49 protein-coding genes, 2 tRNA genes, 4 other RNA genes and 1 pseudogene (2 of these 56 cut by a window edge) are annotated in these 57671 nt (G+C 56.2%); 20 read left to right on the forward strand and 36 right to left on the reverse strand.

All coding sequences use genetic code 11. The features are described from left to right. Positions 1–86, forward strand: the 3' portion of a protein-coding gene (locus ABIC80_RS08300) for a cytochrome b (protein ID WP_054803145.1). It extends 481 nt beyond the left edge of the window; 86 of the gene's 567 nt are visible here — the last part of the coding sequence; its start codon lies beyond the left edge, outside the window; its stop codon occupies positions 84–86. A 2-nt stretch (positions 87–88) separates the two neighbouring features. After that, complete coding sequence (locus ABIC80_RS08305; RefSeq protein ID WP_023481320.1) at positions 89–664, forward strand: YceI family protein; 576 nt, start codon at positions 89–91, stop codon at positions 662–664. 43 nt (positions 665–707) lie between these two features. Here the strand turns inward: ABIC80_RS08305 and ABIC80_RS08310 are convergent, their stop codons facing one another. Next, positions 708–1757, reverse strand: coding sequence for a rhodanese-related sulfurtransferase (locus ABIC80_RS08310; RefSeq protein WP_042714757.1), 1050 nt, complete (start codon positions 1755–1757; stop codon positions 708–710). Between the two features lie 217 nt (positions 1758–1974). On the opposite strand from ABIC80_RS08310, the gene ABIC80_RS08315 reads away from it, so the two are divergent. After that, complete coding sequence (locus ABIC80_RS08315; RefSeq protein WP_429176583.1) at positions 1975–2895, forward strand: Kdo(2)-lipid IV(A) acyltransferase; 921 nt, start codon at positions 1975–1977, stop codon at positions 2893–2895. Between the two features lie 42 nt (positions 2896–2937). On the opposite strand, the gene ABIC80_RS08320 is transcribed toward ABIC80_RS08315, so the two are convergent. From ABIC80_RS08320 to ABIC80_RS08340, 5 genes are all read right to left on the reverse strand, one after another. Continuing rightward, positions 2938–4419, reverse strand: a complete 1482-nt coding sequence (locus ABIC80_RS08320) for an MdtP family multidrug efflux transporter outer membrane subunit (protein ID WP_200135518.1) — start codon at positions 4417–4419, stop codon at positions 2938–2940. Between the two features lie 3 nt (positions 4420–4422). Next, entirely contained in the window at positions 4423–6363 is a 1941-nt protein-coding gene (locus ABIC80_RS08325) for an FUSC family protein (RefSeq protein ID WP_429176585.1), read from the reverse strand. Positions 6364–6371: 8 nt separating this feature from the next. Beyond that, positions 6372–7400 carry a multidrug transporter subunit MdtN gene (gene mdtN / locus ABIC80_RS08330; RefSeq protein WP_076769674.1) on the reverse strand — a complete coding sequence of 343 codons (1029 nt, stop codon included), beginning with the start codon at positions 7398–7400 and terminating at the stop codon, positions 6372–6374. A 12-nt stretch (positions 7401–7412) separates the two neighbouring features. Then, positions 7413–7640: a YtcA family lipoprotein gene (locus tag ABIC80_RS08335; protein ID WP_083699469.1), complete on the reverse strand. Its 228-nt coding sequence runs from the start codon at positions 7638–7640 to the stop codon at positions 7413–7415. Between the two features lie 302 nt (positions 7641–7942). Further along, a complete protein-coding gene (locus ABIC80_RS08340; RefSeq protein ID WP_429176587.1) occupies positions 7943–8857 on the reverse strand; it encodes a LysR family transcriptional regulator in 915 nt (304 codons plus the stop codon). 485 nt (positions 8858–9342) lie between these two features. Between ABIC80_RS08340 and ABIC80_RS08345 the strand changes: the two genes are divergently transcribed. The 3 genes from ABIC80_RS08345 to ABIC80_RS08355 all read left to right on the forward strand — a co-directional run bounded on the left by ABIC80_RS08345 (position 9343) and on the right by ABIC80_RS08355 (position 13500). After that, positions 9343–11112 (forward strand): amidohydrolase, encoded by a 1770-nt coding sequence (locus ABIC80_RS08345; protein WP_429176588.1) that lies wholly within the window; start codon positions 9343–9345, stop codon positions 11110–11112. 191 nt (positions 11113–11303) lie between these two features. Then, positions 11304–13046 carry an enoyl-CoA hydratase-related protein gene (locus ABIC80_RS08350; RefSeq protein WP_429176589.1) on the forward strand — a complete coding sequence of 581 codons (1743 nt, stop codon included), beginning with the start codon at positions 11304–11306 and terminating at the stop codon, positions 13044–13046. A gap of 79 nt (positions 13047–13125) precedes the next feature. Next, entirely contained in the window at positions 13126–13500 is a 375-nt protein-coding gene (locus tag ABIC80_RS08355; RefSeq protein ID WP_094193033.1) for a MysB family protein, read from the forward strand. On the opposite strand, the gene ABIC80_RS08360 is transcribed toward ABIC80_RS08355, so the two are convergent. The 3 genes from ABIC80_RS08360 to mdoG form a co-directional block, all read right to left on the reverse strand. Further along, positions 13501–13719 (reverse strand): YceK/YidQ family lipoprotein, encoded by a 219-nt coding sequence (locus ABIC80_RS08360; protein ID WP_233631695.1) that lies wholly within the window; start codon positions 13717–13719, stop codon positions 13501–13503. A gap of 76 nt (positions 13720–13795) precedes the next feature. Next, entirely contained in the window at positions 13796–16324 is a 2529-nt protein-coding gene (gene mdoH, locus ABIC80_RS08365; protein WP_076769671.1) for a glucans biosynthesis glucosyltransferase MdoH, read from the reverse strand. Continuing rightward, positions 16317–17852, reverse strand: a complete 1536-nt coding sequence (mdoG, locus tag ABIC80_RS08370) for a glucans biosynthesis protein MdoG (RefSeq protein WP_094420254.1) — start codon at positions 17850–17852, stop codon at positions 16317–16319. Before mdoG ends, mdoH begins: the two co-directional genes overlap by 8 nt. Before the next feature lie 275 nt (positions 17853–18127). Between mdoG and mdoC the strand changes: the two genes are divergently transcribed. Next, positions 18128–19276, forward strand: coding sequence for a glucans biosynthesis protein MdoC (gene mdoC, locus ABIC80_RS08375; RefSeq protein ID WP_094420255.1), 1149 nt, complete (start codon positions 18128–18130; stop codon positions 19274–19276). Positions 19277–19296: 20 nt separating this feature from the next. On the opposite strand, the gene ABIC80_RS08380 is transcribed toward mdoC, so the two are convergent. From ABIC80_RS08380 to ghrA, 6 genes are all read right to left on the reverse strand, one after another. Next, complete coding sequence (locus ABIC80_RS08380) at positions 19297–20790, reverse strand: phospholipase D family protein (RefSeq protein ID WP_370569044.1); 1494 nt, start codon at positions 20788–20790, stop codon at positions 19297–19299. Further along, positions 20723–21265, reverse strand: coding sequence for an O-acetyl-ADP-ribose deacetylase (gene ymdB / locus ABIC80_RS08385; protein WP_023481602.1), 543 nt, complete (start codon positions 21263–21265; stop codon positions 20723–20725). Before ymdB ends, ABIC80_RS08380 begins: the two co-directional genes overlap by 68 nt. Before the next feature lie 127 nt (positions 21266–21392). Continuing rightward, positions 21393–21887: a DUF1097 domain-containing protein gene (locus tag ABIC80_RS08390; protein ID WP_429176591.1), complete on the reverse strand. Its 495-nt coding sequence runs from the start codon at positions 21885–21887 to the stop codon at positions 21393–21395. A gap of 84 nt (positions 21888–21971) precedes the next feature. Then, positions 21972–22532, reverse strand: a complete 561-nt coding sequence (locus tag ABIC80_RS08395) for a TorD/DmsD family molecular chaperone (RefSeq protein WP_200135523.1) — start codon at positions 22530–22532, stop codon at positions 21972–21974. A 19-nt stretch (positions 22533–22551) separates the two neighbouring features. Continuing rightward, a complete protein-coding gene (locus ABIC80_RS08400; RefSeq protein ID WP_429176592.1) occupies positions 22552–23289 on the reverse strand; it encodes a phosphatase in 738 nt (245 codons plus the stop codon). Positions 23290–23371: 82 nt separating this feature from the next. After that, a complete protein-coding gene (gene ghrA, locus ABIC80_RS08405; RefSeq protein WP_429176593.1) occupies positions 23372–24310 on the reverse strand; it encodes a glyoxylate/hydroxypyruvate reductase GhrA in 939 nt (312 codons plus the stop codon). Between the two features lie 237 nt (positions 24311–24547). Here ghrA and ABIC80_RS08410 point away from each other — a divergent pair. The 6 genes from ABIC80_RS08410 to ABIC80_RS08435 all read left to right on the forward strand — a co-directional run bounded on the left by ABIC80_RS08410 (position 24548) and on the right by ABIC80_RS08435 (position 25985). After that, positions 24548–24635: transfer RNA gene (locus ABIC80_RS08410), tRNA-Ser, on the forward strand. A 45-nt stretch (positions 24636–24680) separates the two neighbouring features. Continuing rightward, positions 24681–24818: non-coding RNA, RtT sRNA (locus tag ABIC80_RS08415), on the forward strand. A gap of 530 nt (positions 24819–25348) precedes the next feature. Then, a tRNA-Ser gene (locus ABIC80_RS08420) sits at positions 25349–25436 on the forward strand. Between the two features lie 46 nt (positions 25437–25482). Further along, positions 25483–25619: non-coding RNA, RtT sRNA (locus ABIC80_RS08425), on the forward strand. A 46-nt stretch (positions 25620–25665) separates the two neighbouring features. Continuing rightward, positions 25666–25802, forward strand: a non-coding RNA gene (locus tag ABIC80_RS08430) — RtT sRNA. A gap of 46 nt (positions 25803–25848) precedes the next feature. Then, positions 25849–25985: non-coding RNA, RtT sRNA (locus tag ABIC80_RS08435), on the forward strand. A 397-nt stretch (positions 25986–26382) separates the two neighbouring features. Here the strand turns inward: ABIC80_RS08435 and phoH are convergent. The 4 genes from phoH to efeU all read right to left on the reverse strand — a co-directional run bounded on the left by phoH (position 26383) and on the right by efeU (position 31002). After that, positions 26383–27171 carry a phosphate starvation-inducible protein PhoH gene (gene phoH / locus ABIC80_RS08440; RefSeq protein ID WP_023481530.1) on the reverse strand — a complete coding sequence of 263 codons (789 nt, stop codon included), beginning with the start codon at positions 27169–27171 and terminating at the stop codon, positions 26383–26385. Positions 27172–27705: 534 nt separating this feature from the next. After that, positions 27706–28989: an iron uptake transporter deferrochelatase/peroxidase subunit gene (efeB, locus tag ABIC80_RS08445; protein ID WP_429176595.1), complete on the reverse strand. Its 1284-nt coding sequence runs from the start codon at positions 28987–28989 to the stop codon at positions 27706–27708. A gap of 2 nt (positions 28990–28991) precedes the next feature. Next, positions 28992–30119 carry an iron uptake system protein EfeO gene (efeO, locus tag ABIC80_RS08450; protein ID WP_094420262.1) on the reverse strand — a complete coding sequence of 376 codons (1128 nt, stop codon included), beginning with the start codon at positions 30117–30119 and terminating at the stop codon, positions 28992–28994. 49 nt (positions 30120–30168) lie between these two features. Next, positions 30169–31002, reverse strand: coding sequence for an iron uptake transporter permease EfeU (gene efeU / locus ABIC80_RS08455; protein WP_429176597.1), 834 nt, complete (start codon positions 31000–31002; stop codon positions 30169–30171). A 281-nt stretch (positions 31003–31283) separates the two neighbouring features. On the opposite strand from efeU, the gene ABIC80_RS08460 reads away from it, so the two are divergent. Continuing rightward, positions 31284–32468 (forward strand): NupC/NupG family nucleoside CNT transporter, encoded by a 1185-nt coding sequence (locus ABIC80_RS08460; RefSeq protein WP_042713519.1) that lies wholly within the window; start codon positions 31284–31286, stop codon positions 32466–32468. A gap of 39 nt (positions 32469–32507) precedes the next feature. Here the strand turns inward: ABIC80_RS08460 and ABIC80_RS08465 are convergent, their stop codons facing one another. After that, complete coding sequence (locus ABIC80_RS08465) at positions 32508–32936, reverse strand: DUF3574 domain-containing protein (RefSeq protein WP_042713518.1); 429 nt, start codon at positions 32934–32936, stop codon at positions 32508–32510. Between the two features lie 99 nt (positions 32937–33035). Continuing rightward, complete coding sequence (gene putP, locus ABIC80_RS08470; protein WP_429176599.1) at positions 33036–34544, reverse strand: sodium/proline symporter PutP; 1509 nt, start codon at positions 34542–34544, stop codon at positions 33036–33038. Positions 34545–34962: 418 nt separating this feature from the next. Here putP and putA point away from each other — a divergent pair, with 418 nt between their 5' ends. Beyond that, positions 34963–38925: a trifunctional transcriptional regulator/proline dehydrogenase/L-glutamate gamma-semialdehyde dehydrogenase gene (gene putA, locus ABIC80_RS08475; protein WP_429176602.1), complete on the forward strand. Its 3963-nt coding sequence runs from the start codon at positions 34963–34965 to the stop codon at positions 38923–38925. 228 nt (positions 38926–39153) lie between these two features. Here the strand turns inward: putA and ABIC80_RS08480 are convergent, their stop codons facing one another. From ABIC80_RS08480 to ABIC80_RS08505, 6 genes are all read right to left on the reverse strand, one after another. After that, on the reverse strand, positions 39154–39702 hold the full coding sequence (locus tag ABIC80_RS08480) for an SIS domain-containing protein (protein ID WP_429177007.1): 549 nt from the start codon (positions 39700–39702) through the stop codon (positions 39154–39156). Positions 39703–39752: 50 nt separating this feature from the next. Next, a complete protein-coding gene (locus ABIC80_RS08485; RefSeq protein WP_429176605.1) occupies positions 39753–41390 on the reverse strand; it encodes an FGGY-family carbohydrate kinase in 1638 nt (545 codons plus the stop codon). A gap of 16 nt (positions 41391–41406) precedes the next feature. Next, positions 41407–42360, reverse strand: a complete 954-nt coding sequence (locus tag ABIC80_RS08490; protein WP_023481569.1) for an ABC transporter permease — start codon at positions 42358–42360, stop codon at positions 41407–41409. A 1-nt stretch (position 42361) separates the two neighbouring features. Then, entirely contained in the window at positions 42362–43348 is a 987-nt protein-coding gene (locus tag ABIC80_RS08495) for an ABC transporter permease (RefSeq protein WP_023481635.1), read from the reverse strand. Continuing rightward, complete coding sequence (locus tag ABIC80_RS08500) at positions 43341–44840, reverse strand: sugar ABC transporter ATP-binding protein (RefSeq protein WP_042713500.1); 1500 nt, start codon at positions 44838–44840, stop codon at positions 43341–43343. The genes ABIC80_RS08495 and ABIC80_RS08500 overlap by 8 nt, the downstream gene beginning before the upstream one ends. Before the next feature lie 107 nt (positions 44841–44947). Beyond that, a complete protein-coding gene (locus ABIC80_RS08505; RefSeq protein ID WP_023481662.1) occupies positions 44948–45931 on the reverse strand; it encodes an autoinducer 2 ABC transporter substrate-binding protein in 984 nt (327 codons plus the stop codon). Between the two features lie 406 nt (positions 45932–46337). On the opposite strand from ABIC80_RS08505, the gene ABIC80_RS08510 reads away from it, so the two are divergent. Continuing rightward, positions 46338–46733 carry a lysozyme inhibitor LprI family protein gene (locus ABIC80_RS08510; protein WP_429176607.1) on the forward strand — a complete coding sequence of 132 codons (396 nt, stop codon included), beginning with the start codon at positions 46338–46340 and terminating at the stop codon, positions 46731–46733. Here the strand turns inward: ABIC80_RS08510 and rutR are convergent. Next, positions 46730–47389: an HTH-type transcriptional regulator RutR gene (rutR, locus tag ABIC80_RS08515; RefSeq protein WP_376749232.1), complete on the reverse strand. Its 660-nt coding sequence runs from the start codon at positions 47387–47389 to the stop codon at positions 46730–46732. The genes ABIC80_RS08510 and rutR overlap by 4 nt on opposite strands. A 150-nt stretch (positions 47390–47539) precedes the next feature. Further along, positions 47540–47725, reverse strand: a complete 186-nt coding sequence (locus ABIC80_RS08520; protein ID WP_023481335.1) for a general stress protein — start codon at positions 47723–47725, stop codon at positions 47540–47542. A 400-nt stretch (positions 47726–48125) separates the two neighbouring features. Between ABIC80_RS08520 and ABIC80_RS08525 the strand changes: the two are divergent. Continuing rightward, positions 48126–48289, forward strand: a pseudogene (locus ABIC80_RS08525) (NAD(P)H:quinone oxidoreductase); the annotation flags it as partial. Between the two features lie 42 nt (positions 48290–48331). Then, positions 48332–48559: a YccJ family protein gene (locus ABIC80_RS08530; RefSeq protein ID WP_023481800.1), complete on the forward strand. Its 228-nt coding sequence runs from the start codon at positions 48332–48334 to the stop codon at positions 48557–48559. A gap of 40 nt (positions 48560–48599) precedes the next feature. On the opposite strand, the gene agp is transcribed toward ABIC80_RS08530, so the two are convergent. Continuing rightward, complete coding sequence (gene agp, locus ABIC80_RS08535; protein ID WP_429176609.1) at positions 48600–49847, reverse strand: bifunctional glucose-1-phosphatase/inositol phosphatase; 1248 nt, start codon at positions 49845–49847, stop codon at positions 48600–48602. Between the two features lie 145 nt (positions 49848–49992). Next, positions 49993–50709 carry an SDR family oxidoreductase gene (locus ABIC80_RS08540; protein ID WP_042713490.1) on the reverse strand — a complete coding sequence of 239 codons (717 nt, stop codon included), beginning with the start codon at positions 50707–50709 and terminating at the stop codon, positions 49993–49995. 174 nt (positions 50710–50883) lie between these two features. Between ABIC80_RS08540 and ABIC80_RS08545 the strand changes: the two genes are divergently transcribed. After that, entirely contained in the window at positions 50884–51765 is an 882-nt protein-coding gene (locus ABIC80_RS08545) for an AraC family transcriptional regulator (RefSeq protein ID WP_200134050.1), read from the forward strand. Here the strand turns inward: ABIC80_RS08545 and ABIC80_RS08550 are convergent, their stop codons facing one another. Beyond that, a complete protein-coding gene (locus tag ABIC80_RS08550) occupies positions 51766–53148 on the reverse strand; it encodes a diguanylate cyclase (protein WP_429177010.1) in 1383 nt (460 codons plus the stop codon). Positions 53149–53529: 381 nt separating this feature from the next. On the opposite strand from ABIC80_RS08550, the gene ABIC80_RS08555 reads away from it, so the two are divergent. Then, positions 53530–54099 (forward strand): helix-turn-helix transcriptional regulator, encoded by a 570-nt coding sequence (locus ABIC80_RS08555; RefSeq protein ID WP_200133946.1) that lies wholly within the window; start codon positions 53530–53532, stop codon positions 54097–54099. A 48-nt stretch (positions 54100–54147) separates the two neighbouring features. Here the strand turns inward: ABIC80_RS08555 and ABIC80_RS08560 are convergent, their stop codons facing one another. The 4 genes in view from ABIC80_RS08560 to ABIC80_RS08575 are tightly spaced (at most 11 nt apart) and all read right to left on the reverse strand, a layout consistent with a single transcriptional unit that may run on beyond the window. Further along, a complete protein-coding gene (locus tag ABIC80_RS08560; protein WP_200579328.1) occupies positions 54148–55149 on the reverse strand; it encodes a hypothetical protein in 1002 nt (333 codons plus the stop codon). Positions 55150–55159: 10 nt separating this feature from the next. Then, positions 55160–56092: an ACP S-malonyltransferase gene (locus tag ABIC80_RS08565; protein ID WP_429176612.1), complete on the reverse strand. Its 933-nt coding sequence runs from the start codon at positions 56090–56092 to the stop codon at positions 55160–55162. Positions 56093–56103: 11 nt separating this feature from the next. After that, on the reverse strand, positions 56104–57492 hold the full coding sequence (locus ABIC80_RS08570; RefSeq protein ID WP_429176615.1) for a hypothetical protein: 1389 nt from the start codon (positions 57490–57492) through the stop codon (positions 56104–56106). Continuing rightward, positions 57489–57671, reverse strand: the 3' portion of a protein-coding gene (locus ABIC80_RS08575; RefSeq protein ID WP_411201167.1) for an outer membrane lipoprotein-sorting protein. The gene runs 585 nt beyond the window's last position; only the last 183 of its 768 coding nucleotides appear in the window; the start codon falls outside the window, past its right edge; its stop codon occupies positions 57489–57491. The genes ABIC80_RS08570 and ABIC80_RS08575 overlap by 4 nt, the downstream gene beginning before the upstream one ends.

Below are 57671 nucleotides of genomic sequence, written 5' to 3' on the forward strand. Positions count from 1 at the left end.
TTGCTGCCTTTAAACACCATTTCATTGATAAAGACGCCACTCTCAAGCGGATGCTGGGAAAATCGTCACCTGACTCTGGAGCATAAGTATGAAGAAGATCCTGCCGGGACTCGCTCTCGCCTCGCTGCTGTTTACCACCGGTTCTGCTGTAGCGGCAGACTACAAGATCGATAAAGAGGGCCAGCACGCCTTCGTTAACTTCCGTATCCAGCACCTCGGTTACAGCTGGTTATACGGTACGTTTAAGGACTTCGACGGTAGTTTTACCTTTGATGAGGCCAACCCGGCGGCCGACAAGGTGAACGTCACCATCAATACCAACAGTGTCGACACCAACCACGCCGAGCGTGATAAACACCTGCGTAGCGCAGAGTTCCTCAACGTGGCGAAGTTCCCGAAAGCGACCTTCACCTCAACGTCGGTGAAAAAGGATGGTGATGAGCTGGATATTACCGGCAACCTGACCCTGAACGGCGTCACCAAACCGGTTGAGCTGGAAGCGAAACTGCTGGGCCAGGGTAATGACCCGTGGGGCGGCGTGCGCGCAGGCTTTGAAGCCTCCGGCAAGATCAAGCTGAAAGACTTTAACATCACCACCGATCTCGGTCCGGCATCGCAGGATGTTGAGCTGATTATTTCGGTTGAAGGTGTGCGCCAGAAGTAAGCAGGCGTAAAAAAAAGGAGAGGGGTTCCCCTCTCCTTCTGCGTTATTCCGGGTCCGGAATGCCCAGTTTGGTATTCAGGCGACCACGCGATTTATTGAAGATCTTATTGCCATTCTCGCGTCCGGCGCGGCGTTTACGCTGCTCCTCTTCCGGCAGCGCGCGCTCCTCTTTGCACAACTCGCTGCAGCAGCCGTCGAACTTCTCAGCACAACTCGGGCACTGAATAAACAGCAGGTGACAGCCATCGTTCAGGCAGTTGGTGTGGGCATCGCACGGCGTGCCGCACTGGTGGCAGTGTGCAATCACATCGTCGGAGATGCGCTCGCCCATACGCTCGTCGAAGACAAAGTTTTTGCCGATAAAGCGCACCGGCAGACCCTGCTCACGGGCGCGGCGGGCATACTCGATAATGCCGCCTTCGATATGCCACACTTTGTTGAAGCCGTTATGCTTCATCCAGGCACTCGCTTTCTCACAGCGAATCCCGCCGGTGCAGTACATGACAATCTTTTTATCTTTGTGTTCCTGCATCATCTCAACCGCTTTCGGCAACTGCTCGCGGAAGGTATCGGCAGGAATTTCCATCGCGCCATCGAAGTGGCCCACTTCATATTCGTAGTGGTTGCGCATATCGATAAACACTGCATCAGGATCGTCGAGCATGGCGTTCACTTCCGCCGCTTTCAGGTAATCCCCAACGTCGCTGGCATCAAAAGTCTCATCCTCAATGCCGTCCGCCACGATGCGATCACGCACCTTCATGCGCAGCACCCAGAAGGATTTACCGTCATCATCAATGGCGATATTCAGACGCAGCCCATCCAGCGCCGGATCGAAGGTATAGAGTGCTTCGCGAAACGCCTCGAATTTGCTCTGCGGCACGCTGATCTGCGCGTTGATCCCTTCATGGGCGAGGTAGATACGCCCAAAAACGCTCAGCTGCGACAGGGTCTGGTAGAGCGCATCGCGCGTCGCCTGCGGGTTCACAATGGTGAAGTATTTGTAAAACGAGACGGTGACGCGTGGCTCGGTTTCGGCGAGCATGCGGGCTTTCAGTTCATCATTGGAGATGCGGTTGTGTAACACTGGCATGGTGTACGTATCCTGCAGAGTGGAGAGTGAAAAACGGGCGGCATCATAAAGCAAATAGTGTTAATTTACATCCCCACATTTTGCGCTACATTTCAACCCATTCATTTCACACTGTAATGCGCGTTGCGCTTATGGAACGCGGCTCTACCCCCTGGTTTTTGCGAATTACAAAAAAAGTGCGAGAATACAGGCCATTGTAGCTATACACAGGACAGTCATGACGCATTTACCCAAATTTTCGGCATCGCTGCTGCACCCCCGCTACTGGGCAACCTGGTTCGGGATCGGCGTGCTGTGGTTGGTGGTTCAACTTCCCTATCCGCTGCTTTACCGCTTAGGCTGCGCGCTCGGCCACCTTGCACAGCGCGTGATGAAACGCCGCGCGCACATTGCGCACCGCAACCTGACGCTCTGCTTCCCGCAGATGAGCGAGGAGGAGCGGCAGAAAATGGTGGCGAAGAATTTTGAATCCGTCGGCATGGGGCTGATTGAAACCGGCATGGCCTGGTTCTGGTCCGATCGCCGCATGCGCCGCTGGATGGATGTCTCCCATTTCGAACATGTGCATAACGTACAGGCGCAGGGCCGCGGCATTCTGCTGATTGGCGTGCACTTCCTGACGCTGGAGATTGGCGCGCGGATGTTTGGTCTGAATGAGCCGGGCATCGGCGTCTACCGCCCGAATGACAACCCGGTTATCGATCTGCTGCAAACCTGGGGGCGCATGCGCTCCAATAAGAGCATGATTGACCGTAAAGATCTGAAAGGGATGATCCGCGCACTGAAAGCGGGTGAAGTGGTGTGGTACGCGCCGGATCACGACTACGGCCCGCGCGCCAGCGTCTTTGTCCCCTTCTTCGCCGTCGAGCAGGCTGCCTCCACCTCCGGCACCTGGATGCTGGCGCGCATGTCGCAGGCCTGCGTGGTGCCGTTTGTGCCGCGCCGCAAACCCGGCGGTAAAGGGTATGAGCTGATTATGCTTGAGCCGGAGTGCTCACCGCCGCTGGACGATGCTGAAACCACCGCCGCGTGGATGAACAAAGTGGTGGAGCGCTGCATTATGATGGCGCCCGAGCAATATATGTGGCTGCATCGCCGCTTCAAAACCCGCCCGCAGGGCGTGCCTTCCCGCTACTAACCGCCCCGCTCCGCCTGTAAACCACGGGCGGAGCCGCTTCTGTTACGGCTTCTCCTCACCTTTTTCATTCTCGTTACGATAACCGCCGCCCAGCGCTTTTATCAGCGTGATATCGGTGCTGAGCTGCTGTGCCTGCATATCGAGCAGCAGAAGCTGTTGCGCCAGCGCTAAACGACGCGCCTCCTGCGCCCTGAAGCGGCTCAGCAGCCCGCGCTGGTAATGGGCCGCCGCGCTGTTGGTTGCCGTCATCGCCGCGCGCACTTTCTCCTGCTGCATCGCCACCATCTGGTTGAGATCGTTAAGCTGGCTGGAGGTGATCGCCACATCGCGCACCGCGTCGAGCACCGCCTGGTTGTACTGTTTGATCAGGATGTTACTGGCGGTACGGACTGATTTCAGGTGGGCATTTAACCGCCCGCCGTCAAACAGCGGCAACGTGAGCGCAGGCAGAATATTGAGCTGCTGGAAGGAGTAGCGGAAGAGATCGCCGACATCAAAGGCGTTGTAACCCCAGAAAGCTTTGATATCAAAGTGCGGGTAAAACGCCGCCTTCGCTGAGTCCACCTGGCTCATGGTGGCAGTGACATAGCCGCGCAGCGCCTGCAGATCGGGGCGGCGCGCCAGTAGTTCAAAGGAGAGCGACGCGGGCAGCGTTTGTTGAAGTTGCGGCAGCGCCACCGGATGAATGTCAGGCATGCTCTGCGCGTCCGCGCCAATCAGCGCCCGCAGGGTCTCGCGATAGCGGGTTAACGCGCCGTTCGCTTCCACCAGCTGTTGCTGCGCCGCCAGCCGTTCAGCCTGCGCACCGGCGAGATCGACACTATCCTCCAGCCCGCGCGCCGCACGCTGCTGATGCGCCTGCTCGGAGAAGCGGGCAATCTCTTGCTGCTCATTGAGCAGGGCGATGCGTGCAAACGTCGCCTGCATCGCAAAATAGAGCTGAGCAACACTGCTGGCGATATCCAGCTCAATCGCCGCCGTCTCGGCAAGCCTCGCATTCTGCTCACCAATCGCGGCTGCCACGCGCGCGCGATCCGAGCCCCAGAGATCGAGATTGAGCGACGCGCCCACGCCCACCGTATTCAGCGTGTACCACGGGCCCTGTTTATCGACCGGCAGCGAATAGGCGTAGGGCCAGGTCGCTTTCGCATCCCTGTCCGACACGCGCATATAGTTTTGCGCGGCAACGGCCCCAGCCTGCACGCCCATTGCCGACTGCGCCAGCGCCACCGTTGACTGCGACTGCCCAACGCGCAGACGCGCCGCCTGCATGGTAGGCGAGTTTTGCAACGCGCGGTTGACCAGCATGGTTAGCTGGCGATCGTGATAGTTTTCCCACCAGCGCGCCGCGGGCCAGCCGCTGTTCGCCAGATGGATCGCCTGCGCCAGTTGCGCCTTCTGCGGGTTGACGATCGTCACCTGTCCCGGATCGTCCTGCACCAGCGCACAACCCGATAACAGCAGCAGGCCAAATGCGGCCAGCGTGCCGCAGCGAAAACGCGAAGAGATCATTTTTGCGCGCATACCTTACTCTGCCTGTCGCGAACTCAGTGAAAAGGGAGATGGCCACGCAGGCAGGCTGGAGAGCACCTGCATCAGCGGCGGGCCATAGGGGTTTGCTGCATCGGCTCGCAGTGCTTTCAGATCCGGCTTCGGCTGCGCATGATCGATAGTCGCGGCGTAGGCCTCAACATACTCTGCGCAGCGGGGCAAAAAGGGATCGTCCGCTGCGGCATAGAGGCGATAGCCTTCGCTCAGGCGCACCAGCTCCTGCGCGCTGGCAAAGGTCTCGCCGCGCGGCCAGGCTTTCCCTTCTGCATGGGGATGCGCCCAGGTGTTGAGCGGCTCGGCGGCAACACGGTTGAGCAGCGCATCGCTCTCGGTCAGGCTGGCAAACAGCGCCGGTGTCGTGGATTCCCGATCTTTCGCCCGCAACAGCACGGCAATATGCCGGTAGAGGCGCGCGAGGCTGGCTTTGAGCTGCGGCGCCTCGCTGTCCGGCCATAGATAGAGGTGGATCAGCGACGAGACCAGCACGCCGAGCAGGATGCCGATCACCCGGTCGCGAAGCTCGGTTAAGTTGGTCAGCGGGCCAAACCAGCTTAAAAAGGCCAGCGCAAAGGTAAAACCCAGCTGGATCCCGGCATAAGCAATGCGCTCAGAACCGCCCGCCAGCCAGGCGGCCAGCGCCATCACCGGCAGCGCCATCCCCAGCAGGCCAACCAGCGACTCTGTCCACGGTTGAATAAAGAGAATCAGCAGCAGCGCCAGCAGGGTTGCCAGCAACGCGCCGCCAATACGCAGCGCGATCTTCTGCATCGTCGCGCCAAGCCCCGGCTGCGCCACAATCACGCAGCTCAGCATAATGGTGTGGATGCCCTGCCAGTCCGTCGCCGTATAGAAGACGTAGCAGAGCAGCGTGGCCAGCACGGTTTTCAAAGTGAAGTGCAGATAGGCCGGGTTGCGCCAGGCATCCGACGGTATTAGCGCTATCTTTTCCCCCTCGCCGGGCGGCAAGGCAATGCTTTCTCCGCGCTGAAGCGAGGCCAGCAGCGCGGCAATCTCGCGCACAATCACATCATGCTTGCTGTCAACGGGATCGCAACTCTCTTGCCCTGGCGGCAGGTTGCCCTCCTCCACCTGCTGCGCCAGTTCAAACAGCGCATCGGTAAGCGGCCGCCGCGCCGCATCGAGCGCACCGGGTTGCAGGAGCGCAATCAGTTGATAGCTGCGTAGCGTAAACGCCATCACGCTCTGCCACTTCTGCAAATTGTCGGCAATTTCCGTACTGGAGAGCCGCGCCAGCTTAAACAGCGTGTGCAGTTGCGCAACCTGGCGGGCAATGGTGCTAAAGGTGGGTCGGGTCTGTTCGAGGGAGTCAGCATCGGTTTGCGTCAGGCAGGTCGCCGTCTGGCGCAGCATCGCGGCGAGCGCACTTTTGAACTGCCAGCCAGGAAACGCCTGCGCAAAACAGGCATTGACCAGCAGCGTCACCACAATGGCGCTATTGATCGCCACCCACAGCCACAGCAGCAGGCGCACGAGGATCTCGCTCTGACCGGTCATGGAGGGAAAAGTTTGCGCATAAATCACCGCCAGCGCCACGACAAAAAAGGCCAGCCCCAGCTTGCCCATAATGCGCATCAGATAGACGGCAAGCGAGAAGAGCAGCACCGAGGCAACAAGGCGCACCAGCGGATAGTCATAGGTCCACTTGATAATCAGCAGCACGCCGCCCAGTACCAGCGTCACCACCAGCATAAAGGCGACGCTGACCAGCGAAATCATCACTACGTTGGGCTGGCTGACATAAAAAACGACAATCAGGGCTATCGCCAGAAAGGGGATCTGCAGGCTCATAAACAGCGCAATCAGGATCCCGCAGCTGAGGGTCATACGCAGGGTGTAGTTGCCCCGCCCCGGCGTGGCGCGCAGCTCTTTTTGCAGATAGCCCCAGGCGCGCTCCATCCCGATACTCACTGCGGTTTAAGGGTAACGCTTGCGGAAGCGCCCATGCGGAACAGCGCCGGATCGGGGTGCTCCACGGCGATTTTTACCGGGAAGCGCTGCGAGACATGCACCCAGTTAATGCTTTTCGGCACAATCGGTAAACCGCCAATCACCGTTCCGCCCTCTGGCAGCACGCCAAAGCCGACCGACTCGACGCGGCCGCTAAAGCGCTGGCTGTGGTCGGTCATCACGGTGATCTCCGCTGGTGTCCCGGCGCGAATGCCCTGTAGATCCGTTTCGCGGAAATTGGCCACCACGTACCAGCGGTCGTCATCCATCAGCGTGAAGACCGGTTTTAACGCCGAGGCGTACTGGCCGACCGTGGTTTTCAGCGCCACCACCACGCCGTTGAAGGGCGCGCGCACCTCGGTAAACTCCAGATGCAGCTCTGCCAGCGCAATCTGCGCCAGCGCCCCTTCCCGCTGGGCCACCATCGCATCGACGCCGAGCACGGCGGAGGCTGCCTGGCTGGCCTGAAGTTGGATCGCGGCCAGCTCAGAGCGGGCGGCTTTCTCTGCCGTGCGCGCCTGATCCAGCTCCTCCTGCGAAGCGAACCCTTGCGGCACCAGCGGCTCCAGCCGACTGCGCGTTGAGCGGGTCTGATCGACCAGCGCCTGCGAGCGCGCCACCGCGGCGGCAACAGACTGCGCGTTATACTCCTGCGCTTTGATGGTGCGCCCGGTCAGGGTGATTTGCGCATCGAGCGCCGCCAGCCGCGATTTCGCATCCGCCAGCATCGCCTGGTAAGGCCGCGGATCGATGCGGAACAGCAGATCGCCTTTTTTCACGCGCTGGTTGTCGCGCACAGGCATCTCGACAATGCGCCCCGTCACTTCCGGCACGACATCGATCGTATCGGTGTAGACATAGGCATCGTTGGTTTGCGGAGAAGTCTGCAGATGCCAGATCACCGCAATCAGCGCCACGATAGCGCCAATCACAATGAGCAGCAGCGGCCACTTTTTCCGTAACAGCGTTGAGCTGGAATCAGTCATAGGCCTTCATATCTAAAAAAGTAAGAACCAGAAAAGTGCGGCAAAGAGAAACAGCAGAGCCAGATAGCTTATAACCAGCGGCGAAAAACGCGCCTGCCAGCCTTTACGCACAATCAGCAGATGACACGGAATAAGCAGCAGCGCGGCGGCGAGAAAACAGAAGAACCAGGCGGGAAATGAGGCGCCCAGAATCGGGATAGCGGGCGGTAAGCCGCAGCCGGAGAGTAAGCAGCAGAGCATAAGCGCGGCCCCGCGCAGACGTTTTGCGATCCCTTTCACAGCCTTGCTCCTGCGGGCGAAATCATCGTCACTGACACCTTTTCTCCATCCCTTAGATAAATAATTCGCTAACGACGCGTGTGGCACACCCGACTCAGATTATGGGTAACCTTTGCAAGCGGTGATTATAAACCGCTGCGCCAGAAAATATAACGCTGACGTTACATTTCCGCTTTTTTGCATAACCCTCAGGCAAATCTCAAAAGCAAAATGTTCTCCCACGCAGAATCGTCTGCCTGGCGGCAGAATAAAGCCGGGTACCTTTAACAATAACCGAACCACTCTTTTAAGCTGCCAACAATCAGCGAACGCAGCGCCGCGTCATCCTCGTTTTCGCGCCAGAATAACATCAGCGAGTGCAGGTTATTAAATTCATCATTATTGACATCCAGGGCGACCACTCGCTTCGCCAACAGCTCCGGGCGCGCAATATGATCCGGTACGCAGGCGATGCCAAGCCCCTTTTTCGCCAGCATCGCGCTCAACGTGTAATCCGTTACCAGCATCGCTTCCGCCGGGGCGTGCAGCGGATAGCGATGGTCATTATTTTCATCCGGAAAGGCGGGATAGATGAGCGTCTCACCATCCAGTTGAAAGGCATCGATATGGCGCTGCTGCGCCAGCCAGTGCTGCGGATGGGCAATGAGCATGGTTTGCAGATCGCCCACCACGCAGCCCTGCAGCCCGCAAGGCATAACCGGTAAATGCAGCCCCAGCACATAGTCGACGCGCTTAGCGCGTAAGCTCGCCTCGGTGTCATATAAGTCTGTATGGATAACGTGCAGCAGCATCTGCGGATAGGCCGCCTTCACGGCAAGCAAAATATCGGCCACCACCTCTTGCGGGATCAGTTCATTAAAGGCCAGCCTCACTATCTCCGGTTCGCGGCGTGTTTGTAATGATAAGGAGAAGGCCTCCAGCCGCTGCCAGCTATTTACCATTGATTGTGCTTTTGGCAACAGTCGCTTGCCGTTGCTATTAATTTTGACCACCGATCCATTACCACGGGTGTGAAATAAGGGGTAGCCGAGAATATCTTCCAGCTCTTTTATCCAGCGGCTAATTGTTGATTTCGAGCGATTCATCCGTTGCCCCGCCTGCAGAAAACTTCCCGTTTCCGCAGCGGCGACAAATGCGCAGAGCGCTTTATTCTCAATAACCCGATCGGTTTTTTTCATGCTGGTTGAGTCCTTACCTCTTCTCATTATTGTGATGAGCCTGACACCAGGGCATCCGCTGCTCACTCCGCAGGAACAGGTTTAAGGGCTTTCTTATTACAACACATTGATGTGGGTCACTTTTAACCCGCTCTTGCAGAGGGTTAATAAGGCGCTGTTAACATGCCAATAAAGATAATTACAAAATGAAAAGCAAATAACTAAATAGCGTCAAATGACGTTATTAATTGTCAATAAATCGCATTGCTTAATGCTTTTACTTATAAGTAAACAAATAACACTTTAAGCAAGCGTTCATGATTTATCTTTAAATAAACGTCATCTGTTGCATAAACAGAACTTTTTGCCAGCAGGAAAGTTTTATTATTGCCACAAAACCCTATTGCTGCGGTTATTTTGCGTGTAGCGCATTTGTATCGTTATCCGCTTCTGCTTATTATCGCGGCGAACGTTATTATTCCCGCCTTTTAAATGGAGAACGCGATATGGGTTTATTTAAACCTTCGGGTACGCTACAGAAAATTATCAAAGTGAGTCTGTTATCGGCATTAATTAGCACCTCTCTTAACGCTACAGCGGCAAAGGATGTACCTAACGATCCCAATGACCGGCCGACCCCTGCCGATATCATTATTATGAATGCCGATATCCGCACTTCCGATGCCGCCAAACCGCGCGCGCAGGCGCTGGCGATTAAAGATGGCAAATTTATCGCGGTGGGCAGCCCGCACTATATCAAGCTGCTGCAAAGCGATAAGACGAAAATGATCGACGCTAAGGGTAAAACGGTGATCCCCGGGCTGATTGATGCCCACACCCACCTGATTGCCGGGATCGATCTCATCAACGGGGTCGACCTGTTTGGTGTCAGCAGCAAACAGACGTGGCTGAAGATGATCAAGGAAAAGGTGGATGTCCAGCCGAAAGGTAGCTGGATTTTCGGCGGCCGCTGGGACGCCACCTTAACCGCAGAGAAAACGCTGCCAACGGCGACCGACCTCGACAAAATCGCCCCCGATAACCCGGTTGCGCTGGTGGACATCGATTACCACACCATGTGGCTGAACAGCAAAGCGCTGGCAGAGCTGGAGATCACCGATAAGACGCCCGATCCGGTCGGCGGAACCATTCAGCGGGATAAAAATGGCAAAGCGACCGGTATCCTGCTGGAGAACGCCCTGGATATCTACAACCGCTCGCCAAAAGTGATTGCCGCGCAGGGGGATAAAAGCGAGGGCTTGCGCAAAGTGATGGCGCATTTCAACAGCCTCGGCGTCACCGGTGCTCACGATATGTGGACCAACTCGGGCGACATCTACACCGATATGCTGAAAAAAGGTGGCTTCCCGATGCGCATCTGGTTCGGCTATATGGTGGATACCAGCGAAGAGAATAGCGGTGAACAAGCCTGGAAGGCGCAGGCCGATAAGCAGAAAGAGATGAATGCTTTTGCCGCCGACAAAGAGAAAGCGATCGGTAAAGGGCCGCAGTTCCGCTATGGCTACCATAAATATTTTATGGATGGCACCCTGATGAACCACACCGCTGCCCTGCATGAGCACTACTCCGATCGCCACGATCACTACTTCGGCACCCCGCTCTATACCCAAGAGAAAATGAACGAGATGGTGCAGCGATCTCATCAGTATGGCTTCCCGGTTGCCGTTCATGCCATCGGCGATAATGCCGTGACCATGGCGCTGGAGGCGTTTCGCAACAGCCCGCAGGGCAAGGATAAAATTAACCGTATCGAACATATCGAGCTGACAAAGTACGCCAATATCGAGAAGTTTGCGCAGAACGGCATTGTGCCGTCGATGCAGCCCGATCATGCCATTGCGCCTAACTACCTTGAGACACGTCTGGGGAATGAGCGTCTGAAGCGCGGTTACGCCTGGCAATCGCTGTTGACGGCGGGCGGCAACCTGGTATTCGGTAGCGACTGGCCAACGGCAAAAGAGAATCCAATGACGCAGCTGGGTGATGCCGTGTTACGCCTGAAAGAGGGCAAAGTGTGGTATGGCGAAAACGCCCTCACCTTTGACGAAGCGCTCTATGCCTACACCATGGCACCGGCCAAAATCAGCGGCTGGGATAAAGAGATTGGCTCGATTACCGTCGGCAAGTGGGCTGATTTCGCCATTGTTGACGGCAAAATCAAGGATCCGGTGCCGCAGGATATCCGTAACTGGAAAATTGCCGAGACCTGGTTTGCCGGGGAGAAGGTCTACGATAGCGCAGAGAAGAAATCGTAATTCTCTCTTCCCACGCGGAGCCTGCTCCGCGTGAGAAGCTGAATGCGACAGGCCAGATTCAGAGTTTTCACGCCCGGGCAAGAAGTTGCCTGGCAGCATCACCGCCGCTCTGCTTGTTTTATCCCGAGGCCTGAAAAAAAATAGTGGGTGAGTAATCCCCTACCGGAACACCTTTTCCAGGATGGAAAGTCATGCATATTTTTCTGCTTTGCAGCGCCTTTAATGGCCTGTCACAACGTTTTTTTGTCGAACTCACCGATGCCGGTCATCAGGTCACCGTTGAGGTGTTTACCGGCGATGACGCGCTTGAACAGCGGCTTGCGGCGAACCCGCCAGACATTATCGTCGCACCGTTTCTGAAACGGGCTATCCCTGACTGCGTCTGGCAACGCTTCCGATGCTTTATTCTGCACCCGGGTATTGTTGGCGACCGCGGCCCCAGCTCCCTTGACTGGGCGATCCTTGAAGGGTGGCACGAATGGGGTGTAACCCTGCTGGAAGCCAACGCGGTGATGGATGCGGGCGACATCTGGGCGACGCGTACCTTCCCCCTGCCGCCGATGGCGAAAAGCCGTATTTACCGCCACCTGGTTACCGATGCTGCCGTTGCCTGTTTGTGGGAGCTGATCGCGAAGTTACAGCAAGGCCAGCAGCATGGCGATCCCCTTGATTATGACCGCGCCACCACGCGCGGCCGTGAGAGAGCCGCACTGCCGATAAGCGCGCGCACCCTTGACTGGCAGCGCGATCCCACCGATCTGCTGCTGCGTAAAATCCGCGCTAGCGACAGCCTGCCCGGTGCGCCGACGCAGTTAGCAGGCGTGCCGGTGCGGGTGTTCAACGCCTGGCAGGCTGAGACTACGGTCGCCAGCCGACGTGGGCACGTCGGGGAGATTTTCGCCCGCGACGGCGATGCGCTCTGTGTAGCCACCCTCGATGGCGCGCTGTGGATCGGCCACCTGCGCCGCAGTGACAAGCACGCCTGTGCGCAGGTTAAGCTTCCTGCCGCCGTTGCGCTGCGGGACGAACTCGCGGCATGCGCTTCGCTGCCGGTACTCGATGCGCAGCACCCCAACAAGCCCTGGCTTGAGACGCGCGGGCGGGTCGCCATTCTTCACTTCCCGCTGCTCAACGGCGCGTTTACCGTCCATGACTCGCAGAACCTCACCGCGCTCTTTGCGCGCGCTGCCGCAGATTGCAGCGTGGATGCCATTGTGCTCGCCGGGGGAGATGATTTCTGGTCAAACGGCATTGAGCTTAATTCCATTCATGTGGCGGATAACCCTGCCGAAGAGGGGTGGGCGTCGATCAACGCCATCGATGACTTTGCCGAAGCGATCCTCACCTGTCACGACAAGCTGGTAATAAGCGCGGTCAATGCCAATGCCGGCGCGGGCGGCGCAATGCTGATACTGGCGGCCGATCGGGTCTTTATGCGGGCGGGCGTGGTGATTAATCCGCATTACAAAACCATGGGGCTGCACGGGTCGGAGTTCTGGACCTTAACCCTACCGTGGCGCGCAGAGGCTGAAGCGGCGGTAGCGCTAAGTGAGAATTGCCTGCCGATTAGCGCCAGGCAGGCGGCGGCACTTGGCCTCGTCGACTCGGTGCTCGAGGTCTCGCGCGAGGCATTTCTTGAGACGGTGGTAAGCCATGCCAGCGCGATGATTGCGCCTGCCGCCCTGCCCGATTCGCTCAAGGCAAAAGCGTGCGCGCAGGAGGCGATGCGCCGTGGGCGTCCCCTGGATGCGTATCGCCGCGAGGAGCTTAGCAGGATGAGAGGCAACTTTTTTGCCGACGATCTCCACTTCTCCTCTCGCCGTACGGCGTTTGTGATGAAGCAGCCGCCCTGTAAAACACCGGAACAGTTGCAGCGCCATAACGCCGCCGTGGCAGCGAGCCTCGGGCAAGATAAAAGTAGGGAGGAAGTTTGACGCTGGCATCACCAGCGACTATAGATTTCTGCATGTCTACTATCGTTATCAAGGAGCGTTTTACATGGCTGATTCTGAACTGAACTATTACACAACTCTGGCCGAAGCCATTGACGCGGCGCGCGAAGCGTTTATCGCTAACAACCCCGACGTCGATGAAGATGACCTCAATGTGCAACAGTTCAATGTCCAGAAGTATGTGCTGCAGGATGGCGATATCGTCTGGCAGGCAGAATTTTTTGCCGACGAAGAGCAACCGGGCGAGTGTCTGCCGATGTACAGCGGCGAAGCGGCACAGAGCGTCTTTGATGGCGACTTTGACGAGATCGAGATCCGTCAGGAGTGGCTGGAAGAGAACACCCTGCACGAGTGGGATGAGGGCGAATTCCAGCTCGAGCCGCCGCTGGACACCGAAGAGGGTCAGGCTGCGGCAGACGAGTGGGATGAGCGTTAATTACTCGTAGGGGCCGTGCTGGGCATCTATCGGCAGTAGCAGGGTGTCGAACACCAGCGAGAGCGGCAGATCCAGCACGGTCAGGAAGCGCCATGAGGAGTCACGTACATCCCACTGCACGCCGGGGTAGTACTGATTCCCGTGGCCCTGGCCTGGGATCGTCCGGCTGACAATACTGCCGCAGCCGCTTAACACGCACACCATGAGTACCACCAGCATCACTCTCACCGCGTTCCCCTTCTGATTATGCAGATAAAAAAATACCGGCTAATGCCGGTATTTTCTTAATGATGGCTTATTTCGCCTTCAGCGCCAGTGGATTAAGCGACAACGTTTCGTAGTGCTTCACCCAGGACAGATAGCGCTCTGGTGATTCCCAGACGCGATAGTGCAGGCGTGAGAGCGTAACCGGGTCGCTTAACAGCACCAGACGACGATCGCGGTTGAGCTTCTCAGGCGTTTCATTCAGCGCCTGCTCAACGTGACGGTCGCGGGCAATCTCCAGCACGTTACTGGCACGGTGACGCGCGGTCGCCATCGCTGTCGCCAGCGCGTTGAAGGAGGGGTTAAACACGGCATGCATAAACCCATCTTCCAGCGAGCGTGAGCGGTTCAGCTCCAGATAGCGGTCGGTATCAACCAGCACCTGCGGCGGAGAGTACTCTTCCGGGATGAGGAACAGTTTCCAGCGTTTGGTGCGCAGACCGACCGTTGAGCGGCTCGAGATCACCGACACGAACGGCGAGAGGATCAGCGAGAAGACGATCGGTGCCAGCCAGAAGAGGAAGCGCAGATCCAGCCATGCCATCCCCACTGCCCACACCAGTCCCAGCAGCAGCTGCGAGCCGTGACGCATAAAGGCTTCACCCCACGGGGTGGAGTCATCATCACGCTGCGGCGAGTTCCATACCACTTCCCAGCCGAGGAACGCACTGACCACGAACACCGTGTGGAACAGCATACGTACCGGCGCCAGCAGCACGGAGAAGAGCACTTCCAGCAGCAGCGACAGCGTGACGCGGAAGAAACCACCGTACTCTTTCGGCCCTTTGCACCAGACCAGGATGATACTCAGCAGTTTCGGCAGGAAGAGCAGCACCATGGTCGAGGCAAACAGCGCGATAGCCAGTTCCGGACGCCACTGCGGCCAGACCGGGAAGAGCTGGCGCGGCTGCAGGAAGTACTGCGGTTCCGTCAGCGCATGCACCACCTGTAGCGCCGTTGAGAGCGCGAGGAACATAAACCACAGCGGTGCCGAGAGATAGGACATCACGCCAGTCAGGAACACCGCGCGGTGAACCGGGTGCATCCCTTTCACGAGGAACAGACGGAAGTTCATCAGGTTGCCGTGACACCATCGGCGGTCGCGTTTCAGCTCATCAAGCAGGTTCGGCGGCAGCTCTTCATAGGAGCCAGGCAGATCGTAGGCAATCCACACACCCCAACCGGCGCGGCGCATCAGCGCAGCTTCCACAAAGTCGTGGGAGAGGATGGAGCCTGCAAACGAGCCTTCACCCGGCAGCGGTGCCAGCGCACAGTGCTCGATAAACGGCTGCACGCGGATAATCGCGTTGTGGCCCCAGTAGTGGGACTCCCCCAACTGCCAGAAGTGCAGACCGGCGGTAAAGAGCGGGCCATAGACGCGGGTAGCAAACTGCTGGCAGCGCGCATAGAGCGTGTCCATACCGGACGCGCGCGGCGAAGACTGGATAATACCGGCGTTCGGGTTGGCTTCCATCAGGCGCACCAGCCCGGTCAGGCAGTCACCGGTCATCACCGAGTCCGCATCCAGCACCACCATGTAGCTGTACTGGCTGCCCCAGCGACGGCAGAAGTCATCAATGTTGCCGCTCTTACGTTTCACGCGACGACGGCGACGGCGGTAGAAGATCTGCCCTTCGCCCTGCACTTCGGCAATCAGCTCCATCCAGGCTTTTTGCTCGGCGACGCAGATATCCGGATTGTAGCTATCGCTCAGGATATAGACGTCGAAGTGCTTCTGCTGCCCGGTGGCTTTAACCGACTCCCAGGTGGCGCGCAGGCCCGCGAAGACGCGATCGACGTCTTCGTTACAGATAGGCATGATCAGCGCCGTGCGATGTTCCGGGTTGAGCGGTTCATCGCCCACCGTCGAGGCGGAAATACTGTATTTATCGCGCCCAATCAGCAGTTGCAGGAAGCCCATCAACGCCGTCCAGAAGCCGGCGGAGACCCAGCAGAAGAGGACGGCGAAGAGGATCAAGATCCCGGTCTGCAACACGTAAGGCAGCAGCTGCATAAAGGAGACCCACAGATCCTGGCCTGCCATATCGGCAGGGTTGATCAGCGCCCAGCCCTGATAAGGCAGGATGGTTTTCATGTACCAGGTCGCAACCACCGTCTGCGCAATCGTCAGCACGAGCAGGATATAGCGACGGATAGAGCCAACGGTACGCCACTTCTCCTCGCGAACCTGCTCCTCTTTGGTCAGACGCGACATATAGCGCGGCAGAACCTCACGACCGCGCAGGCGATCCCAGAAGCGCCCCAGGGGGTTGGTGCGCCAGGGATCCGGGAACATCGAGGAGCGTTTGGCTTTCGGCATCGCCTGCAGCTGCGCGCGTCCCTCGTCGTCCTTCGCCAGTTGCCCTTGCGCCAGCGAATCCGGCCAGCTGTTTTCCAGCCGCGCGGTCACCGATCCCAGCGGCGTGTCATCTTCACGCTTCCAGTCCGTGTGCTCCGCGTCCAGCGCTTCATGCACGCCGCGAATCGAATCCGTCGGCAGCGCTGCTTTTCGCTCCTCGGGGAGCGGCAGCGCGTCGATATACTCAGTTATCTTATTCATTGGCAGGTAGCTGATAGCTCCAGGTTTCACTCAGGGGCTGATCGGCGTTGACCAGCGCCGCGCGCATATCCGTGGTTTTCTTCGGATCTTTGACCTTCACGCGCAGCGTCAAACGCCAACCTTGGGTCACTGGATTATAGCGAACGGCGTTTTCAACGATCTCACCGTTATCGCCAATGCTCGCCTGCGCCGTTACCGGCGTATCCTGCGGCAGTTTTTTCATATCCTGGCCGGTAAAGTCGATCACGAACGCGATGGTACCGTCCGGCTGGCGGATAAGGTTGGACTGCTTCACATCACCCGTTGAACGACGAGTCTGCTTAACCCAGGCATTATCCGGCGCATGCAGTTTATCTTCGTCACGGCTAAAGGTGATGGTGTACTTGAAGTTCATCTCTTTGCCCGGCTCCGGCAGCTGATCCGGTGTCCAGTAGGCAACGATGTTGTCGTTGGTTTCGTCGTTGGTCGGGATTTCCACCAGCTCGACTTTCCCTTTGCCCCACTCACCTTTCGGCGTGACCCACGCGCTCGGGCGCTGGTCGTAGCGGTCATCGATATCTTCGAAACGGGAGAACTCACGGCCACGCTGCAGCAGACCGAAGCCCTGCGGGTTTTCCATCGCATAGCTGCTGACGGCCAGGTGTTTCGGGTTGTTCAGCGGACGCCAGATCCACTCGCCGTTGCCGGCCAGCATCGACAGACCGTTGGAGTCATGCAGCTCAGGACGGTAGTTGATTGCCGGCGAGGGCTGAGACGGCCCGAACAGGAACATACTGGTCAGCGGCGCAACGCCCAGTTTGCCCACTTTGTCACGCAGGTAGACTTTAGACTGGACATCAACCACGCTGTCGCGGCCCGGAATAATGACAAAACGGTAGGCGCCGGTAGCACGCGGGGAGTCGAGCAGCGCATAGATGGTCAGACGCTTGTCGGTCGGTTTCGGACGCTCAATCCAGAACTCCTTAAAGCGCGGGAACTCTTCGCCGGAAGGGAGCGCCGTATCGATCGCCAGCCCGCGCGCGGAGAGACCATAGACCTGGCCCGCGCCAATCACGCGGAAGTAGCTCGCGCCCAGCATGCTGACGATTTCGTCGTTTTTATCTTTGCTATTGATGGGGTAAAGCACTTTGAAACCGGCAAAGCCGAGATCCTTAACGGTATCTTTGTCGTGCTGGATGTTGCCGAAGTTGAAGTAGTCCGGGCTGTACTTAATCTGGTGCACGGCGGTCGCGGTCACTTCGTTGATGGTTACCGGCGTGTCGAAGTACATCCCCTGATGATAGAACTCAAGCTTGAACGGTGTGTTGGTCTTGTTCCAGTAAGCTTTATCATGGTTGAACTGAATTTGTTGATAGTCCGCATACTTCATGTCGCGGAACAGCGAGGGCAGATTGCTTTTGGGTGCTTCATAGCTCTTGCCAGCCAGGGATTGCGCCTGTTTTGCGACATCGTCGATAGAAAAGGCCCAGCCTGATGACGTATAAAGTGACAACAGTACTGCTGCCCCTACCCAATGCATTTTCATCATTCGTAATTTAGGTTTCATAATAACTAAGCACTTCCCCCTTTGTGTGCTTAAATCGATCCGATCCATTTTAATGGAAACTCTGGCAATCCGACAACCGAATCCCTGCTTTGTTCTCAGGTACCGTTCATTGATTAAACAAATGCATCCGGCCCCCCATTTCCTTTTGCAGTCTTATCCTGGAGACAGGTTATCTGACATAGTGTAGGGTTGGTTTGGAATGTAATCATTATTTGTCTTATGGATAAGACGAAAAGTCTGAGAATGCACGGAGATATATGTCTAAATCCCCCGCACAACGTGAATATTTCCTTGATTCCATCCGCGCGTGGTTAATGCTGCTTGGGATCCCGTTCCACATTTCCCTCATTTACTCGAGCCATATGTGGCATGTCAACAGCACCTACCCGTCGTGGTGGCTGACGCTGTTTAACGACTTCATTCACGCCTTTCGCATGCAGGTCTTTTTCGTCATTTCGGGTTACTTCTCCTATATGCTCTACCTGCGCTACCCGCTTAAACGCTGGTGGAAAGTGCGCGTCGAGCGCGTAGGTATTCCCATGTTGACGGCTATTCCACTGCTGACGTTGCCGCAATTTATTATGTTGCAACATGTAAAGGAGAACACCGCTAACTGGCACACCCTGTCGACTTATGACAAATTCAATACGCTGTCATGGGAATTGATCTCCCATTTATGGTTCCTACTGGTGCTCGTTATATTAACGACGATCAGCTTGTGGTTATTCCGCGCCATCAGAAACAACGCCGATCGCCTGCTTAACGACATTTCTCTCGGCAAGCTTTCTGTCTGGTTTCTGCTATTGGGTATCGCCTGGGCGGCATTTCGTCGCGGCGTTTTCCTCTTCTATCCGGAAATATTGCGCGACGCGCTGTTTAATTTCACCGTGATGCAGACGCTGTTTTATATCCCCTTCTTCCTGCTTGGCGCCCTGACCTTTATCAGCCCGCGTTTGAAAAGCCTGTTTGTTACGCCATCGCCCTGGTGCATGGTGGGGTCGGCGCTGGCGTTTGTCGCCTACCTGCTCAATCAGCGCTACGGCAGCGGTGAGGGGTGGATGTATGAAACAGAAGCGGTGATTACCATGCTGATGGGCTTCTGGATGGTGAATGTGGTCTTCTCGCTTGGCCACCGGCTGCTCAATTTCCAGTCTGCCCGCGTCAGCTACTTTGTTAACGCCTCGCTCTTTATCTACCTGGTGCATCACCCGCTGACGCTGCTGTTCGGCGCATGGATTACGCCGCATATTCAGTCGAACGTGGTGGGCTTTTTCACCGGGCTGGTATTTGTGATCGGCATTGCCATCGTGCTGTATGAGATCCACCTGCGCATTCCGCTGCTGCGCTTCCTCTTCTCCGGCAAGCCGCAGGAGAAGACCGCGAAATCACCGGTGCAGGCCGGGTAAACCACACGGCTGCTCTGACCTCAGAGCAGCCACTCCACCGGCAGCCAGTAGACCATGCGCACCAGAATGCGCTGCCACAAACGGGTTTGCGGCTCCTTTTTCAGCACAATCTCCTCGCCATCCTGCTGTTCAATCCAGTTGATACGACCAAAGCGGTCAAGGCGTAGTTGCCAGGTGATATCTTTCTGGCTACGCAGAAAACGGTGATGGATCTGCTTTGCCAGCGTTTCACTATCAATGACAAAGCCCATCTCGGTATTCAGCACCGCGGATCGCGGGTCGAAGTTAAACGAGCCGATAAAGACCTTTTCACCGTCGATACTGAAGGTTTTAGCATGCAGGCTAGAGCCGGAGTTACCGGTTAAACCACGGTCATGCACCGGGTGAATGGGGGCTTCCCCGCGCGTTGGTTTCAGTTCATAAAGCTCAATCCCGTGGCGCAGCAGCTTTTTGCGCCAGCGCGCATAGCCTGCATGCACCACCGTGACATCGTTGGCGGCAAGGGAGTTGGTCAGAATGGCAATCTTCACCCCTTTACGCGCCAGCTGTAGCAGCAGCGCAACGCCCGCGCGCCCCGGCACAAAATAGGCCGAGATGATGTCAATCTGCCGGTCCGGTTTACCCATCACATTGAGCAGTCGCTGCGGCAATAACGTGTGCTCGCGCGCTTTGCCCTCCCCTTTACGCGGGTCATCGCTCAGCAGACGCGTTTTTGCCCACATCAGCGGCAGCGTGCCGTTTTCAAGGTGCGCGGCGAAGTGCGTAGAAGCGAGCCTTTCCTGGTAGCGCACGGCGGTGATATCTTCCCGCCAGCTCTCCGGCAGGCGAATGCGCTCGGCAATCTCCTCCGGCGACAGCGAGAGTACGCTGCGCAGTGACGAGACCGAGGCCGAGTTCCAGTAGCGCAAGAAATCCCGCTCCACCTCTTTCACCACCGGGCCGATCGCCATCACATCGAGATCGGTAAACAGCGGCTCTTCGCCAATGCCAAAATAGGCATCGCCAATATTGCGCCCACCGACCAGCGTCACTACGCCATCAACGGTGAAACTTTTATTGTGCATCCGCCGGTTAAGGCGCGCGAAATCCGTTAAATAGCCGAGCGCGCGCAGGGAGCGAAAGGAGAAGGGATTAAACAGCCGCACCTCGATATTGGGATGATTATCAAGCTGGCGCAGCACGCCATCCATACCCAGCGTGTTGTTATCATCCAGCAGCAGACGCACCTTCACGCCGCGATCGGCGGCGGCAAGCAGCGCCAGCATCAACAATCGGCCGGAGGTGTCATCTTCCCAGATGTAGTACTGCACATCGAGCGTGCGCTCCGCCAACTCCGCTAACCGGTAGCGGGCGACAAAGGCGTCCATACTGTCATCGAGAATATGCAGGCCGCAAAGACCGGGGTGCGCCTCACAAACGGGTGCAACGGCGCGCCCAAGCCGGGAATCAGCGTGCAGGGTCGGCACCGTGTTGGGTGAGTAGGCGTTGATAGAGTCGCAGAGTTTCATCGTCATAGCAGACAAAGTATATCTGCCGTAACAGAGAATAGCGGGTTAGATAATCCGAAACGGTGTTGATGGCGATCTCCGCCGCGGCCGCTTTCGGGTAACCGTACACGCCGGTGCTGATAGCAGGAAAAGCAATAGAGGCGTAGCCGTTGGCATCTGCCAGTTTCAGGCTGTTGCGATAGGCATCTTCAAGCAGATGGGCTTCGTTATCATTTCCGCCGCGCCAGACCGGCCCGACCGCGTGGATCACCGCTTTGGCGTTAAGATTGCCGGCGGCGGTGATCACCGCATGGCCCGGCGGGCACTCGCCCTGCTGCTGGCGAACCTGTTTGCACGCCTCAAGCAGCGCCGGACCGGCTGCGCGATGAATCGCGCCATCAACCCCGCCGCCGCCGAGTAAAGACGCGTTGGCGGCGTTGACAATAACATCCACCTCAAGGGTTGTAATATCCCCCTGAATAACCTGCATACGTGATTCCATTATGGCTCCCTTGTCGGTGCAAAACCAAGATCATGCACTAAGTGTATACTGGCGCAACGGAAATGGTGGCGTCGCAAGCGAGCCGGCAGGAAATATTGTCGGGAAGAGAGGGAAAGCGAACGGCTAATTACGCTTTTTTCGCTGCCGCCGCGCGGGATGAACGACTCCGGGAAGCGAGCCACAGACCGCTGTTTTTCATGGCATAGCCAAACAGCAATCCTACCGCCAGCGAAGGAACTACTACTCTCCAGTCGCCCTGCCCGGCAAAGGTGGCGCAGGCGCCAATAAAGGTGCCGGGAACAAAAGAGAGCAGCAGGTTTTTGGCCTGCAGACACATCAGAAAAGCGACGATACCGGTCATCAGATAGCCCACAATCTCAAGATGGGGAGCCAGTGCGCTACCGTACATAATCACCAGCGCCCAGATGACGCCACTCATTACCGTGCAGGCAGAGATCGCCAGCCCCTTCAACCGATCCTGCGGGCAGGCGAAATAGGCCGTACAGCCGAGGAAACCGGCCCAGCTTAAAAGTCCGGAAGCGACGGCAACCCAGCCCCAGAGGCCGGAGAGAATACCTGTCGTCAATGCGAGTGCGAAGAGTCTGTTCATGGCGCGCATCATAGCAGATGCGCACCGTTTCAAAGTGACATTGACCACATAAATTTAAACAACAAATTCATCGTTGCAAATTATTTGTGATCGATATCACTCTTCGTTCTCTGACTCTTCCTGAAGCTCTTCCCACATAGCGGCAATCGCATCGCGAGAGAGTTCGGCCAGCGTGCGCCAGAACGGCGTCGTAGCATGGGCTTCCACTTTGCCAAAGAAGGTGCCGCACCACGGCAGCAGGTACTCCGCAAAGAGGGTTTCCAGCGCTTCGCTCTCATCTTCCGCAGAGTGATCTTCGAGCCAGGAGGCTGCCAGCAGCAGCGTACCAATATGATCGGCCGGCGCGGCGCTCAGCGGCATGCCGCGGCTGGATAAAAACTCGCGCACTTCCGCTTCGCTCGCCCCTTCAACCCATGCACTGCGCAGCGGCGAAACGCGACACTCATCGCCGACAAACAGCGCGTTGTAATCGGCAGCCAGCGTCTGGGCATCGCAGCTTTTTTGCAGACGCTCCAGCAGCGCATCCTGCTCAAGCGGCCAGCTCTCTGCCAGCTTTCCTTCGCGGATCATCGTGTAGAGCGGCACCAGCAGCGGATCCTGCGGCTGGCGGTAAAAGAGCGAGCCCAACACGCGGCAGAGAATAGAAAATTCGTTCATTCAGTTGTTCCAGTCAGTATTAAAGTTCAGCAAATTCATCAATCGGTGCCATACCGCGTGACTCAAGGAAACTGAGCATGCGGCGCGGTGATACGTTGAGGATGCGATCCTCCGGGAAGCCGACCTCATCCAGTACTTTGCGGCACTCCGCAAAGTGGCCCAGCGTAAAGGCGGTATGCGAGTCGGAACCGAGCGCCACCCAGCCGCCCGCGTCACGCACGGCAGCGGCAATGGCGCGGCAGTTCGCTTCACTGCCCTTGCGCGAATGGATAAAAGAGGAGTTGTTAATCTCCAGCGCCACATCATACTTCGCGGCCGCGGCGGCCACCGCCGGAATATCAATCTCAAACTTGGGGTTACCAGGGTGGCTAATGATATGCACATTACCGCTGGCAATGGTGGCGATCATCGCCTCGGTATGGCTGGCTTTATCCTGCGGCGGGAACACCGGCTCATGAAAACCGGCCACGATCAGATCGAGCGCATCAACCATCGGCCCGGTGCAGTCGATCTCGCCCGCGCGGTTTTTAATATTGGCTTCGATACCGCGCAGAATGCCGACGCCGTCGACCAGCCGCGGCCAGATACGCATATTGATAAAGTGCCAGTGGTGAGGGGCATCGGCCATGTCAGGGCCATGATCGGTAATGGCGAAGAGCTTAATGCCTTTGCGTTTCGCTTCGGCAATATAGTCATGCAGCGTGCTGTAAGCGTGGGTGCTGGCGACGGTGTGCATATGCAGGTCAACGGGGTACATGGCTCACTCCTGTAGTCAATTGCGCAAGAATAGCAGCTATTGTTATGCAGTTTAATGAAATCCCGGCACGACCGGGCCTATCTCAATATCCCCGCGCCCGGTCAACGCGACCGCTCACCGCCTCGCCGCGCTCAAGCTGGCGAATAGTGTGGCAGATATAGTCAATCGCTTCATCGGGACGGGTCACAGCGGCAATATGCGGCGTAATGGCGACGCGCGGGTGCGCCCACAGCGGGTTATCCGCAGGCAGCGGCTCTTCACGAAATACATCCAGCATCGCGCCCTTCACCTTGCCGCTCTCAAGCGCCTGCAATAGATCCGCTTCCACAAGATGCACGCCGCGCGCGAGGTTAAGCAGATAACTCCCCTCTTCCAGCTGCGCGAGCAAGGAGTGATTGATGATGCTTGCGGTCTCCGGCGTGTTGGGTAGCAGGTTGATCAACACGCGTGTGCCATGCAGAAAATCCCCAAGCTCTTGTCCACCGGCAAAACTGGTGACGCCCGGCAGATCTTTTCGGCTGCGGCTCCAGCAACGGAGCGGGAATCCCCATTTCAGGAGCGCTTTGGCGACTTTTGCGCCCAGCACCCCGGCGCCAAGAATGCCGACGGCAAAATCCTTATGCGCATACTCCTCAAGCGGTTGCCACTTCGCCTCGCCTTTTAGCGCCTGGTAATCATCGAAACGGCGGAACCAGTGCAGCACCTGGCTTACTGCGTACTCCTGCATCTGTTGCGCCATGCCGGTGTCTTCAAGGCGAAACAGCGGCACCGAGGCGTCGAGCATCTGCGGATGTGCCTTAAGTTGTCCGAGGATCGCATCGACGCCTGCGCCGAGGGCAAATACCGCCTTCAGCTTCCGTCCTGCAAGCATCTCCACGGGCGGATGCCAGACCAGCGCGTAATCAGCGGGGCCATTATCGCCCGGCGTCCAGACACGAATGTTGGCATCCGGCAGTGCTTCTCGCAGGGCATTCACCCAAAAGGCGTTATCAAATGAGGGGTGATAAAAGAGGATCTCCATCGGCGCTCCGGTCTTGTTGTGGGTGAGGCATTTTTATGCGGCTGATAAGCATAACAAATATCCTCTCCAGCGCGTGTGTTAAGTGCCAGGGCGAGAAAAAAAGCGTTTTCAGAACGTTTTAGAAGCAGGTTGTTTGAAGTTTGTCTAAACGCACTACTTTATTGCAAAAGAAGATTGACGCGGTTACGGGTTTTCCCTACATTAGCGCCCGTCCCGACGACATCGGGGCAACAATGTGGTGAGGTGTCCGAGTGGCTGAAGGAGCACGCCTGGAAAGTGTGTATACGGCAACGTATCGGGGGTTCGAATCCCCCCCTCACCGCCATTATTTAAGATGAGAGCCTGTACGAAAGTACGGGCTTTTTTCTTTTATATTCCCCGAACAGGGGGGATGAGAATCCCCGACCGGGGTTCGACAACGGGCGACAGCACGTTGGACAGACCATGAACGCAGTGAGTGGGCTGCCCGAAGGGCGAGCGAAGCGAGTCAATCCCCCCCTCACCGCCATTATTTAAGATGAGAGCCTGTACGAAAGTACGGGCTTTTTTCTTTTATATTCCCCGAACAGGGGGGATGAGAACCCCCGACCGGGGTTCGACAACGGGCGACAGCACGTTGGACAGACCACGAACGCAGTGAGTGGGCTGCCCGAAGGGCGAGCGAAGCGAGTCAATCCCCCCCGGTGCACGCATCGGCAGCGGAGCCGGTGCCTGATGGCGGCTTCGCCTTATCAGGCCTACGCGTCCGGGCCAACATTGTGCCATGTCCAAATGCCTGATGGCGGCTTCGCCTTATCAGCCCTACGTGATTGTGCCTTCTCAACTATCAAACCTGCTCTGCTCCGTAGGCCGGATAAGCGTGAGCGCCATCCGGCATTTTTATCCCTGCAAATCCCGGCATTTCCGCCACCAATCCACGCCGTTGCTCACACCTTAAGCGAACAATCATCACGGCTGAAAATCTGCTTGACCGCTTCAGCGCAACTCCCTATAGTAGCGCCCCGTTGCCCTCCTGTATGGCGGGTGACAATACAATGTGGTGAGGTGTCCGAGTGGCTGAAGGAGCACGCCTGGAAAGTGTGTATACGGCAACGTATCGGGGGTTCGAATCCCCCCCTCACCGCCATTATTTGAAGAAGAGCTCGCATGAAAATGCGGGCTTTTTTTTCGCATGTACCTCCGCACAAGGGGGGATGAGAACCCCCGACCGGGGTTCGACAACGGGTGAAGCCCGTTGGACAGACCACGAGCACAGCGAGTGGGCTGCCCGAAGGGCGAGCAAAGCGAGTCAATCCCCCCCTCACCGCCATTATTTGAAGAAGAGCTCGCATGAAAATGCGGGCTTTTTTTTCGCATGTACCTCCGCGCGAGGGGGGATGAGAATCCCCGACCGGGGTTCGACAACGGGCGACAGCCCGTTGGACAGATGACGAGCCTGCGAGTGGGCTGCCCGAAGGGCGAGCAAAGCGAGTCAATCCCCCCCTCACTGCCATTATTTGAAGAAGAGCTCGCATGAAAATGTGGGCTTTTTTTTCGCATGTACCTCCGCACGAGGGGGGATGAGAATCCCCGACCGGGGTTCGACAACGGGTGAAACCCGTTGGACAGACCACGAGCACAGCGAGTGGGCTGCCCGAAGGGCGAGCGAAGCGAGTCAATCCCCCCCTCACCGCCATTATTTGAAGAAGAGCTCGCATGAAAATGCGGGCTTTTTTTTCGCATGTACCTCCGCGCGAGGGGGATGAGAACCCCCGACCGGGGTTCGACAACGGGTGAAACCCGTTGGACAGACCACGAGCACAGCGAGTGGGCTGCCCGCAGGGCGAGCGAAGCGAGTCAATCCCCCCGGTGCACGCGTCGGCAGCGGAGCCAGTGCCTGATGGCGGCTACGCCTTATCAGGCCTACGCGTCTCGGCCAACATCGTGCCATGTCCAATTGCCTGATGGCGGCTTCGCCTTATCAGGCCTACACACTGCGCCTTATCAGCCGTACGTAATTACGCCTTCCCTGCCCCACAAAAAATAAAACCCGGTTTCCCGGGTTTTAACGCTAACTGTATCTTGCGCGCCGCTTAATCGTAGGCTTTCAACGTGCGCTGGCAGAGGGCGGAGCGTACGCAGTCGTCTTTATTAAAGCGCACCACACCAATCATCTCGTCCTCTTCAAAACGTGCCAGCGCATCGCTCAGCCCCGATTTAACACCGGAGGGCAGATCGCACTGGGTGATATCGCCGTTGACAATCACGGTCACGTTTTCCCCGAGGCGCGTCAAAAACATCTTCATTTGCGCAGCGGTGACGTTCTGGGCCTCGTCAAGAATGACCACCGCATTTTCAAACGTACGTCCGCGCATATAGGCGAACGGCGCGATCTCTACCTTGCCAATTTCCGGGCGCAGGCAGTATTGCATAAAGGACGCACCAAGACGTTTCAACAGCACGTCGTAGACGGGCCGGAAATAGGGTGCGAACTTCTCCGAGATATCGCCGGGTAAGAAGCCGAGATCTTCATCAGCTTGCAGGACCGGCCGGGTCACGATAATCCGCTCCACATCCTTATGGATCAGAGCCTCTGCAGCTTTCGCCGCGCTAATCCACGTTTTCCCACAACCCGCTTCGCCAGTGGCGAAAATCAACTGCTTAGTCTCAATCGCATGTAAATAATGCGCCTGAGCCTCATTGCGGGCAGCAATCGGAGAGTTATCACGGCAATCCCGCGCCATGCCAATTGCTTCTACACCACTCATCTGCACAAGCGAGGTGACCGACTCTTCTTCACGCTGTTTATGGCTACGTGAATCACGTCTCAGCACGCGTTTCGCTTCACGACGAGCTTTGATCACTGCTTTCTGTCTTCCCATGGATAGCACCTTGAGTTGTTGGTTTACATCACACGCATCGAAATCGACGCGATTATGCGCACGAACGTCTGAGGGTTGGCTTCCTTGTAAGCCATGGCTTGCCTTTGAAAATGATGTGGCGCAACGAACAGCAAAACCGTCTGCCACATCGTCAGAAGGAGTTAAAAAACAGGAGGAGGAGAAATCAGGGGTGAAAAAGTCGTTGCCGGAGGTGTGCTCCCCGGGCCGGGTTTTGCGAGGTCGTTTTGTCTGTCCACTACAGCACTTTACCATCCGCGATCTCCAGAAGACTTCATCACCGCAGGGATAACCGAATGAACTGCTCATCTAAAGCGTAGCATCAATGCAACAATGTTTTTACCAAACATTAACAGCCACACACCCTGCGTCGTTTCACAGAGTCTCTTCGATGAATATTACAGAAATATAACAGATACTTTCTAATACATTAAAATTATGCGTGGATGGCAGAAAAAGTATGTCAAATTGCTACAGATAACAGAATATCCTGCCCGGACGGGCAGGATAGGATCTTCACGCTTCGAGAAGAGACTGGGCAAGATAGCCCTGGGTTGACTTCACGCCGGGTAACGCGAAGAAGAAACCGCCGCCAATCGGCCGGATATACTCCTCCAGCGCTTCGCCATTAAGCCTTTTTTGCACGGTCAGGAAGCCTTTCTCCAGATCGTGCTGGTAACAGACAAACAGCAGGCCCATATCGAGCTGGCCAGCGTTGGTGACGCCGAGGGAGTAGCTGTAGCCCCGGCGCATCATCAGGTTCGCCTGCGTCTCTTTCGTCCGCGGGTTCGCCAGGCGGATATGGCTGTCGAGGGCGATAACCTTGCCCTCGGGATCGCTGGCGTAATCGGGCACATCGTGCTCATGCTGCATGCCGAGCGGCGCGCCGCTCTGTTTATCGCGCCCGAAAATGGTCTGCTGCTCTTTCAGCGGCGTGCGATCCCAGAACTCAACGTGGAACTGGATAATGCGCACCGCCTGATAGCTGCCGCCTACTGCCCATGCGGGCTCACCCTGATCGCCGGTTACCCAGACAATCTCATCCATCAGCGGCGCATTGCTGCTGTCGGGGTTCGCGGTACCATCTTTAAAGCCGAGCAGGTTTACCGGCGTCTCTTTCCCGCGGCTGCGCGCGGCATGGTCGGAGATAAACCCTTCCCGCTTCCAGCGCACGCTGAGCAGATCCGGCGTGTGCTTGATCACATCGCGCAAGGCGTGGATCACCGTGTCCTGCGTATTCGCGCAGATTTGCAGTAGCAGATCGCCATGACAAAGCGCGGCATCGAGCGAGTCGTTAGGGAAACGCATCATCTTCTGCAGCTTCTTCGGTTTCTGCGCCGAGAGACCGAAGCGTTCATCAAACAGCGCAGACCCGACAGAGACCGTCATCGTCAGGTTATCCGGCGCGATAAACGGCCCGAGAATACCGGAATCCATCGGCGGCAGACGCGGGTTTGGTGTGTGTGGCGCCGGGCCGCCCGCCGTCAGGAAGGCAATACGATCGGTGAGCAGGCGAAACAGGCGGATAAGATCGGCTTTATCCGCCGCCAGCACATCAAACGCCACCAGCATCATCGAGGCCTGCTGCGGCGTTAAGATGCCTGCCTGGTGATCGCCATAAAACGGCTGCTTTTCCATACGTGAATCGGGCGACAATGTTCCCGGCGCACTTTGCGGTTTTGCCGCATGGGCGACCGGACAACCGCCGGCGAGAGCAAGCGCGCCACCCAGCGCGCCCATCCCTTTTAACAACCGACGCCGCGAAGGTTCGCTGACGTCGTTTTCATCATGCTGCTTCATTATTAATCCAGTCCAAGTACGCCGCGCAGCTGCGCCAGATCTTCCGCCAGGGTAGTGATTGGCCCCTTCAGCGCATTACGATCGGCATCGGTCAGCTTGTCATAGGTCTCAAAGCCCGTTTTGGTGCGGTACTTCGCTAAAATGGTATTCACTTTCTTGAAGTTGGCATCCACTTTTGCAAGCAGTGCGCTGTTCTCTTTTTGCAGCTGCGGACGCAGCAGGTCGACAATCTTCTGCGCGCCTTCGATATTGGCCTGGAAATCCCACAGGTCGGTATGGCTGTAACGATCCTCTTCGCCACTGATTTTGCTCGCTGCCACCTCTTCAATCAGCCCGGCTGCGCCGCCCACCACTTTTGACGGCGGGAAAGCCAGTTCGTTGATGCGGGTTTGCAGTTCAAGCACATCGTGATTGAGCTTATCGGCATAGCTCGCCATGCCTTTGACGCTGTTGTCGCCAAACAGGGCCTTCTCAAGGCGGTGGAAACCGGTGAATTTCGGATCGGCGGCCTTCTGCTCGTAATCATCTTCACGGGCGTCAATGCTGCCATCAAGATCGGAGAAGAGCTCAGCAATTGGCTCAATGCGCTCGTAGTGCTGGCGCGTCGGCGCATAGAGCGCTTTCGCTTTTTCGATATCGCCCGCTTTCACCGCATCGGTAAAGGCTTTGGTGCCGGAGACCAGCTGCGCGGTTTCGCCAACGACATAGGCTTTATAGGCGGTGATCGCTTCGCCAAGGCTCAGCAGTGCATCGCCTTTCGCCGCGTCAGCCGTCGCTTCACCTTTGACCACTAATTTCCCTTTCGGGTTGGTTAACAGGCCGCAGGTCATCTCATATTCGCCCGGCTGGAGGTTGGCGGTAAGCTTCTGGCTGAAGCCCGGCGCGATGTTTTCGCGCTCTTCAACTACCATCACGCCTTTAAGGATCTCCCACTCCAGCGCTTTCTGGCTGTGGTTGAGGATTACAAACTGCGTTTTGCCGGCGTTGACCGTCAGGTTCATCGGTTCGCACTGCTTATCCGTCACCGTCACTTTAACCTGCGGCACATCCGCTGCCTGTGCCCCGAACGCGCACGCCATCAGCGCGGCGACCCCGAGTTGTACTGCGCTACGTCGAAAAAGAATTGCCATGACCCTTCCCTTTAATAAGTGTGTTGTAACTAAGAATTGTTATAGAGCCTTACGGCGCAGCGCGGGAGGGCTGCGCACCGGCGCGCGGCGGCATGACAAACAGCACCAGCGCCGGGATTAAATAGAGGAAATAGACTGCCACTTCGCTGACGCTTGGCGTCTCCTGGTAACCAAAAATGCCCTCCAGCAGCGTGCCGGTCAGCGAATGGGTGGTCAGCACGTTACTTAAATCAAAGGCCACATCCTGGAAATGGTTCCACAAGCCCGCTTCGTGGAAAGCGCGGATCGCGCCCGCGGCAAGCCCGGCGGCAACGAAAAGAATAAACAGGCTGGTCCATTTGAAAAACGCGCCGAGATTGAGGCGCACGCCGCCCCAGTAGAGCAGAAAACCGAGCACCACGGCGGTGGCAAGGCCAAGCACGGCACCGAGCGGCGGCCAGATGCCGACATCTTGTTGAAACGCCGCCAGCAGGAAGAAGACCGACTCCAGCCCTTCACGCGCGACGGCGAAGAAGACCATCAGGATCAGCGCCCAGCCGTGGTTATTGCTGCGCGTCAGCGCGGTATCGACGGCCTGTTCCAGCTGCACTTTGACGTTGCGCGACACGCGGCGCATCCAGAACACCATCCAGGTGAGGATCACCACCGCAATCGCCGCGACAATTCCCTCAAACAGCTCCTGCTCTCTTTGCGGGAACTCGCCGGTGGTTTCATTAATGGCGATGCCAAGGCCCAGACAGAGCGCGGCGGCGAGAAACACGCCGATCCACATCACGCTGATCCAGCGTCCGCGTTGGGTGCGTTTCAGATAACTGGCAATCAGGCTTACAATCAGCGCCGCTTCCAGGCCTTCACGCAACATAATAAGGAATGGGACAAACATAGAACCGCCTTTGTGTTATGCACCGTCAATGGTTGCAAAGAAAGGTAAATTGCATTGATAGTGATTATCATTACGCCAAGAAGAAACTCAAGCGAAAAATATGTTGAGAATGATAACCGGATGTAACCAGCTAGCAGGCTAACGACTCTCCCCATAACCTTATGCAGAAGCCGTTGAAAAGCAGAAAAAAGTTAGCTAACGAAGCATTATCTTTCTGTTTACCGTCCCTCACGCCTGTGGCTAAATAAACGCCCGTTTCGTTTACCTGGCTACACCCAACTATGCTCAATTTTTTACATTTTCTGCTGGCGCTGGTGGTGATCCTCGCGCTGGCCTGGCTGGTCAGTTTTGACCGCAAGCGCATTCCGTTTCGTTTCATCCTGCAACTGATTGTGATCGAACTGGCGCTGGCCTGGTTCTTTTTACATGCCCAGAGTGGGTTAACGCTGATTAAATATGTCTCCGGCTTCTTTGAAGTGCTGCTGAAATTCGCCGCCGAAGGGACCGGATTTGTCTTTGGCGGAATGAGCGAAAAAGGGCTGGCGTTTATCTTCCTCGGCGTCCTCTGCCCTATCGTCTTTATCTCGGCGCTGATTGGCATTTTGCAGCACTGGCGTATTCTGCCGATCTTTATTCGCCTGATTGGGACACTGCTCTCGAAGCTTAACGGCATGGGTAAGCTGGAGTCCTTCAACGCCGTCAGTTCGCTGATCCTCGGCCAGTCGGAGAACTTTATTGCTTATAAAGGCATTCTGGCGGATCTCTCTTCGCGCCGGATGTTCACCATGGCGGCGACGGCAATGTCGACGGTATCGCTGTCGATTGTCGGTGCCTATATGACGATGCTCGATGCGAAATATGTGGTCGCGGCGCTGCTGCTCAATATGTTCAGCACCTTTATCATTTTGTCGGTGATCAACCCGTCGCGCGGGCAGGAGGAAGCGGAGATCAAGCTGGAGAAGCTGCATGAATCGCAAAGCTTCTTCGAGATGCTCGGTGAATACATCCTTGCCGGTTTTAAAGTGGCGATGATTATTCTGGCGATGCTGATTGGCTTTATTGCGCTGATCAGTGCCGTTAACGCCCTCTTCTCAGCGCTGTTTGGCATCAGCTTCCAGCAGTTGCTCGGCTATGTCTTCTATCCGCTGGCGTGGCTGATCGGCATCCCGCTAAGTGATGCGCTCCCGGCTGGCAGTATTATGGCAACCAAGCTGGTGGCGAATGAGTTTGTGGCGATGATTGAACTGCAAAAGGTTGCGGCGCAGATGAGCCCGCGCGGGCTGGGCATTCTTTCGGTCTTCCTGGTCTCTTTCGCCAACTTTGCCTCCATCGGCATCGTCGCGGGTGCCATCAAGGGGCTGAATGAGCAGCAGGGTAATGCGGTTTCGCGTTTCGGCCTGCGTCTGGTGTATGGCGCGACGCTGGTGAGCCTGCTCTCCGCGGCGTTTGCCGGGGTAGTGCTCTAAGGTGTGATGTCCCTCTCCCGTTGCGGGAGAGGGAGTGTGTCAGAACTGTACGCAGACCGGTTGATCGACGCGCATCACCGACTCCTGGGCGAAACGTGATTTATAGACTCCGCGCAGCTCATCAATCTTTTTATCGCTTTGCGCATCCACAGCGTGGATCAGCATCAGCGCTTTACTCGGCTCCCGCGCCACTTTGCCATTGTTGCCAAGCCACTGGCCGCGCGCATCAAACACCGTTAACCCCTCACGAAAACGCGGCGTCACGTCGCCATCGACAAACTGCTGCCACTCCTCGGCGGTAATCGCTTTACCTGCCGGGCGATTAAGGCCGAAATAGAGCGTCGTTTGCTGCATGCGATCCGCCGGTGCGCACTGTTGCGCCATCGGTTGCGGCTTTTGCGCCGGTGCATTACAGCCCGCCAGCAGACCTGCCACCATCAATGCCATAGCCACTTTTATTGTTTTCATTCCCCTGCCCTCACGGTTAGTTGTCGGGAGATATCAACGTAATCTTCATGATTTAGCAACAAAAAAACCCGCCGCAGCGGGTTTTATTAATAGCAATATTTACTTCGCCTGCGCGCGAACCGGCGGCGCAGAGTGGTAGTGGGCATCCGCCTCGGCGAAGCGCTGCTGCATGGCGGCAGACGGCGCTTTACCGATCAGGCTGAAGACCACAATGCCGAGGCTGCCGAAGATGAAGCCAGGGATGATTTCATACAGGCCCAGCCAGCCGAAGTGTTTCCAGACGATAACGGTGACCGCGCCGATAATCATCCCCGCCAGCGCGCCGTTACGCGTCATGCGTGACCACATCACCGAGAGCAGCACCACCGGGCCAAACGCCGCACCGAACCCGGCCCACGCATAGCTTACCAGGCCAAGCACGCGGTTTTCCGGGTTTGCCGCCAGCGCAATCGCCACCAGCGCGACCACCAGCACCATCGCACGGCCAACCCACACCAGCTCTTTCTGGCTGGCGTCTTTACGCAGGAATGCTTTGTAGAAATCTTCCGTAATCGCGCTGGAGCAGACCAGCAGCTGGCAGCTCAGGGTCGACATCACCGCCGCGAGGATTGCAGAGAGCAGGATCCCGGCAATCCATGGGTTAAACAGCAGCTGCGCCAGTTCGATAAAGACGCGCTCGGCGTTCTGGTTTACCGCGCCCGCCAGCGACGGATTGGTATCAAAGTAGGCGATGCCGAAGAAACCGACCGCTACCGCGCCCGCAAGGCAGAGGATCATCCAGGTCATGCTGATGCGACGTGCATGCACAATGGTGTGGTGGCAATCGGCCGCCATAAAGCGCGCCAGAATATGCGGCTGACCGAAGTAGCCCAGCCCCCAGCCCATCAGCGAGACGATGGCGACAAAGTTGAGGCCTTTGAGCATATCGACGTTTTCAATGCTCTTCTGCTTGATCACTTCCAGCGAATCGCCAAAACCACCGACGGAGATAATCACAATCACCGGAGTAAGGATCAGGGCGAAGATCATCAGGCTGGCCTGCACGGTGTCGGTCCAGCTAATCGCAAGGAAACCGCCGATAAAGGTATAAATAATCGTTGCCGCCGCACCGGCCCACAGCGCCGTTTCGTAGCTCATGCCGAAGGTGCTTTCGAACAGACGCGCACCCGCCACAATGCCGGAAGCACAGTAGATGGTGAAGAAGACCAGAATTACCACCGCCGAGATAATGCGTAGCAGACGGCTGTTATCTTCGAACCGCCCGGTGAAGTAATCCGGCAGCGTCAGGGCGTTATTGTTCGCTTCGGTGTGAACGCGCAGACGCCCCGCCACCAGCTTCCAGTTGACCCAGGCACCGACGGTCAGGCCAATCGCAATCCAGCTTTCAGAGATACCGGAGATAAAGATTGCTCCCGGCAGCCCCATCAGCAGCCAGCCGCTCATATCAGAGGCACCGGCCGATAACGCCGTCACTAATGGCCCAAGGCTTCGACCGCCGAGAATATAGTCATCAAAGTTTTTTGTTGATCGCCAGGCAATAAAACCGATCAGGATCATGCCAAAGATATAAATAAGAAAGGTCACCATCATCGGTGTGCTTATTGCCATCAAAATAGTCTCCAGGATCTTCGTCGACAAATGTCTATTTGCCGCTTTTATCCATCGCCGGAACGTAGCGACGGTGCGTATGTATTATTAGAAGCGCCCGTATCCTGCCGGAACCCTCCGTTATTCACAATTGATTTAACACACCATTTACATCGAAGATATCCCACCGGGAATAGGATTTTGTTATAGGTTGCACTCCATCACATTTTTAAAGGTTGCACCTTTGAAAAGTGTTAGCAACCGCATAAATCCTGGCTTTGCAGCAGATTACATCGTTCCTGTTACCTGTTTAGTTAATTAACAATTCATTCATTTCTCACCTTGCCAGCCAGCTCACAATTAACAAGGTTGCACAAAGTTGCAACATGGTGGATATTTCAGCCTAATGTGCAAAAAACCATATAAACAGGAGCAACGCATGGGCACCACCACCATGGGGGTTAAGCTTGACGACGCCACGCGCGAAAGGATTAAAGCTGCCGCAGCGACTATTGACCGCACGCCGCACTGGTTAATTAAACAAGCGATTTTTAATTTCCTTGAAAAGCTGGAGAGCAGCGAAGGATTACCTGAGCTTGCTGGCGCCCAGGCGCATAGTGTGCAGGAAGAGGAGGCCAGCGCGGTAATTGACGAAAGCCCGCAGCCGTTCCTCGACTTTGCCGAGCAGATCCTGCCGCAGTCGGTCTCCCGCGCCGCGATCACCAGCGCCTGGCGCTGGTCGGAAACCGATGCCGTGCCGATGCTGCTTGAGCAGGCGCGTCTGCCGCAGCCGGTGGCCGAGAGTGCCCATAAGCTGGCGTACCAGCTGGCAGAAAAATTGCGTAATCAAAAAACGGCGACCGGCCGCGCGGGCATGGTGCAGAGCCTGTTGCAGGAGTTCTCCCTCTCCTCGCAGGAGGGCGTAGCGCTGATGTGCCTCGCCGAAGCGCTGCTGCGTATTCCTGATAAAGCGACGCGCGATGCGCTGATCCGCGACAAAATCAGTAACGGTAACTGGCAGTCCCATATTGGCCGCAGCGCCTCACTGTTTGTGAATGCCGCCACCTGGGGGCTGCTGTTTACCGGCCGCCTGGTCTCTACCCATAACGAAGCCAATCTCTCCAGTTCGCTGAACCGCATTATCGGTAAGAGCGGCGAGCCGCTGATCCGTAAAGGGGTCGATATGGCGATGCGGCTGATGGGCGAGCAGTTTGTTACCGGCGAGACCATCGCTGAAGCGCTGGCCAACGCCCGTAAGCTGGAAGAGAAAGGGTTCCGTTACTCCTACGATATGCTCGGCGAAGCGGCGCTGACCGCCGCCGATGCGCAGGCCTATATGGTCTCTTACCAGCAGGCGATCCACGCCATTGGTAAAGCCTCGAACGGACGCGGCATCTATGAAGGGCCGGGCATCTCCATCAAGCTGTCAGCACTGCACCCGCGCTACAGCCGCGCGCAGTACGACCGCGTGATGGACGAACTCTATCCACGGCTGAAATCCTTAACCCTGCTGGCGCGTCAGTACGATATCGGTATCAATATCGATGCTGAAGAGGCTGACCGGCTGGAGATCTCCCTCGATCTGCTGGAAAAACTCTGCTTCGAGCCAGAGCTGGCGGGCTGGAACGGCATCGGCTTTGTAATTCAGGCTTATCAGAAGCGCTGCCCGTTTGTGATTGATTACCTGATTGAGCTGGCAACCCGCAGCCGTCGCCGCCTGATGATCCGCCTGGTGAAAGGCGCCTACTGGGATAGCGAAATTAAGCGTGCGCAGATGGAAGGCCTTGAGGGCTACCCGGTCTACACCCGTAAGGTCTACACCGATGTCTCTTATCTTGCCTGCGCGAAAAAACTGCTGGCGGTGCCGAACCTGATCTATCCGCAGTTCGCGACCCACAACGCCCACACGCTGGCGGCGATCTACCAGCTGGCCGGGCAGAACTACTATCCGGGCCAGTATGAGTTCCAGTGCCTGCACGGCATGGGTGAACCGCTTTATGAACAAGTGGTCGGTAAAGTCGCCGATGGCAAGCTTAACCGTCCATGCCGTATTTACGCCCCGGTCGGCACCCATGAAACCCTGCTGGCCTACCTGGTGCGCCGTCTGCTGGAAAACGGGGCTAACACCTCGTTTGTTAACCGCATTGCGGATAACACCCTGCCGCTCGATGCGCTGGTCGCTGACCCGGTCACGGAAGTGGAAAAACTCGCCGCCCAGGAGGGCCAGGTTGGCCTGCCGCATCCGAAAATCGCCCTGCCGCGCGCGCTCTATGGCGAAGGCCGCATCAACTCGGCTGGTCTCGATCTGGCGAACGAACACCGTCTGGCCTCCCTCTCCTCTGCCCTGCTTAATAGCGCGGCGCAGAAGTGGTATGCCCATCCGATGCTCGAAGAGGCGGTAATGGAGGGCGAAGCGATTGCGGTGATCAACCCGGCAGAGCCGAAAGATGTTGTCGGTTACGTGGTGGAAGCGAGTGAAGCGCAGGTGAACCAGGCGCTGGAGAACGCGGTGAACCATGCGCCGATCTGGTTTGCTACACCTCCGCAGGAGCGCGGTGCCATCCTGCAGCGCGCCGCAGTGCTGATGGAAGACAACCTGCAAACGCTGATTGGTATTCTGGTGCGCGAAGCGGGCAAAACCTTCAGCAACGCGATTGCGGAAGTGCGTGAAGCGGTCGATTTCCTGCACTACTACGCAGGCCAGGTCAGCAGCGATTTCGATAATGAGACCCATCGCCCGCTTGGGCCGGTGGTCTGTATCAGCCCGTGGAACTTCCCGCTGGCGATCTTTACCGGGCAGATTGCCGCCGCGCTGGCGGCCGGTAACAGCGTGCTGGCAAAACCGGCGGAGCAAACCCCGCTGATAGCCGCTCAGGGTGTGAAGATCCTGCTTGAAGCGGGCGTACCGGCAGGCGTGCTGCAACTGCTGCCAGGCCGCGGTGAGACGGTGGGCGCAAAGCTGACCGGCGATGCCCGCGTGCGTGGGGTGATGTTTACCGGCTCGACCGATGTCGCCACGCTCCTGCAACGCAACATCGCCACCCGCCTGGATGCCCAGGGTCGCCCGACGCCGCTTATCGCCGAAACAGGCGGTATGAACGCGATGATTGTCGACTCCTCGGCGCTGACGGAACAGGTGGTGATTGATGTGGTCGCCTCGGCGTTTGATAGCGCCGGCCAGCGCTGCTCGGCGCTGCGCGTGCTCTGCCTGCAGGAGGATATCGCTGACCATACGCTGACCATGCTGCGCGGCGCGATGGCCGAGTGCCGGATGGGTAATCCGGGACGCCTCTCCACCGATATTGGGCCGGTGATTGATGCCGAAGCCAAAGCCAATATCGAAAAACATATTCAGGCGATGCAGGCGAAAGGCCGCACCGTCTACCAGGCAGTGCGTGAAAATAGCGAAGATGCCCGCGAGTGGCGCACCGGCACGTTTGTGCCGCCAACGCTGATTGAACTGGAAAGCTTCGACGAGCTGAAAAAAGAGATCTTCGGCCCGGTGCTGCACGTGGTGCGTTATTCACGTAACCAGCTTGATCAGTTGCTGGAGCAGATCAACGCTTCCGGCTACGGTCTGACGCTGGGTGTTCACACGCGTATTGATGAAACCATCGCTCAGGTCACCGGCAATGCTCACGTGGGTAACCTCTATGTGAACCGCAATATGGTCGGCGCCGTGGTGGGCGTGCAGCCGTTTGGCGGCGAAGGGTTGTCGGGCACCGGGCCAAAAGCCGGTGGGCCGCTCTACCTCTATCGCCTGCTGAGCAGCCGCCCGGAGAATGCGGTGCTGAAAACGCTTAACCGTCACGACGCCGAGCGCCCGCTCGATGCACAGGTGAAAACCGAGCTGACCCAGCCGCTGGCAGCGCTGACCGCGTGGGCCGCCATGCAGCGACCGGAGTTACACAAGGTGTGCGAGCAGTTCAGCGAACTGGCGCAGGCGGGTACGCAGCGCCTGCTGCCAGGCCCAACCGGGGAGCGCAACAGCTGGACGCTGGCACCGCGCGTTCGCGTATTGTGCGTGGCCGATAATGAGCAGGATGCGCTGGTGCAGCTTGCCGCCGTGCTGGCCTCCGGAAGCCAGGCGCTGTGGCAGGATGACACGCTGCATCGCGATCTGGCTAAGCAGCTGCCGGAAACCGTCAGCCAGCGGATCACATTCGCCAAAGCGGAAAGCCTGATGGCGCAGCCGTTTGACGCGGTGATCTTCCACGGCGACTCCGATCAGCTGGTGCACCTGTGCGAAAGCGTTGCAGCACGCGATGGCGCGATCGTCTCCGTTCAGGGCTTTGCGCGGGGTGAAACCAATATCCTGCTCGAACGCCTGTGGCTGGAGCGCTCGCTCAGCGTCAACACCGCAGCAGCCGGTGGCAACGCCAGCCTGATGACGATTGGTTAAATCGGTGAAATGCCCGATGGCGCTGCGCTTATCGGGCCTACGGTGTGGATTTGAACCGTATTTGTAGGCCGGATAAGGCCTCAGCCGCCATCCGGCAACATGCCCGATGGCGCTGCGCTTATCGGGCCTACGGTGTGGATTTCAACCGCATTTGTAGGCCGGATAAGGCGTCAGCCGCCATCCGGCAGAGCGTCAGGAATGACAGAATCGTTGTAATAAAAAAGCGCCTTACGGCGCTTTTTTTCGTAGGGTTAAACCGACATCACCGCCGGGGTGCACCGCGAGCAATGTCTCTTTCGAGTACCCGCTTTCGCTCATCAGGCAGGCGCAGGCGGCATCAAAAATCGCCAGCACCAGCACAATGGAGGTGGTGGCCAGCATATTGAGCGGATCGATCTCGCGCTTCACGCCGGTGGAGATCACCAGCCTTGATGCCAGCGCTATCGCCGAGGCGGGGTTTTCCGTCACGCAGAGGATCGGCGTATCTTTCATCGCCAGGCCCGGCAACAGCCGCGTTAACTCCTCCGAGTTGCCGCCGCGCGAGAGCATAATCACCAGATCGTCTGGCCCGACAAAACCGAGATCGCCGTGCGCGGCATCGGTGGCGTTCAGATAGATAGCCGGGCGCTCAACACAGGCCAGCATATGGGCGATTTTACGCGCCGCAATGCCGGAGGTGCCCACACCGGTAACCACAATCTTTCCCTTGCAGCCGCGCAGTTCAGCCATCAACGCCGCCCAGGTCGCGGGATCAAGATGGCGGCTCAGCGCGGCCATCTCTTCGCTGTAGATGCGCCAGGCGTCACACGCCTGCTGCCAGCTTTCGCTCATGCATCCTCCTGCATCAATGCGCGGTACTTCATATGATCCGCGTACATCTCATGGAAGACGGTGTATTTGCGGTCGTAATAGAGCTTGATGCGGTTGGTCTGCGGCGTCACGGTTTTACCAATGCGGCTCATCGCCGACATCGCTTCCGGGAAGCTGTCAAACACACCAGCCGCAATGGTGCCCATCATCGCCCCGCCGAGCAGCATCGCTTCGCTCTCCTCCGGCAGCAACATCGCGCAGCCGGTGGCATTGGCGTGCTCCTGCACAAAGATCGGGTTTTTGGTACCGCCGCCGCTCGCCATTACCGTATCAATGCTGTAACCGCTTTGATTCATGGTTTCGATAATATGGCGCGTACCGAGGGCGATAGCCTGAATAGTCGCCAGGTAGTGCAGCGCCATATCTTCCGGCGTGCGCGACAGTTTCAGTCCGCTAATCACGCCGGTCAGCGTCGGGTTAGCGCGCGGCGAGCGGTTGCCGTGGAAGTACGGCAGGATATGAATATCGCGGGTCAGAAAGGCGATATTCTCCGGCTCGCCGGCCATTTTACGCAGCAGCGCATTGAGCACTTCATAAATGGTCTGCCCCTGGGTTTTAGCCTGCGCGAGCAGCGTGTCGTAACAGGGGTGAGACTGAATGACGTGGTCGATCAGCGCCCCGGTTGCCGACTGCCCACCCTCGTTCAGCCAGTAGCCCGGCAACACCGCCGAGTAGTAAGGCCCCCAGACGCCGCCGATAAAGCGCGCCTGCGGTGAAATCGCCATATGCCCGGTGGAGGTGCCGCCAATCAGCGCAACGCGGCGGTCAAAATCCGCCATCTCACCCGACGGACCGCTGGCACCAAGCGTGCCCAGCGTACCGGCGTGAGCGTCGATAATCGAAACGCTTACCGCCGTGCCCGGCATCAGCCCCATCTCGGTAGCAGCGCGCTGCGACAGCCCGCGCCCAAGCGGTTCGCCCATCGTTTTCACGTAGCGGCCAATTTTCTCTGCGTCGTGCTCGAGCAGATCTTCAAGGCCAATCTGGCGGAAGTAACTGGTATCCCACTTATCTTCATGGCCCATATAGGTCCATTTACACACCGTCGAGCAGAGCGAACGGGTGTCATCGCCAGTGGCGCGCCAGGTCAGAAAATCGGGGAGATCGAAGAAGAAACCCGCGTTCGCCCAGGTGTTCGGCATGTGCTGTTTCAGCCACAGCAGTTTTGGCGTCTGCATCTCCGGGGAGATAATGCCGCCAACATAATCCAGCACCCGGTGATGGGTGGCGTTAATGCGATCCGCCTGCGCAATGGCGCGGTGATCCATCCACACGATAATGTTCTGCTCGCTGCGCCCGGAGGGGCTGATGGTCAGCGGGTTGCCCTGTTTATCCAGCACTACCAGCGAACAGGTGGCGTCGAAGCCCAGCCCTTTGACCTGAATCGGGTTGATATCTGCCTGATTGATGGCATCGCGCACGGCGTTACACACCGCCTGCCAGATGTTGTCGGAGGATTGCTCGACGAAATCGGCCTGCGGGCGATAGATCTCAATGCTCCTGCTGGCCTGGCTGACCATGCGGCCCGTCAGGTCAAAGATGCCCGCGCGGGCGCTGCCGGTCCCTACATCCACACCAATAAAGTAGCTCGCCATTTTTTTTCTCCCGAAATCAGGCTTTACGATTCTGTAATGCGATAAAGAGGATCAGCACTGCGCCCCAGAGCGCCATCGTCAGATAGCTGCTGATACCTAATAAATTAAAGCCACTTTCCAGCATCTGCAGCACCACCAGCGCCAGCACCAGCCCGAGCACGCGACCGAAGCCGCCGTCCGGGTTAATGCCTCCGAGCACCGAGGCCAGAATGGTTACCAGAAGATAGGATTCGCCATACCCCGCTTTCGCGGAGTTAAATTTCGCCATCATCAGAATGGCGGCAACCCAGCCGAGCAGCGCGGAGATGACATACACCGCAATCTGCACACGCACGGTGTTGACACCGCTGTAGCGCGTTGCCTGTTCGTTGGAGCCCACCAGGTAGAGGCTGCGCCCGAGCGTAGTGTGCTCCAGCAGCACCCACAGCAATAAGGCCACCACTAAAAAGAGCAGCAGTGCCACCGGAATACCAACAATCGTGGCGTTACCGAGGTACTGGATCGCTGCCGGGAAGCCGGAGATCACCGTGCCGTTAGAGAGCAGAATATTGAGCCCGGAGATAAGCGTCATGGTGCCGAGGGTAGCGAGGATCGGCGAGACGCCTACCCAGGCGACCAGGGTGCCGTTCAGCACGCCAATCGCTACCGCCGTCAGCAGCCCGGCAAACAGGGCTAATGCCAGAAAGAGCGGATTATCCGGGTGCATCACAATCACCGCCGCCATCACCAGTGAACAGGCGTTGGCTCCGGCAATGATCGACAGGTTGATACCGCCAGTGAGCATGGTTATCCCCATGCCGAGCGCCAGCATGCCGAGGATCGGCAACTGCGATCCGATGGACTGGAAGTTAGCGACGCTGAAAAAGCGCCCGCCGAGCAGGAAAGAGAAGATCAGCGCGACGACGACAATAATCACGCACTGCAAGCGGATGATGGCATCACCGGGCAGAATTCGGACGATGGATTTCATCTTATAGCTCCCTTGCGAGTTTGCGTTTTTCATGCCACGCGGTGGCGCTGATACTGACCAGAATGATCGCGCCGCTAAAGACCGTGTGCCAGTAAGAGGAGACGCCAAGCAGCGTTAAGCCGTTCTGCAGGAAGGCGAGCAGAATCACCCCCAGCAGCGTGCCGATTAAGGTGCCGCGCCCGCCGGACATGCTGGTTCCGCCCAGCACTACTGCCGCCAGCACCGTCAGCTCATAACCAAACAGCGAGTTGGGTGCCACCGATTGGGTGATCTGCGCCTGCACCACCGCCGCAACGCCCGCCAGAATGCCCATATAGCCGTAGACATAGAAGTGCAGCTTCAGCAGGTTCAGCCCAAGACGCGACGCCGCATCGCGGTTGCCGCCCATGGCGTAGATCTGTCGCCCCAGACGGGTGTAGTTCATCAGCACGGCGGTAAAAATAATCGTCGCGCCAAGGCAGATTAGCGGCAGGGTCAGGCCGTAGTCATAGCCATCCGCGCCGGTAAAGGTGAACCAGCTAATGCCGTTCATAAACCAGTCCGGGAAGCCATACAGCCAGGTGCCTTTGGTGGCGTAGACCAGCAGGCCGTAAAAGAGGTTCAGGGTGGCAATGGTGATAATGATGGCCGGTACGCGCAGCCAGTAGACGAGGAAGCCGTTAATCAAGCCAAGCAGCAAACCGACCGCCATCGCTAACGCCAGTGCGAGCACAAAGTTGCCGCCGTGGGCAATCACCCAACTGGCCATCGCATATTGCGCAATCGCCGTCATCGCCGGGAAGGAGATGTCGATACCGCCAGAGATCAGCACCACAAACAGCCCGCAGGCCAGAATGCCAAGGATCGCATAACTGGTCGCGACATCCGTTAAATTGCCGAGGGTGAAAAACTCATCGGTACGGATCGTCAGACCGACCGCCAGCGCAACCACCAGCACGCCAAGCCAGAACTCATGTTGCCCAATCAAGCGGGCGAGCGAGTTACGCATTGACCACCTCCGCGATCTCCTCTTCGCTACAGCGGTGCGGATTGAACTCCGCGACCAGTTCACCCCGGCGCATCACCAGCACGCGGTGGCTGTTGTAATAGGCTTCCGGGATTTCATCACAAATCATCAATACTGCCATTCCCTGCTCTGCCAGCTGGCGGGCGATCTGATAGATGCCCTCTTTGTTAGCAATATCAACACCAACCGTTGGCGAGTCGAGGATCAGGATCCGCGGCTGCGTGGCGACCCATTTCGCGATAGCAATACGCTGGGCATTGCCGCCGGAGAGAGTTTTCACCGGCAGCTGCGGGTCGGAGACTTTGATATTCAGGTTACCGATAAGATCCTTTACCAGCTGCCCGGCTTTGGCGTGATCGAGCAAGCCGCTGCGGGTGTGGAGCTTGTCGAAGACGGTGACAATGGTGTTGTCATAGATCGACTGCTCCATAATCAGCCCCTGGGTTAAGCGATCTTCCGAGACATAGCCGATGCCGTGGCGAATGGCGTCGTGGTTATTGCGCATTTTTACCGGCTTATCATTGATGCGGATCTCGCCATCTTCAGGCCGGGTCATGCCAAACAGGCTCATGCAGAGTTCGGTGCGCCCGGAGCCCAGCAGCCCGACAATCGAGACGATCTCGCCGCTGCGCAACGACAGATTGATATCGCGGTATTTTCCTTTACGGCTTAAGTGACGCAGCTCCAGCATCGGTGGCTGGTCGACCGGTGGTTTTTCCGGCAGCGGGCTGTAGTGGAAACGCTGCCCGGTCATCAGATAGGCCAGTTCGTGGCTATCGAGCTCGCTGGCGGGCCAGGTGCCGACCAGCTTGCCGTCGCGCATCACGCTGATGCGATCCGCTACTTCCATCACCTCATCGAGGCGGTGGCTGACAAACACGACGCAGATACCGGCGGCTTTCAGTTCATTGACTACGCGCAGCAGCCCATTCACTTCCTGACGGGTTAACGATGCGGTCGGCTCATCCATGATCACCAGCCGGGCTTCGGCGGCAATCGCGCGGCAGATCGCCACCAGCTGGCGGTCGGCGATGGAGAGTTTTTCGACCTTTTTATCCGGGTCGAGGCGCACGCCAATGCGTGCCATCGCGGCCAGCGCCTGTTTGCGCATCGCGCCGCGGCGCACCCAGATGTCGCCACCGGGCAGATAGCGATGGAGGGCGATATTTTCCGCCACGCTGAAATTGGGGAATAACGAGAGATCCTGATAGATCACCTGAATGCCGTAATGGGCGGAGAGCTGCGGCGACAGCTGATGAAAGAGCTTGCCATCCAGCTCAATGCTGCCGCCTTTTTCCGGGTGATAGACGCCGGAAATCACTTTAATAATGGTGCTTTTCCCGCAGCCGTTTTGCCCTGCCAGGCAGTGAACTTCGCCTTTTTTGAGGGTTAAATTCACCTTATCCAGCGCCAGCACGCCCGGGAATTGCTTGCTGATATTCTCAAGAGTGATAAATGCGGTGGGGTCGGTCATCGACAATACCTCTGCCAGCGCCCGTGAAGGACGCGAGGATGAAATCTGCGGCGGAAGAGCCGGCCTGAAAGGCCGGCGTTCCGGTTCCCTGGTGTGGCCTGTGAGGCTCAGAAACCGAGTGTTTTAGCGTTTTCTTTTGTCACTTCGAGGATCTTATTAAAGCGGATCACTTTCTTATTCATATCAACATCGGCTTTGCCCAGCCCCTCGATGGAGAGATCGGACGTCACTTCTTTTCCTTGCAGCAGCTGGTCGGCGACGGTCACCAGTGCGTAACCGGCATCACGCGGGTCCCACAGCAGTGCTTTTTTGATGTCGCCGCGCATCAGATAAGGTGCAGCCTGCGCTGGCATCGCGATGCCAACAACCGCCAGTTTATCTTTCGCGCGTTTCTTCTGAACGGCCTGCCCTGCGCCAATAGGCCCAAGCGATCCGAAACCAATTACCCCTTTCAGATCCGGGTAGGTTTTCATCAGGTCAAGGGTGGTGGCATAGGATTTATCAATGCTCTCTGCCACCGGCAAACGCGAGGTGACTTCAAACATATCCGGGTACTTCTCTTTCTGGTATTTGATGGCGTAATCAGCCCAGGCGTTGTGCAGCGGCACGGTCAGCGAGCCGACGTAAATGGCGTAACCGCCCTTACCGCCCATATCTTTTGCCAGCTCATCGACGTTAGCCTGCGCATATTTTTCGCTGTCGATGGTTTCAATATCCCACTGCCCGATCTGCTGGTCCGGGGATTCATGAGTCAGTACTACAATGCCTTTGTCGCGCGCTTTTTTCAGCACCGGCTCCAGCACCTTCGCGTCGTTTGGCACCACGATAATGGCGTTAACGTTTTTCGCGATTAGATCTTCGATCACTTTCACCTGCTGCGCCGGATCGGGTGTGGAAGGCCCGGTCTGGTAAGCATTAACATCCAGTTTTTTTGCCGCTTCGTTGACGCCGGTCTCCATGCGGTTAAACCACGGGATCCCGGTTACTTTGGCTACAACGGCAATCTCATACTTCTGAGCGGCAAAAGCCTGCCCCGAGAGCATGCTGGCAGAAATCATCGCTGCGCTAATCAGGGCGAGTTTGAATTTCATGGTTGTACCTTTCTTAAGGGAAAGTCGCGGAGAGAGATTAACAATGAAGGGAAGAGGTAAAACAGCGAAAATGCGATAAATGTGATGCACGCCCAAAAATGTTAATTTAAAGATAACATTTGGTTAAATTAAAGTTAAAAGAAGAAATATCCACTCACGATTGCGTGTGCGATTTGTTAAATAGCGATAAATGTTTAACTAAAAATTAACACCTGTTTAACCAATACCTTTTTAAGAGGTTTTTTTGCGCCCGCTCCTGCCCCGTTTCTCCACCAGAAAAATATCAGTTTTGTGAGCTGAAACGAATAGAGCAACCCGTTCATCAGGATGGGTAATGGCGAAGTGACATTTTATAAGGGCTATGTTAATAAATTCGCTGAATGAATGTGATCAGGGAGGGAATAGAATGAAACGATCTTTGTTGATGCTGACCGCGTTGCTGCTCAGCCAGCCGCTCTACGCTGATGAGTGCGATGACGCCTCCACTCAGACGGCGCTCAATATATGTACCGCTGCGCAATATGAAGCCGCAGATAAGAAGCTCAACCAGACTTATCAGGAGGCGCTGAAGCGTTCGTCGCCCCAGCAGGCTGAGATGTTGAAAAAAGCGGAGAAAAGCTGGATAGCTGTACGCGACAATGACTGCGCGTTTGTGGGCTCCGGCACCGAAGGCAGCAGCGGCCAACCGATGGTATTGAACCAGTGCCTGGCGGATAAAACCAGTGAACGCGAAGCGTGGCTCGCCTCGCTGTTGCAGTGTGAAGAGGGCGATATGAGCTGCCCGCTCCCGCCCGCCAATTAACGCACGCGGATGCCTTCAATAATCATGCGCTGAACGTTGTCGACAGTACGCTGAAAAAAGGCGTCATCCTGTAGGGTCGCGCCAGTGACCGCTTCCACCTGGGTAGCGAAATCAGCGTAATGCTGCGTGGCGGCCCAGATCATAAAGATCAGATGGTGTGGATCGACGGCGGCGAGCTTACCGCTGGCGATCCAGCCGGCAATAATCGCTGACTTCTCCTCCACCAGCGTTTTCAAATCGCCGGTCAGCTCCGCTTTCAGCAGCGGCGCGCCCTGCAACATCTCATGGCAGAAAAGACGGGATGCCTGCGGATGATCGCGCGAGACCTCCAGCTTCAGGCGAATGTACTCTTTGATCGCCGCAAGCGGCTGTAAGTCGGAACGAAACGCACGGAGCGGGGCCAGCCAGACATCGAGCAGTTGACGCAGCACGGCGATATATAGCGCCTCCTTTGACGGGAAATAGTAGAGGAGATTGGTTTTCGAGACCCCAGCCTGCTCGGCCACCTGCTCCACGCGCGCACCGTGAAAGCCGAGACGGGAGAAAACCTCCAGTGCGGCGCTGAGAATAGCCTGCCTTTTCTCGCTGACAGCCCGCGTACGTTTACCCATTTCCTTTGCCATACCCACTCCATGACCCTGACCAGGCTGCAGCATAGCAAAGGTCGTCGTCTGGCTCGACCCTCTGAGCAGCTTTATCCGGTGGAAGATTGAAGATGGTATGGGTGATCGCAGGCCAAAAAAAACCGCCGGGTCTCCCCGGCGGCGGGCATTTCGGTAACCTGTAAAATTTACCGACAGGTCTCGCTAGCTGTTGCCGTTGTTGCTCCGGCTACCGTGACTGTTTTTGCCCCCTTTTTTACCTGCTTCTGAGGCGCGCTGAGGATCGTTTTTAAAGTTCCCCCCGCTCTGCTGGCCGCCTTTGCGACCTGCTGCTGATGCTCTTTCACGGTCTTCAGCGAAGTTACCTGAACCACCACGATGATTTGCCATCTCTTCACCTCCAGTCGGTGTTAGTGAAATATCAGACATCTTTCTGCATTCAGTAAAAGAGGACTCTTTCACCTCACGACGTTAAAGCTAACCCTTTAACTGCGCCGCGTGAGAATAAGCTTAGTGGAACGGGACTCATCAGCGCTTCTCCATTAACATTTTGCAACAGCTTCGGGGCCGAGCGGCAGAAATGACTTAAGCGAAACCAATAAATAATTCTTATGTATGGGGAAATTAATGACGCAAAAAATGTGTCAAAACGTAACTGCGCATTTACGCGGGGAAATAGTCTTAATTATCAGCAATGGCGCCTGTCGATTTGCACTCTCGCCATCACGTCATACCCTTAATAGGGGACGCAGCGTATCGCTGCGCAATGAACGTAGCAGGAGCAACAGCCAATACCGGCACTGGCGCAGTCAGGAACATACAATTTCCTCAGTCTGAACTACGCTTGCTCATCATGGGATGATGATTGTTCCCATCGGCTACGCCGCGAAACAGCGTTCTGATATTTCGCGTATTCGCGGCGGCAGGCCTTATGGCGCGACAACGATTGCCGGCCTGGCAGTCAAACTGAACGGCTAACTTTAACAGGAGGCGCTTATGCCAACTCAGGAAGCAAAAGCTCATCGCGTAGGTGAATGGGCCAGTCTGCGTAATACATCGCCAGAAATCGCCGAGGCGATCTTCGAACTGGCTGATTACGACGAGGTTCTCGCCGAGAAGATTTGGGAAGAAGGCAGCGATGAAGTGTTGATGCGCGCCTTTGAAAAGACCGATAAAGACTCCCTCTTCTGGGGTGAACAGACCATTGAGCGCCAGAACGTGTAGCGCTTCGGCTCCCCCATTGTTGGGGGAGCGTATCTGCTTTTTACTTCGCGACTTTACGCATCACTTCACTGAATTTTTCCATCGGACAGAATCCGTTACTGTCGGTCGGGCAGCCCGTTAACTCCAGCGTGTAACGTTGCACCGGCGAATCAAACCCCATTTTTGCCACATTACGCATCTGCTCGGCGGTGAAGTAGAGATACTCAATCTTCATCAGATCGCGGTTGCTCTTATTGTCATGCCAGCGCTGGAAGACCACTTTTCCGCTGATGGGGGTCTGCTCAAACTGACCGGGTAGTTGCCACGGCTTGGTATCCAGCGCCACCAGCAGCGAGGCGATATTGGAGTCGTGACCAACCAGCAGCGTTACTTTCGGTGCAGCGGCGGGCTTCTCCACCAGCTGTTGGTCGAGGTAATCAAGCAGCGGTTTGGCCACATTGCGCGCCACCTCTGGCGTGGTAAAGAGAATGGACTGATAGCTATTTTTCAGCTTCTCCAGCAGTTGCCACTGCTTGTCACTTTTTATCCCGCCAAAGGCAACTTCATCCTGCGGGAAGCCTTCGTAATATTGCAGGGTAAAGGCATCCACCAGCGCATTTGCCGTTTTTAATGGCCCGCTAAGGGAGGGCTCCAGCCGATAATCGGCACGGAAGGAATCCTTTTCATCACTCAGGGTACAGGGTTTGCCGCTTTGCGCTTTGCAAGCCGGGGAGGCTGAATAATCAACGATCTGCTCCAGCAGTTTATAGCTCTCAGTCAGATCGACACGCTGGCGGCTGGCCTCCATCGCCGCAACGGCTTGCTGGCGAAACGCCTCGTTGTCCTCGGTGATAACCGGATTAAACAGCAGATCCATTTCGCCCATTTTGCGCTGATGGAAGATCGGCACATCGCAGGCAATAAAGGTGTTACTGACGAAGAATTGCGCGGTGTCATGGGTGCGCGGCAGGCTGTTTGCCCAGACGAAAAACTGTTTCTTTGTCGGGCACTGTTCGGTAGAGAGCACTTTTTCGTGGGTCATCCACTTACGCATCTGATGAGCAAAAAAGATCTCCACCAGCGCACCACGATCCGTCAGCTCCCCGCCCGCCACTTTCCAGGTTGGCCACGGTTTGGCGGTGGCCTGCGCCAGCGCACTGCCGTTGTTTGTCAGCGGCGCGCGAATACCGTGGCGGCTGACAATCACCACCTGTTGCAGGCTGTAGCCCTCCGGTGTCGTTTGTTGCGCCATCGCGCTGGGTAATGCCAGGGCCGCGGCGATGGCGGCTGACCAGAATAAACGTTTCATCCTTTGTCCTTGTATCTCAACCCGATGAGGCAAGTGTGACACAACCGCACAGCGAGTGGACGCAGATAATCCCGCTTTAATCACGTCAGCCGCCCTGGATCACAAAAAAAGGAGCCGCGAGCGGCTCCTTGTAATGATGCGAAACTCAGTAAGGGCTTTGCGTATGACGCACAATGATCTCGCTGACGTCGACGCTGTCCGGCTGCTCAATCGACCACGCGATGGCATCGGCAATCGCCTCTGCGGGTAATGCGATACGGCGAAAACCCTCCATCGACGCTTTCGCACTGGCATCGGTAATGTGATCGGCCAGTTCAGAGGCGACCACACCCGGGCTGACTACCGTGACGCGAATATAGTCGCTCTCCTGGCGCAGCCCGTCGGAGATCGCGCGAACGGCAAACTTGCTGGCGCAATACACGGCGGAGAGCGGAAAGACCGCATGCGCGCCAATAGAGGCAACGTTGATGATCTGCCCTGCCCGCTGCTGCTGCATGGTCGGCAGCACTGCCGCAATGCCGTTAAGCACGCCGTGAACGTTGACGTCGATAGTCTGACGCCACTCCTCCATTTTCAACGCCGCCAGCGGAGAGAGCGGCATGACACCAGCGTTATTGATCAGAACATCGATGCGGCCATGCTGCTGCAGCGCGAATTGCGCCATCTTCGCCAGATCCTCCGCCTGAGTTACGTCAATGGCTAAACAGTCTATGTTACCCAGTTCATCACGCAGAGCCTGCAAACGCTCAATGCGGCGCGCGCCAATGACCAGATGATGACCCGCCTGCACCAGGCGACGTGCGGTGGCTTCACCGATCCCACTGCTTGCGCCAGTGAGCAGAATAATTTTGCGATTACTCATCTCTCTTCTCCCGTATTAAGTGACGCAAGCAGGTTAACCAGCGCGCGACTCACAAAACAGGCGCATTCTTATCCCATGATTGCCTGTTTCTCTTCGCATTGTTCACTTGTTGCGCGTGAATCGGCAGAATGGTTGCTCAAATATCAATAGATACGAGGAGTAATAATGGAGGAGATGGTCGCGTTACTGCGGGCGCTTGCACCCCACGAAGGCTCTACACGCTCGGCGCTGGAGAGCGTTTGTTTTATGCGCTCAGACCGCCCGCTGGCGCGCACGCCGGTGGTTTACAAACCCTCTATTGTTATCGTCTGCCAGGGGCAGAAGCGGGGTTATCTGGCGAATCGCGTTTATTACTACGATAAACAGCACTATCTGGTGTTATCGGTGCCGCTCCCCTTCTCGACGGAAACGGACGCCAGCCCTGAGAAGCCGCTACTGGCGCTGACGGTGGATCTCGATATGACGGTGCTCTCTGAACTGATGCTGTCGCTGGATCTGCCGCCGGGTCGCGCAGAGGCGGCGCCGGAAGGCATTATGTCCACGCCGCTCGAAGCCGATCTTGCCGATACAGCATTGCGATTACTGAAAGCGCTCTCGTCAAAGCAGGAGGCGCAGGTGCTGGGGCCGCAGTTAGTGCGGGAGTTATATTACCGGGTGCTAATGGGCGAACGTGGCGATGCGCTGCGTGCGGCGCTGGTTAATCAGGGGCAATTTGCAGCGATTGCTAAAGTGTTGCAGCGTATCCATACACACTTTACCGAGCCGCTACATATTCCGACGCTGGCGAAGGATGCCGGTCTTAGCGTGCCTGCGTTTCATAAACACTTTAAATCCGTCACCAGCACCTCACCGCTGCAGTACATCAAGTCTGTGCGGCTTAACCAGGCACGCTTATTGATGATTCGCGATAACGCAACCGCTGCGGGTGCCGCTTTTCACGTTGGCTATGAGAGCCCTTCACAGTTTAACCGCGAGTTTCGCCGCCTGTTTGGCCGCAGCCCGCGGGAAGAGGCAAATGAGATGCGAGCCTCCTTCGCGCTCTTTCCTCCGGTGTGATTACTCTGCGGCTTGCCAGATATGGACACAGTTGCGGCCGCGCGCTTTCGCAATATAGAGCGCTTCATCAGCGCGCTGAATAAAGCGCTCGTAGTCGGGGTGACCATCAAACATGGCGGCACCGATAGAGAGAGAAATCGGTACCCGCTCACCTTCAGGCGTTTTAATGATGGTCTTTTCAACGCGAGAGCGGATACGTTCGCCAATTCGATGCGTGTCAAACTCCGTCGCTTCAGTTAACAGGATGACAAATTCATCGCCGCCGTAACGAAAGACATAATCACTGCTGCGCACGTTGTCATAAAAAGCATTTGAGACTTTACGCAGGATCTCATCCCCCATGGGATGTCCCCAGCTATCGTTTATTTGCTTAAATTTGTCGACATCAATAATTAACACTGACAGCGGCGTTGAGGCCCTTTGCGCATGGGATATTTCACGTTTGAAAATGGTCGGCATAAAGCGACGGTTGAGTAACTTCGTTAAAACATCCATGCCCACTTCGTGGCGGGAAACCTCTTCAAATAGCTCCCGCAGCAATGTGATTATCTGCACCACATTTTTTCTTACGGAAATAAGAAAGCCGACGCGCAGCGCGCGATTGCTTAATGCGCGGGGTGTGGCGCGGGTAGAACGAAATATTTCATCAAGCTCTTGCAGCAGACGGGAGATATGACCAACCTCCGCGATCCCACTAAAATAGTGGCGTCCTTTGTGGTTAAACCACAAACCAAAATCGGACTGGCTGACGGTCAGCGTATTGCCTAAATCAGCGTCCATAATGATTTTATATATCAGGTCGATTTCCCAGCTGAGAAGCGCTGCGGTTTGCCGCTCTTTCTCCTCTTCTGCATTCTCCATTAGCGAGAAGATACGATAATTTTCATCCTCTTTGGCTGAGTTATGCTCACTGAACGAGAAGGCACGCGACATCACTTCCATTGCAAGGTCGATGCTGTTGATCGCATGGTGGTAAACCTGCAATTTCTCTTCTGCGCTGAACTCACTTTCAATAATCACCGGATAGAAGAGCTTCTTCAGTACGCGAAAGCCCATCTCGACCAGTTCGACGGAGATACCGATGCGCGCATGCACTTCGGCAACCGTGTGCTGCTGCTGAATCAGGCGCTCGATATCATCCGGCGTGCAGGCTAAAACTTCCTTTATCCAGCGCTCCAGCGCGGATTTAAGATGTATTTCAACCTGGGCATTAGAGAGAAATTCACGAGCATGGGGATCGGTTAATACGATGCGGTAGAAGGTTTCACTAAGGTCGTGAGCGTGGGTATGAGCCACCTCAGCGGTGAGACGGCGAATGCTGTGATCGGTCTTTTCTAATAGGGTAAGCCATTCACCCTTCATCGATTTAAGATAAGTTTCCATCATTCAGACCCTTACGGTAGTTAACACATCTTACGTTCAGGATGTTGCAAACAAACGTCTATCGACGCAGATCGACAGGGCCAAAATAATCGAGGCACCGCCCAAATATTCCTTCGGTTAGCGTCCGGGCGATCCTCGCTCACGATTTATAAATCACATGGTAAAACAGCACGTTAGAATTCATTTTAACCATGTGAGAAGGTAATAGTAGAAACGTACCGAAATAGAGTATAGCCCGTACAACTGCTATCACAACCAGCAATAATAATGTGGCCTGAGCGTTAAGATCTTATTTAAGACTATTTAATTACGGGTTCGCGCAAGAGCAATTTACAATCCGAAACACTCTCCCAGGCATTATTCTATATGGTAATTAATCATATGAAGATCTATACAATAAGCGATGATGTATATTTTCAGAACGGAATGATTTCATTGGCTAATGCAAGAGGCTGGACAATTGAAGCGCAACAGTTCAACCCGCAATTACTCACCGAACTAACTCTGGACGACGTTGTTATTCTCCATCTCGATAAAAAGAATATGGCTTACGCTAAAGCTATCTCCCCGCTCAATAAAGTATGCAAGCTTCTCGTTATTTCCGGCACAACGCGAAATATTTTGATCGACGAAGCAGATATTGTGCTTAAAGCCCAGGACTCGCTAAATGAGATTAGCCACGCGATTAAAAAACTCGCCAGGCTCAGGAAAGAGGCCACGCATAAAGAAAACGTCCTCAGCGATATTGAAAGGATTGTGTTAAATGAATCGCTGAAGGGGAAAAATATCCATCTTATTGCCAAGCTCCTCTCTATTTCACCGAAGCGGGTTTATGCCTATCGAAATAAAGCATGCAAAAAGATGGGCGGGAAAAAGATCAGCGATCTCCTGCTAATCAAAGATAATTTGCTGGAGCATACCCACCTGTCATCCCCTACTCTCTCTCCTTAAACGGGGAATGTCCGTCTGCAGCGTATAACCACTCCAGACGGACATCTACTACCAGAGCTGCGACTGTTTGTTTATCTCATCCCAGCGAAAACACATATCACACGCCATCAAAAAATCGTTATGCCATAGCCTGTAAATATGCAGGAAGCTAAACGCGAGGCACGGCAGCAGACACAGCAGAAAATAGGCTTCGAAGAAAATTGCCACGCCCGAAAAATCAAGTAATAAGCTGATCACGGCGATCCAGAGCGCTTCAATTACCAGTAAACTCAAAAGCCGCAGCCAGAAAGGCGTACCGGTATTAATGAACCGGGGCAGCGAGCTGGCGAAGTAGAAATCAATTTCACGCATAAAGAGGCGCCCAAGAAAGATATAGCGCCGCGATAACCGGACAAAAAGCAGATTCATCGCCAGCACAATTGCGCAGAGCAGCAGCATCGCGACCATCAGCGGCGCGAAGAACAGCCCCTGTTCGAGGGAGAACTCAGGCTGGTTTTTAAGCGGCACAATGGTTAACAGGCTTACGCCGAGGCTGATCAACAGGTAGCGGGCAACATAACGGTAAAGATGCTTAAACCGCACTGTTTCATTCGCCTCCTGGCCGATCAGCTTGATGTAACTGCTTCTGATACAACGAAACACACCAAAAAGAAAGAGCGGCGATAGCGCAGCCAGAAATGGCAGCACCCGCTGTGGTGTAAAAAATAACAGCGCCGCCTGGGTGATAAGCCAAAAGAGCGTTCCGCTCAGCAGGCTGGCGATTGCCGGTCGCGACAGCGCCCTTTCCAGTCGACCCGCTTTTTTGCCAATAAAGAATGAGAGATCGATATTTTTAATCACACATTTATACGCCCAGTAGGCTTTTAGCTCCCAGATAAAATGAAACATCACCAGCGCGAGGATCGCGCTGGTGATCATTGCATCCTGTGATGTCAGGTTAAACGCCGCGTTTTTCCAATATAGCCCCAGCAGCAAATAGATAATGACGCAGAGCAGCAGCAGGATTTTTCTGTCCTGGTGGCGGATAAAAGTCAGGTAATCAGGTATCACGATGGTGCCCTCACGCTGATAAAAGCGTTTTGCAGTGCCGGGACATCGCGGGCGTAAACCCGATAAAGTCAGTGAGCATCGGTGCAAGGTAGGCTTTATTGCTGATCTCGACAAACTGCACGTCCGGCTGATGAATAAGCCACCCATCGATTGAGTCACGCCATTTAACGGTGTGAGTCAAATGGCGCGCGAGATTTTCTTTGATCTGCTCAGGATCATACTCCGCCTTGCCGGAAACATTCATGACCACAGCATGGCGCGGTGGCGTAACGTCCACTCCGGCAAGATAGTCCCGCATTAAGGCAACTCCCTCGGTCATCAAACGCGTATGCCACGCGCCGCTAACGCCGAGTTTGACCGGTTCTAATCCCTTCGCCAGCAACAGACGAGAAAAATCACGTAGCGGCGCGCTCGCCCCGCCAATGACCTGCTGCTTAGGGCTGTTATCGCAGCTAATATCAACAAGTAACCCGGCATGGTCGATCAGTTCGCGCAGGCGCAGAGCATCAATACCTTTCACCGCCGCCATCTCGCCTTTGTGCAGACGGCTGATCTCATGCATAACCTTTGCGCGAAAATGGATCGCCTCGAACAGCTTCTCCAGAGAGAGCGCACCTGCGGCATAGAGGGCGCTATATTCGCCGACGCTGTGCCCGCAGGAACCGACAATCGCACAGGGATCCATTTTTTGCTGGCAGAGGGTATAAAGCGTGACATTAATGGCCGTCACCGCCAGTTGCTGCACTGTCGTCTGAATCAACCGGTTCATCGGGCCTTTCAGGCAGAGGCGCCGAATATCAATCCCCGAAACATCGCTGGCACAATCCCAAATATGTTTGGTTGCCGCACTGAGATCCCATAAGTCAGCCCCCATGCCGATGGCCGGGTTCCCCTGTCCGGCGAACAGTAATACAACCGCTTTTTCTGTTTTTTGTTCACTCATCTGTCATGTCCTTATAAGAGATAGTTAAGCCCCAGATAAAATCCGACGGTTTTGCCAAAAAAAGCGAATTCCGTATCCTGTTTGCCGAGCCCTGCCCAGCCGCCGGCGTAGACATTCAGGCTGTCGTCAAAGGAGGCTAAGGGCGTCGAAAGGTGTAGGCCTAACAGAGCGCTGTTATCACGCATATTCATCGTGATATAGGGCTGAAGCGTTGCCCCCTTCTCGCTGCGAAAACTGCCATAGGCGCTCAAATAGTGTTTTCCCTGCAGTTGCCCTTTATTGGCGACATTACCGATTTCGGCGCCCATCAGATATTTGTAAGCGTCAAAGATCTGATCTAATAACGCCGACTGCGATGCTCTGTTCAGGTAACGTGAAAGTTGCGCCTGCTGTTGCCATTCACTGTCTGAATAGCCTTCACTCTGGAAGTAGTATTCAAGCCCCAGCACAGCGAAGTCGCGGGTGGTGTACTGCGCACCTAACGCCACTTCTACTCCCGGTTTGCGGTCTGCGCGATAAAGCGAAGAGGGAAACTGATAATCCACGACCTCTGCGGCACGTTCAGGCGAAAAATGGCGCCATTGCTGAGCGTTGTGCAACGCCACTTCGCCGTTAAAAGTGAGCGCTGGCGTATAGCTGAAGCTGTCCGAGAGCGCGAGAGATCGTTTATCACCCAGCAGCAGGCTCAGAGCAGGCGTGTGGTTCGCCAGGCGGTAGTCGGTATAACTTAAGAGATACCGGGCCTGCGCATTGCCACGCCGGTTTGCTGACCAGCGGCTGGATGTTTCATACCGTTGATTAATGGTTGCCAGCTGCGGCGCAACCGTAAATGCGAGGCTGTATTCGCGATGGTTATCGACTAATCGCGCGCCCCATGATGATTCGCTATAGCTTGACCGCATGGCGGGATCGTAAATGCGCGTGCTTTTAAAGCCCGCATAATAGTTGCTCATCAGCGCAGCGGGCGATTTAAGAAAAAAGAGCCCCGGCGTTGCCGTTAACTTCCCGGCCTCCAGGCGAAGCTGGTCTGAAAGGGTGTAGCTAAGTTGTAACCTGTTTAGCAGCACGCGCGAGCGCTGCTGATCCTCTTCAAAAGAGCCGGGCAGATGCCACGCGTAATAAGCGAGACCGTAGAGGGAAAAATCAATATCCAGACGATTTTCAATGACCGTACATTTGCTGCTGAATTTTATTCCGGCATCCTGAAAAGCATTTGTCGGGGTATAAGCACTTTCTCCGGCGGTTCTCCACGGCGAAGCTGTTCGCGTTATATAGGAGGTTTGCAACATCAGCGCGGTTTCGCTATTTGCGACCACCTCGTCACCGGAGAGGCAGGACGCCTGCGAGAAAGAGGCAAGCAATGACAGGGGAATAAGCAGAGTATTAATGAGCGATTTCACTTCACACCCCGCTGAATAGCTTCCCTGGTAAAGTAAAATTCGGGCAAAGACTCAAGTCTGACGTCGCTGTATTCCATAACGGTAAATCCCTTCTGGTGACGTGCATCATGCACAACGATTTTCATCGGCCGTACCTCTCCGAGCACGGTCTGGTAATCCAGATAACTCACCTCCTTAAG

The organism is Kosakonia sp. 1610 (assembly GCF_050435845.1).
Classification (GTDB): Bacteria; Pseudomonadota; Gammaproteobacteria; order Enterobacterales; family Enterobacteriaceae; genus Kosakonia; species Kosakonia cowanii.

Bases quoted from the DNA above. Each gene is read 5' to 3' on its own strand.
- efeO (WP_094420262.1), bottom strand. From the start codon at position 30,119: ATGGCAATTCTTTTTCGACGTAGCGCAGTACAACTCGGGGTCGCCGCG.
- ABIC80_RS08340 (WP_429176587.1), bottom strand. From the start codon at position 8,857: ATGAAAAAAACCGATCGGGTTATTGAGAATAAAGCGCTCTGCGCATTT.
- ABIC80_RS08310 (WP_042714757.1), bottom strand. From the start codon at position 1,757: ATGCCAGTGTTACACAACCGCATCTCCAATGATGAACTGAAAGCCCGC.
- ABIC80_RS08530 (WP_023481800.1), top strand. From the start codon at position 48,332: ATGCCAACTCAGGAAGCAAAAGCTCATCGCGTAGGTGAATGGGCCAGT.
- ABIC80_RS08305 (WP_023481320.1), top strand. From the start codon at position 89: ATGAAGAAGATCCTGCCGGGACTCGCTCTCGCCTCGCTGCTGTTTACC.
- ABIC80_RS08510 (WP_429176607.1), top strand. From the start codon at position 46,338: ATGAAACGATCTTTGTTGATGCTGACCGCGTTGCTGCTCAGCCAGCCG.
- ABIC80_RS08565 (WP_429176612.1), bottom strand. From the start codon at position 56,092: ATGAGTGAACAAAAAACAGAAAAAGCGGTTGTATTACTGTTCGCCGGA.
- mdoC (WP_094420255.1), top strand. From the start codon at position 18,128: ATGTCTAAATCCCCCGCACAACGTGAATATTTCCTTGATTCCATCCGC.
- ABIC80_RS08505 (WP_023481662.1), bottom strand. From the start codon at position 45,931: ATGAAATTCAAACTCGCCCTGATTAGCGCAGCGATGATTTCTGCCAGC.
- ymdB (WP_023481602.1), bottom strand. From the start codon at position 21,265: ATGGAATCACGTATGCAGGTTATTCAGGGGGATATTACAACCCTTGAG.
- putA (WP_429176602.1), top strand. From the start codon at position 34,963: ATGGGCACCACCACCATGGGGGTTAAGCTTGACGACGCCACGCGCGAA.
- rutR (WP_376749232.1), bottom strand. From the start codon at position 47,389: ATGCTGCAGCCTGGTCAGGGTCATGGAGTGGGTATGGCAAAGGAAATG.
- ABIC80_RS08490 (WP_023481569.1), bottom strand. From the start codon at position 42,360: ATGAAATCCATCGTCCGAATTCTGCCCGGTGATGCCATCATCCGCTTG.
- mdoG (WP_094420254.1), bottom strand. From the start codon at position 17,852: ATGATGAAAATGCATTGGGTAGGGGCAGCAGTACTGTTGTCACTTTAT.
- ABIC80_RS08350 (WP_429176589.1), top strand. From the start codon at position 11,304: ATGCATATTTTTCTGCTTTGCAGCGCCTTTAATGGCCTGTCACAACGT.
- ABIC80_RS08520 (WP_023481335.1), bottom strand. From the start codon at position 47,725: ATGGCAAATCATCGTGGTGGTTCAGGTAACTTCGCTGAAGACCGTGAA.
- ABIC80_RS08545 (WP_200134050.1), top strand. From the start codon at position 50,884: ATGGTCGCGTTACTGCGGGCGCTTGCACCCCACGAAGGCTCTACACGC.
- ABIC80_RS08335 (WP_083699469.1), bottom strand. From the start codon at position 7,640: ATGCTCTGCTGCTTACTCTCCGGCTGCGGCTTACCGCCCGCTATCCCG.
- ABIC80_RS08380 (WP_370569044.1), bottom strand. From the start codon at position 20,790: ATGACGATGAAACTCTGCGACTCTATCAACGCCTACTCACCCAACACG.
- ABIC80_RS08540 (WP_042713490.1), bottom strand. From the start codon at position 50,709: ATGAGTAATCGCAAAATTATTCTGCTCACTGGCGCAAGCAGTGGGATC.
- ABIC80_RS08495 (WP_023481635.1), bottom strand. From the start codon at position 43,348: ATGCGTAACTCGCTCGCCCGCTTGATTGGGCAACATGAGTTCTGGCTT.
- ABIC80_RS08550 (WP_429177010.1), bottom strand. From the start codon at position 53,148: ATGGAAACTTATCTTAAATCGATGAAGGGTGAATGGCTTACCCTATTA.
- mdoH (WP_076769671.1), bottom strand. From the start codon at position 16,324: ATGAATAAGATAACTGAGTATATCGACGCGCTGCCGCTCCCCGAGGAG.
- ABIC80_RS08485 (WP_429176605.1), bottom strand. From the start codon at position 41,390: ATGGCGAGCTACTTTATTGGTGTGGATGTAGGGACCGGCAGCGCCCGC.
- ABIC80_RS08325 (WP_429176585.1), bottom strand. From the start codon at position 6,363: ATGGAGCGCGCCTGGGGCTATCTGCAAAAAGAGCTGCGCGCCACGCCG.
- ghrA (WP_429176593.1), bottom strand. From the start codon at position 24,310: ATGGAGATCCTCTTTTATCACCCCTCATTTGATAACGCCTTTTGGGTG.
- phoH (WP_023481530.1), bottom strand. From the start codon at position 27,171: ATGGGAAGACAGAAAGCAGTGATCAAAGCTCGTCGTGAAGCGAAACGC.
- efeU (WP_429176597.1), bottom strand. From the start codon at position 31,002: ATGTTTGTCCCATTCCTTATTATGTTGCGTGAAGGCCTGGAAGCGGCG.
- ABIC80_RS08395 (WP_200135523.1), bottom strand. From the start codon at position 22,532: ATGAACGAATTTTCTATTCTCTGCCGCGTGTTGGGCTCGCTCTTTTAC.
- mdtN (WP_076769674.1), bottom strand. From the start codon at position 7,400: ATGACTGATTCCAGCTCAACGCTGTTACGGAAAAAGTGGCCGCTGCTG.
- ABIC80_RS08460 (WP_042713519.1), top strand. From the start codon at position 31,284: ATGCTCAATTTTTTACATTTTCTGCTGGCGCTGGTGGTGATCCTCGCG.
- ABIC80_RS08400 (WP_429176592.1), bottom strand. From the start codon at position 23,289: ATGTACCCCGTTGACCTGCATATGCACACCGTCGCCAGCACCCACGCT.
- ABIC80_RS08315 (WP_429176583.1), top strand. From the start codon at position 1,975: ATGACGCATTTACCCAAATTTTCGGCATCGCTGCTGCACCCCCGCTAC.
- ABIC80_RS08555 (WP_200133946.1), top strand. From the start codon at position 53,530: ATGAAGATCTATACAATAAGCGATGATGTATATTTTCAGAACGGAATG.
- ABIC80_RS08345 (WP_429176588.1), top strand. From the start codon at position 9,343: ATGGGTTTATTTAAACCTTCGGGTACGCTACAGAAAATTATCAAAGTG.
- ABIC80_RS08480 (WP_429177007.1), bottom strand. From the start codon at position 39,702: ATGGCCGCGCTGAGCCGCCATCTTGATCCCGCGACCTGGGCGGCGTTG.
- ABIC80_RS08390 (WP_429176591.1), bottom strand. From the start codon at position 21,887: ATGATGCGCGCCATGAACAGACTCTTCGCACTCGCATTGACGACAGGT.
- ABIC80_RS08320 (WP_200135518.1), bottom strand. From the start codon at position 4,419: ATGCGCGCAAAAATGATCTCTTCGCGTTTTCGCTGCGGCACGCTGGCC.
- ABIC80_RS08465 (WP_042713518.1), bottom strand. From the start codon at position 32,936: ATGAAAACAATAAAAGTGGCTATGGCATTGATGGTGGCAGGTCTGCTG.
- putP (WP_429176599.1), bottom strand. From the start codon at position 34,544: ATGGCAATAAGCACACCGATGATGGTGACCTTTCTTATTTATATCTTT.
- ABIC80_RS08500 (WP_042713500.1), bottom strand. From the start codon at position 44,840: ATGACCGACCCCACCGCATTTATCACTCTTGAGAATATCAGCAAGCAA.
- agp (WP_429176609.1), bottom strand. From the start codon at position 49,847: ATGAAACGTTTATTCTGGTCAGCCGCCATCGCCGCGGCCCTGGCATTA.
- ABIC80_RS08360 (WP_233631695.1), bottom strand. From the start codon at position 13,719: ATGCTGGTGGTACTCATGGTGTGCGTGTTAAGCGGCTGCGGCAGTATT.
- efeB (WP_429176595.1), bottom strand. From the start codon at position 28,989: ATGAAGCAGCATGATGAAAACGACGTCAGCGAACCTTCGCGGCGTCGG.